The 45,075-nt window shown below is 68.5% G+C and carries 41 protein-coding genes; 7 read left to right on the forward strand and 34 right to left on the reverse strand.

The genetic code is table 11. The features are described 5' to 3' along the window. Window positions 1-130: 130 nt before the first annotated feature. The 3 genes from soxB to IE266_RS07740 form a co-directional block, all read right to left on the reverse strand. Window positions 131-1,828 carry a thiosulfohydrolase SoxB gene (soxB, locus tag IE266_RS07730; RefSeq protein WP_229863935.1) on the reverse strand — a complete coding sequence of 566 codons (1,698 nt, stop codon included), beginning with the start codon at window positions 1,826-1,828 and terminating at the stop codon, window positions 131-133. 140 nt (window positions 1,829-1,968) lie between these two features. Further along, window positions 1,969-2,895: a LysR substrate-binding domain-containing protein gene (locus IE266_RS07735; protein ID WP_189679497.1), complete on the reverse strand. Its 927-nt coding sequence runs from the start codon at window positions 2,893-2,895 to the stop codon at window positions 1,969-1,971. 47 nt (window positions 2,896-2,942) lie between these two features. Beyond that, window positions 2,943-4,130, reverse strand: coding sequence for a DUF6456 domain-containing protein (locus tag IE266_RS07740; RefSeq protein WP_308434575.1), 1,188 nt, complete (start codon window positions 4,128-4,130; stop codon window positions 2,943-2,945). 222 nt (window positions 4,131-4,352) lie between these two features. Between IE266_RS07740 and IE266_RS07745 the strand changes: the two genes are divergently transcribed. Further along, on the forward strand, window positions 4,353-4,652 hold the full coding sequence (locus IE266_RS07745) for a DUF6477 family protein (protein WP_189679498.1): 300 nt from the start codon (window positions 4,353-4,355) through the stop codon (window positions 4,650-4,652). 2 nt (window positions 4,653-4,654) lie between these two features. Here IE266_RS07745 and IE266_RS07750 read toward each other — a convergent pair whose 3' ends face one another. The 3 genes from IE266_RS07750 to IE266_RS27175 form a co-directional block, all read right to left on the reverse strand. Continuing rightward, a complete protein-coding gene (locus IE266_RS07750; RefSeq protein ID WP_189679499.1) occupies window positions 4,655-6,202 on the reverse strand; it encodes a trimethylamine methyltransferase family protein in 1,548 nt (515 codons plus the stop codon). 147 nt (window positions 6,203-6,349) lie between these two features. After that, window positions 6,350-8,110, reverse strand: coding sequence for an ABCB family ABC transporter ATP-binding protein/permease (locus tag IE266_RS07755; RefSeq protein ID WP_373310542.1), 1,761 nt, complete (start codon window positions 8,108-8,110; stop codon window positions 6,350-6,352). 113 nt (window positions 8,111-8,223) lie between these two features. Continuing rightward, window positions 8,224-9,927, reverse strand: coding sequence for a LysM peptidoglycan-binding domain-containing protein (locus IE266_RS27175; protein ID WP_268249749.1), 1,704 nt, complete (start codon window positions 9,925-9,927; stop codon window positions 8,224-8,226). A 119-nt stretch (window positions 9,928-10,046) separates the two neighbouring features. Between IE266_RS27175 and IE266_RS07765 the strand changes: the two genes are divergently transcribed. Further along, window positions 10,047-10,607 carry an LOG family protein gene (locus IE266_RS07765; protein WP_189679501.1) on the forward strand — a complete coding sequence of 187 codons (561 nt, stop codon included), beginning with the start codon at window positions 10,047-10,049 and terminating at the stop codon, window positions 10,605-10,607. A gap of 13 nt (window positions 10,608-10,620) precedes the next feature. Here IE266_RS07765 and rarD read toward each other — a convergent pair whose 3' ends face one another. Genes rarD through IE266_RS07780 form a run of 3 tightly spaced genes read right to left on the reverse strand, consistent with a single transcriptional unit; the run spans window position 10,621 to window position 13,394 of the window. Then, window positions 10,621-11,529, reverse strand: coding sequence for an EamA family transporter RarD (gene rarD / locus IE266_RS07770; RefSeq protein ID WP_189679502.1), 909 nt, complete (start codon window positions 11,527-11,529; stop codon window positions 10,621-10,623). Window positions 11,530-11,578: 49 nt separating this feature from the next. Beyond that, complete coding sequence (locus IE266_RS07775) at window positions 11,579-12,436, reverse strand: metallophosphoesterase (RefSeq protein ID WP_189679503.1); 858 nt, start codon at window positions 12,434-12,436, stop codon at window positions 11,579-11,581. Window positions 12,437-12,476: 40 nt separating this feature from the next. Beyond that, the gene (locus tag IE266_RS07780) at window positions 12,477-13,394 is read right to left on the reverse strand and encodes a LysR substrate-binding domain-containing protein (RefSeq protein ID WP_189679504.1); all 918 of its coding nucleotides are present in this window, start codon (window positions 13,392-13,394) and stop codon (window positions 12,477-12,479) included. 105 nt (window positions 13,395-13,499) lie between these two features. Here IE266_RS07780 and IE266_RS07785 point away from each other — a divergent pair, with 105 nt between their 5' ends. Continuing rightward, entirely contained in the window at window positions 13,500-14,012 is a 513-nt protein-coding gene (locus tag IE266_RS07785; RefSeq protein WP_189679505.1) for a DUF6647 family protein, read from the forward strand. A gap of 68 nt (window positions 14,013-14,080) precedes the next feature. Here IE266_RS07785 and IE266_RS07790 read toward each other — a convergent pair whose 3' ends face one another. Next, entirely contained in the window at window positions 14,081-14,680 is a 600-nt protein-coding gene (locus tag IE266_RS07790; RefSeq protein ID WP_189679506.1) for a superoxide dismutase, read from the reverse strand. Window positions 14,681-14,962: 282 nt separating this feature from the next. Between IE266_RS07790 and IE266_RS07795 the strand changes: the two genes are divergently transcribed. Further along, entirely contained in the window at window positions 14,963-15,922 is a 960-nt protein-coding gene (locus tag IE266_RS07795; protein WP_189679507.1) for a Bug family tripartite tricarboxylate transporter substrate binding protein, read from the forward strand. A gap of 399 nt (window positions 15,923-16,321) precedes the next feature. Here IE266_RS07795 and IE266_RS07800 read toward each other — a convergent pair whose 3' ends face one another. The 16 genes from IE266_RS07800 to IE266_RS07875 all read right to left on the reverse strand — a co-directional run bounded on the left by IE266_RS07800 (window position 16,322) and on the right by IE266_RS07875 (window position 34,361). Continuing rightward, window positions 16,322-17,122, reverse strand: a complete 801-nt coding sequence (locus tag IE266_RS07800; RefSeq protein WP_189679508.1) for an SDR family NAD(P)-dependent oxidoreductase — start codon at window positions 17,120-17,122, stop codon at window positions 16,322-16,324. Window positions 17,123-17,185: 63 nt separating this feature from the next. Further along, a complete protein-coding gene (locus tag IE266_RS07805) occupies window positions 17,186-18,685 on the reverse strand; it encodes a tripartite tricarboxylate transporter permease (RefSeq protein ID WP_189679509.1) in 1,500 nt (499 codons plus the stop codon). Next, the gene (locus IE266_RS07810) at window positions 18,682-19,140 is read right to left on the reverse strand and encodes a tripartite tricarboxylate transporter TctB family protein (RefSeq protein ID WP_189679510.1); all 459 of its coding nucleotides are present in this window, start codon (window positions 19,138-19,140) and stop codon (window positions 18,682-18,684) included. Before IE266_RS07810 ends, IE266_RS07805 begins: the two co-directional genes overlap by 4 nt. Window positions 19,141-19,175: 35 nt before the next feature. Next, window positions 19,176-19,916: a carboxymuconolactone decarboxylase family protein gene (locus IE266_RS07815; RefSeq protein ID WP_189679511.1), complete on the reverse strand. Its 741-nt coding sequence runs from the start codon at window positions 19,914-19,916 to the stop codon at window positions 19,176-19,178. After that, window positions 19,913-21,115 carry an SDR family oxidoreductase gene (locus tag IE266_RS07820; RefSeq protein WP_189679512.1) on the reverse strand — a complete coding sequence of 401 codons (1,203 nt, stop codon included), beginning with the start codon at window positions 21,113-21,115 and terminating at the stop codon, window positions 19,913-19,915. Before IE266_RS07820 ends, IE266_RS07815 begins: the two co-directional genes overlap by 4 nt. A gap of 22 nt (window positions 21,116-21,137) precedes the next feature. Beyond that, window positions 21,138-21,896 (reverse strand): SDR family NAD(P)-dependent oxidoreductase, encoded by a 759-nt coding sequence (locus IE266_RS07825; protein ID WP_189679513.1) that lies wholly within the window; start codon window positions 21,894-21,896, stop codon window positions 21,138-21,140. A gap of 10 nt (window positions 21,897-21,906) precedes the next feature. Then, window positions 21,907-22,866, reverse strand: a complete 960-nt coding sequence (locus tag IE266_RS07830; protein WP_189679514.1) for an acyl-CoA dehydrogenase family protein — start codon at window positions 22,864-22,866, stop codon at window positions 21,907-21,909. A 1-nt stretch (window position 22,867) separates the two neighbouring features. Then, window positions 22,868-24,070, reverse strand: a complete 1,203-nt coding sequence (locus IE266_RS07835) for an acyl-CoA dehydrogenase family protein (protein ID WP_189679515.1) — start codon at window positions 24,068-24,070, stop codon at window positions 22,868-22,870. Between the two features lie 17 nt (window positions 24,071-24,087). Then, on the reverse strand, window positions 24,088-26,217 hold the full coding sequence (locus IE266_RS07840) for an acetate--CoA ligase family protein (protein ID WP_189679516.1): 2,130 nt from the start codon (window positions 26,215-26,217) through the stop codon (window positions 24,088-24,090). Between the two features lie 3 nt (window positions 26,218-26,220). Beyond that, window positions 26,221-26,991, reverse strand: a complete 771-nt coding sequence (locus tag IE266_RS07845) for an enoyl-CoA hydratase/isomerase family protein (RefSeq protein WP_189679517.1) — start codon at window positions 26,989-26,991, stop codon at window positions 26,221-26,223. Between the two features lie 317 nt (window positions 26,992-27,308). Beyond that, complete coding sequence (locus IE266_RS07850; protein ID WP_189679518.1) at window positions 27,309-27,905, reverse strand: TetR/AcrR family transcriptional regulator; 597 nt, start codon at window positions 27,903-27,905, stop codon at window positions 27,309-27,311. Between the two features lie 131 nt (window positions 27,906-28,036). Then, window positions 28,037-29,197 (reverse strand): acyl-CoA dehydrogenase family protein, encoded by a 1,161-nt coding sequence (locus tag IE266_RS07855; protein ID WP_189679519.1) that lies wholly within the window; start codon window positions 29,195-29,197, stop codon window positions 28,037-28,039. Between the two features lie 33 nt (window positions 29,198-29,230). Further along, window positions 29,231-31,270 carry a 3-hydroxyacyl-CoA dehydrogenase NAD-binding domain-containing protein gene (locus tag IE266_RS07860; protein WP_189679520.1) on the reverse strand — a complete coding sequence of 680 codons (2,040 nt, stop codon included), beginning with the start codon at window positions 31,268-31,270 and terminating at the stop codon, window positions 29,231-29,233. A gap of 56 nt (window positions 31,271-31,326) precedes the next feature. Continuing rightward, window positions 31,327-32,481, reverse strand: a complete 1,155-nt coding sequence (locus IE266_RS07865; RefSeq protein ID WP_189679521.1) for a CaiB/BaiF CoA transferase family protein — start codon at window positions 32,479-32,481, stop codon at window positions 31,327-31,329. Window positions 32,482-32,494: 13 nt separating this feature from the next. Then, window positions 32,495-33,292, reverse strand: a complete 798-nt coding sequence (locus IE266_RS07870; protein ID WP_189679522.1) for a flavin reductase family protein — start codon at window positions 33,290-33,292, stop codon at window positions 32,495-32,497. A 10-nt stretch (window positions 33,293-33,302) separates the two neighbouring features. Then, window positions 33,303-34,361 carry an LLM class flavin-dependent oxidoreductase gene (locus IE266_RS07875; protein ID WP_189679523.1) on the reverse strand — a complete coding sequence of 353 codons (1,059 nt, stop codon included), beginning with the start codon at window positions 34,359-34,361 and terminating at the stop codon, window positions 33,303-33,305. 105 nt (window positions 34,362-34,466) lie between these two features. On the opposite strand from IE266_RS07875, the gene IE266_RS07880 reads away from it, so the two are divergent. After that, the gene (locus tag IE266_RS07880; RefSeq protein WP_189679524.1) at window positions 34,467-35,402 is read left to right on the forward strand and encodes a LysR family transcriptional regulator; all 936 of its coding nucleotides are present in this window, start codon (window positions 34,467-34,469) and stop codon (window positions 35,400-35,402) included. A gap of 4 nt (window positions 35,403-35,406) precedes the next feature. On the opposite strand, the gene IE266_RS07885 is transcribed toward IE266_RS07880, so the two are convergent. From IE266_RS07885 to IE266_RS07920, 8 genes are all read right to left on the reverse strand, one after another. Next, window positions 35,407-36,288, reverse strand: coding sequence for an SMP-30/gluconolactonase/LRE family protein (locus tag IE266_RS07885; RefSeq protein ID WP_189679525.1), 882 nt, complete (start codon window positions 36,286-36,288; stop codon window positions 35,407-35,409). A 124-nt stretch (window positions 36,289-36,412) separates the two neighbouring features. Then, complete coding sequence (locus tag IE266_RS07890; protein ID WP_189679526.1) at window positions 36,413-36,979, reverse strand: sarcosine oxidase subunit gamma; 567 nt, start codon at window positions 36,977-36,979, stop codon at window positions 36,413-36,415. Further along, window positions 36,972-39,983: a sarcosine oxidase subunit alpha family protein gene (locus IE266_RS07895; protein WP_189679527.1), complete on the reverse strand. Its 3,012-nt coding sequence runs from the start codon at window positions 39,981-39,983 to the stop codon at window positions 36,972-36,974. The genes IE266_RS07890 and IE266_RS07895 overlap by 8 nt, the downstream gene beginning before the upstream one ends. Before the next feature lie 34 nt (window positions 39,984-40,017). Continuing rightward, complete coding sequence (locus IE266_RS07900; RefSeq protein WP_189679528.1) at window positions 40,018-40,347, reverse strand: sarcosine oxidase subunit delta; 330 nt, start codon at window positions 40,345-40,347, stop codon at window positions 40,018-40,020. Window positions 40,348-40,351: 4 nt separating this feature from the next. After that, a complete protein-coding gene (locus tag IE266_RS07905; RefSeq protein WP_189679529.1) occupies window positions 40,352-40,681 on the reverse strand; it encodes a TfoX/Sxy family protein in 330 nt (109 codons plus the stop codon). Window positions 40,682-40,770: 89 nt separating this feature from the next. Further along, window positions 40,771-40,965, reverse strand: a complete 195-nt coding sequence (locus IE266_RS07910; protein ID WP_189679530.1) for a hypothetical protein — start codon at window positions 40,963-40,965, stop codon at window positions 40,771-40,773. A gap of 186 nt (window positions 40,966-41,151) precedes the next feature. Further along, the gene (locus IE266_RS07915) at window positions 41,152-41,493 is read right to left on the reverse strand and encodes a hypothetical protein (RefSeq protein WP_189679531.1); all 342 of its coding nucleotides are present in this window, start codon (window positions 41,491-41,493) and stop codon (window positions 41,152-41,154) included. 223 nt (window positions 41,494-41,716) lie between these two features. Further along, a complete protein-coding gene (locus IE266_RS07920) occupies window positions 41,717-42,961 on the reverse strand; it encodes a sarcosine oxidase subunit beta family protein (protein WP_189679532.1) in 1,245 nt (414 codons plus the stop codon). Between the two features lie 209 nt (window positions 42,962-43,170). Here IE266_RS07920 and ccmI point away from each other — a divergent pair, with 209 nt between their 5' ends. Both ccmI and ruvX read left to right on the forward strand, forming a co-directional pair. Continuing rightward, window positions 43,171-44,394, forward strand: a complete 1,224-nt coding sequence (gene ccmI / locus IE266_RS07925) for a c-type cytochrome biogenesis protein CcmI (RefSeq protein WP_189679533.1) — start codon at window positions 43,171-43,173, stop codon at window positions 44,392-44,394. Further along, on the forward strand, window positions 44,391-44,861 hold the full coding sequence (ruvX, locus tag IE266_RS07930; protein WP_189679534.1) for a Holliday junction resolvase RuvX: 471 nt from the start codon (window positions 44,391-44,393) through the stop codon (window positions 44,859-44,861). Before ccmI ends, ruvX begins: the two co-directional genes overlap by 4 nt. Window positions 44,862-45,075 lie beyond the last annotated feature (214 nt).

Consider the following 45,075-nt stretch of genomic DNA (forward strand, 5'->3'; position numbering starts at 1 on the left):
ATGATCCGCGACGGCACCGACTTCGCCGCAACGGCGTGAGAAAATACAGTTGCCGGAGGTATTTGAAAAGAAGAGAAGAGAGGGGCGCGGCGCCTCTCTCTTCCCTGGCTCACGGCGGCGCGGTGGCGCCTCAGAGCACGACCTTGACGGTGCGCGTGTCGGGCACGTTGACGGTGCCCTTCGCGGTGATGAACTGCTCCATCAAGTCATAGATCGCCGGCCCCTCGGTGCCCTCGTTGACCGAGGCCCAGCCGCCGACGGTATAGGTCTTGTCGGCCTCGATGGCGGTGCCGTCGTCGAGCGCCATCTCGGCGATCCGCCCGCCCATGTCGTTGTTGACGTGGCAGGTGTAGGACATGCCGCCCACCCGCACCATGTCGCCCCCCTGCTGGTAGAAGGGATCCTTGTTGAAGAGGTTGTCGCAGACGTCCTCGAGGATCTCCTTCAGCTGCGCGCCGGTCATCTCGGTGCGATAGACCGCCGGGTAGCTCATCGAGGTCTCGGTGTAGAGATCGTCCATGGTGATGTCCTGCCCCGGCAGCAAGGTGGTGCCCCAGCGGAAGCCCGGCGAGAGCGCGATCTGCACGTCGCGCTGTTCGCGGATGCCTTGGCAGATCAGGTCGTCCCAGGTGCCGTTGAAGTTGCCGCGCCGGTAGAGCAGCCCCTCGGTGCGGCCCAGCACGCGGTTCAGCTCGGCGGCATGGGGGTCGCGGAACTCGGCGATCTTGGCCGCCATCTCGGCATCCGGCGGGATCACGTCCGAGAAGACCGGGATCAGGCGCGAGCTGTGGCCCACCACCTTGCCGTCCTTCACCTCGAGATCGACCCGGCCGAGATACTTGCCGTGGCTGCCCGAGGACAGGATCAGCGTGCCGGCGACCTCGACCGCCTCGGGCACCGCGTCATGGGTGTGGCCGGTCAGGATCACGTCGAGGCCGCTCACCACCGTGGCGAGCTTGCGGTCGACGTCGAAGCCGTTGTGCGAGAGCAGCACCACCACCTCGGCGCCCTCGGCGCGGGCGGTATCGACGTTCTCCTGCAGCTTCTCGGCGCGGATGCCGAAGCTGTATTCGGGGAACATCCACTTGGGGTTGGCGATCGGCGTATAGGGCATGGCCTGGCCGATCACGGCGACCTTGACGCCGCCCTTCTCGAACATCTTCATCGCGTCGAAGGCCGGTTCGTCCCATTCCACGTCGAAGACGTTCTGCGCCAGCATCGGGTAGTCCATGCTCTCGACGATCTCCTTCAGGCGCTCGGTGCCGAAGGTGAATTCCCAATGCGCGGTCATCGCGTCGGGCCGGAGCAGCGCCATGCAGTCGACCATGTCCTGGCCGTTGGTCTTGAGCGAGGTATAGGACCCCTGCCAGGTGTCGCCGCCGTCGAGGAAAAGCACCTTGTCCTCGCCCCGCTCGGCGCGGATCGCCTTGACCAGGGTCGCCGTGCGGTCGAGTCCGCCGAGCCGGCCATAGGTGCGCGCCAGGTCGACGTAGTCCAAATAGGTATGGGCATAGGCCAGCGGGCTGCCGCGCTCGATCCCGAAGTGCTTGAGGAACTCCTCGCCCACCAGGTGCGGCGGGATGCCGGCATAGTCGCCCACGCCGATATTGGTGTCCGGCGGCCGGAAGTAGACCGGGGCGAGCTGGGCGTGCACGTCGGTGAAATGCAGCAGCGTCACCTGACCCTTGGCGTCGAAGCGCAGCAGGTCGTCGAGCGACAGCTTCTGCTGGGCCAGCGCCCGTAGCGGATTCGCGGCATAGCCGGCGGCCCCCAGGGCGAAGGCGGCGTTGACCCCGTACTGAATGAAATCTCGTCTCGTGATCGGCACGGCGTTTCCTCCCTCGGCCCGATATATCGAAATATGCGAATTTCAAAATACCTTCTACGCGACAGCCCGCCGCCCGTCAATTTGCCTGCGCATCCGGGCGTAATCGCGAGGCAGGTCTTGGCCGAACCGGCCGAAGGGCCTCAGGCCGCCCGTGTCGCGCCGACGATCCCCTCGCCCACCCGCCGGATCATCGCCGCCAGTTCGTCGAACCAGCCCTCGCCCGGCATGGTCGCCCGACGCACGAGGCCGATGGTGCGCGACGGCTCGGGCAGCGGGAAACGGTGCAGCTCCAGCCCCGGCGCGGCGGTGCGCTCGGCCTCGGCCGCCAGCTCGGGCATCAGCGTGAAGCCGAAGCCGGCCGCGACAAGCCGCGACAGCGTGGCGAGCGAGGAGGCCCCCATGTTGATGCCCGGCGCGCCGCGCTCCTTGCCGCAGGCGGCCAGCGCCTGGTCGGTCAAGCAATGGCCATCCTCGAGCAGCAGCAGCTGCGAAGGTTCGAGATCGGCCGGCGACAGCGTCGCCGCCTTGTCGCCCAGCCGGGCCAACCGCGCCTCGGAACCAGCCAGCAGGAAGTTGTCACGGAACAGCGGCACCTCGATCAGCCCCGCCGCGCCGGTCGGCAGCGCCAGCACGGCGGCATCCAGCTCGCCCGCCTGCAGCGCCTCGATCAGCTGTTCGGTCAGGGTCTCGCGCACCCGTACCGACAGCGAAAGGTCACCCGCCCGCAGCGCGGCGAGAACCCCCGGCAACAGGTAGGGCGCGATGGTCGGGATCAGCCCCAGCGACAGCGAACGCTGCTGTCCGTCGCGGGCCCTTGCGATATGGTCGAGCCGGGCCGAGGCGTCGAGGATTTCGCGCGCGTGGGCCAGCACCTCGCGCCCCAGCGGCGTCAGCAGCACGTCGCGGGCACGGCGCTCGACCAGCTCGCCGCCCATCAGGTCTTCCAGCGCGCGGATCTGCACCGAAAGCGCGGGCTGCGAGACATTGCAGACCGCCGCGGCGCGGCCGAAATTGCGCTGCTCGGCAAGGGCACGGAAATAGGTGAGCTGGCGCAGCGTGAAGGACATTAACGCATCCTATCGCAAAGAACGCGGCGCGCCAGCCCCGGTTATGGTCAGCCGATCATGCGGTCGCGGTCGGATTGACCTTCGTAGTGCCGCTTGAGCCGTTGCAGGGCGATCCGCAGGACGATCTTTCCCGAGCGCGCCGACCAGCCCATCTTCTGCTCGATCATCTCCAACCTTTCGAGGTAGCAGCAGCACCGCAGCACCACGTCGCTGAGGCCGGGGCCAAGATCGGCCAGCGCGCGCGCCACCCGGTCACGCGAGGCGCCCGGGCCGCGGTCGAGCGGCGCCTCCCGCGCATGATCGCCGCGGCTGCCCCCGGTCAGGAAATGGTCCCAGTTCTGGCCGACGCGCGGACCGATCTGCGAGAGCTCGAAATCCTCGCGCAGCCGCTCGCCGGCCTGCACCAGCGAATCGTCCAGGAAGGGCCGCCCGTCGCGATCCTTGCGCCGTGCTAGCGCCACCATCGGGCTTTCGGCCACCGAGTAGCGGGTGCGCTTGCGGGCGCCCGCCTCGCCCGCGCCATCGGCCTGCCAGTCGCCACCGGGATCGGCAAAGCGCTCGGCCGCCTCGGCGAACCCGGTCTCCGAGGCGCTGCGCTTGCGGTTCTCCTGTTCGGCGAGCAGCCGGCTCAGCGCGGTCCGCCCCGCCGCCGTGATGCGATAGCGCGAGATCCGCCCCGGCTTGGCGCAGGCGATCCAGTCCTTCAGCGCCATCGCCTCGGCCACCGGGGTGTCGACCACCGCCGTGCGCAGGCTGTTGCCGCCCTCGTCGTCGCGCACGACGACCGATTTCTCCATGTTCTCGGCCACCGCAAGCACCGCCCCGGTCTCGCAGAGGCGGCGCAGCACGCGGAGCGCCTCGCGGTTCAGCACGGCGGTCTCGATGACGTCCGGTACGGCGGTCTTCCTGGCGCTCATGGCAAGAATGTCCTTCATCGTCTCGGCGCTTCTCACCGAAGCGGGGGATTGGGGGGCGCCGGCGCAGTCCATCGTCCGGGCCAGCCGGGTCAGCGCCGCGTCGATCAGCGTATCGTCACGCCGCGCTTCCAGCCGGCGGATCTGGCGCATCACCGTCGAAGCATGGCATCCCACCGACCGGGCAATGTCCCGGATCGACTGCCGCGCCTCGACATGGGCCAGGTAGCGGCACACTTCGTCCGGAACCCAGACCAGCGCAGCGGGCGCAGCATGTTCGGCCGCCGGTGGGCCGGAGGTCATCGTGTTCTGCCTGTTCATACCCAGCGTTCATAGGTGGTTAACCACAACCTTGGGGAGAATTGGTTACCAGTTTGTTAACGGCGATTCTGTAGACGGCAACGAGGCCAAACCATCATCCGTAAACGCTAATTTGATTTGAATCTTCCGCACGGTGCCCGGCCCGGTTCCGCAACACCCGGCACGGTTGTGCCATAGACGATGGCTCGACCCTTCCAGAGACACCCAGGGAAGGACCATCACATGCAGGACATTCTGGCGATGCTGAACCGGCTCCGGCGCCCGCGGCTGCTGATCCGGGCGGCCCGGCTCGGCGCGCGGGACTATGTGCGCGACCGTCATCTGAAACGGCTGCTGGGCTACAGCGCGCTGCCCCGTCCGAGCGCCGCGCTGCTGCGCCTCATGGAACTGGAACGCGATATCGACGACCGGCGCCGCATCGACGACGCCGGTTATTCACTCTCCCGCCACCTCGACCTGCTGATCGCGATGATGGGCGAAGCCCAGCTCGTCGCGGCCACCCGCGCCGAGCCCGAGATCTGACCTCAGATGAAGGCGTCGGGCATCGCGGCCTTGCGCTCGGCGACGAAGGCGGCAAGCGCCTCCTCCGTGGCCGGGTCCATCGCCGGCTTCTGGTAGCTGTCGAGCATCTGCCTGACCTTGACCGCCGCCAGCGCCTGCGTATCGCGCGCGCCTTCCTCGTCCCAGGTCTCGAACGGCTTGTAGTCGAGCAGCCCCGAGCGCCAGAAGGCGGTCTTGAAGTTCGCCTGGGTATGGGCGCAGCCCAGGTAGTGGCCGCCCGGCCCCACCTCGGCGATGGCGTCCATCGCCTGGTCGTTCTCGGTGACGCCCACGCCCTTGGCGAGGCCATGCAGAACGCCCAGCTGGTCGGCGTCCATCACGAATTTCTCGTAGGACGACACCAGCCCGCCTTCCAGCCAGCCACAGGCGTGCAGCATGAAGTTGACGCCCGACAAAAGCCCCATGTTCAGCGAATTCGCGCTCTCGTAGGCGGCCTGCGCATCCGGCAGCTTCGAGCCGCAGAAGGCCCCGGCCGAGCGGTACGGCAGCCCCATCCGCCGCGCCAGCTGGCCGGCTCCATAGGTGATGAGCGAGGCCTCGGGCGTGCCGAAGGTCGGCGCCCCCGAGTTCATGTCGATCGAGGTCACGAAGGCCCCGAAGATCACCGGCGCGCCCTTGCGGACGAGCTGGTTGTAGGCGATCCCCGCCAGCACCTCGGCCAGCACCTGTGTCAGCGTGCCCGCCACCGAGACCGGCGCCATCGCGCCGCCGACGATGAAGGGCGACAGGATGCAGGCCTGGTTGTTGCGGGCGTAGACCTCCATCGAGCCCATCATCACGTCGTCGAAGGTCATCGGCGAGTTCACGTTGATGAGCGAGGTCATCACCGTGTTCTGCTGCACGAAGTCCTCGCCGAAGAGGATCTTGCACATGTCGACCGAATCCTGCGCCCGGCTGGGTTCGGTGACAGACCCCATGAAGGGCTTGTCGCTCAGCGTCATGTGGGCATGAAGCATGTCGAGGTGGCGCTTGTTCACCGGGATGTCGGTCGGCTCGCAGACCGTGCCGCCCGAGTGGTGCAGCCACTTGGACATGTAGCCGAGCTTCACGAAGTTCTCGAAATCGGCCATCGTCGCATAGCGCCGGCCGCCCTCGGCATCGCGCACGAAGGGCGGGCCATAGACCGGGGCCAGCACCAGGTTCTTGCCGCCCACCTCGACGTTGCGCGCCGGATTGCGGGCGTGCTGGGTGTAGGAGCCGGGCGCGGTGGCGCAGAGCTGCCGCGCCAGCCCGCGCGGAATCCGCACGCGCTCCTCGTCCACGTCGGCGCCTGCGGCCTTCCACAGTTCCAGCGCGGCCGGGTTGTTGACGAACTTGACGCCGATCTCCTGCAACACCGTCTCGGCGTTGTGCTCGATGATCTCCAGCGCTTCTTCGTTCAGCACCTCGAAGTTCGGGATGTTGCGCTCGATGAAGCGGGCGGTCTCGAAGCTGACCGCCGAACGCTCGGCCCGCCTGGCCGCGCCGCCGCCGCCGCGGGTGCGCCGCTGAGTTGGTGCAATATCCGACATGAGAATTCCCCCGTGCTGACGGTCTGTTGAGGATGCAATAGCGCAGCCGCAGAGTCGCTCCGGCGAGGATTGCGGCGGTTCTGGGGAAAATGCGACATTTGCGACGCCGCGCGCCGCCGGCGCCCCGGCAGCGGAATCGGCCGCCGCTCAGGCGGCGTCCTCTTCCACCTGCTGCAGGTTCCACAGCTGGGCATAGCGCCCGCCGCGCGCCAGCAGCTCGTCATGGGTGCCCTGCTCGACCACCCGGCCCGCCTCCAGCACCACAATGCGGTCGGCCTCCATCACCGTCGAGAGCCGGTGCGCGATGGTGATCACCGTCCGCCCCTGCCCCGCCCGGTCCAGCGCGGCCTTGATCTCCTGCTCGGTCTCGGTGTCGAGCGCGCTGGTCGCCTCGTCCAGCAGCAGGATCGGCGGGTTCTTGAGCAGGGTGCGCGCAATGCCCACCCGCTGCTTCTCGCCGCCCGAAAGCTTCAGCCCCCGCTCGCCGACGGCCGTGTCATAACCCTGCGGCAACGAGGCGATGAAGTCGTGGATCTGCGCCGCCCGCGCGGCCGCCTCGACCTCTTGCTGGGTTGCCCCGGCGCGGCCATAGGCGATGTTGTAGCGGATGGTATCGTTGAACAGCACGGTATCCTGCGGCACCACGCCGATTGCGGCATGAAGGCTCGCCTGGGTCACGTCGCGCACGTCCTGCCCGTCGATCTTCAGCGCCCCGCCGGTCACGTCGTAGAAGCGGAACAGCAGCCGCCCGATGGTCGACTTGCCCGACCCCGTCGCGCCGACGATGGCCACGCTCTCGCCTGCGCCCGCGCGGATGGTGACGCCCTTCAGGATCTCGCGGTCGGGGTCATAGCCGAAATGCACGTTCTCCAGCACGATCTCGCCGCCGTTGACCTTCAGCGCCGGCGCGCCGGGCTTGTCCTGCACCTCCTGCGGCTGTTCCAGCAGGTCGAACATGTCGCTCATGTCGATCAGCGCCTGGCGGATCTCGCGGTAGACGGTGCCGAGGAAGTTCAGCGGCACGGTGATCTGGATCATGTAGGCGTTGACCATGACGAAATCGCCCACCGTCAGCGCGCCCGCCTGCACCCCGATCGCCGCCAGCACCATGACGCCGATCAGGCCGGCGGTGATGATGACCGACTGGCCGAAGTTCAGGAAGGCCAGCGAATAGGCGGTCAGCAGCGAGGCCTTCTCATAGGCCGCCATCGCGGTGTCATAGCGGGCCGCCTCGCGCTCCTCGGCGTCGAAATACTTGACGGTTTCATAGTTCAGCAGGCTGTCGATCGCCTTCTGGTTGGCGTCGGTGTCCTGGTCGTTCATCTCGCGGCGCAGCTTCACGCGCCACTCGGTGACCTTGAAGGTGAACCAGACATAGATGGCGATGGTCCCCGCGACGATGACCAGGTACCAGATCCCGAACAGCGCCGCGAGGATGATGGCGACCAGCGCCAGTTCCAGCACCAGCGGCCCGATGTTGAACACCAGGAAACGCAGCAGGAAGTCGACACCCTTCACCCCCCGCTCGATGATCCGGCTCAGCCCGCCGGTCTTGCGGGTGATGTGATAGCGCATTGACAGGTGGTGGATATGCCGGAAGGTCGAGAGTGCCAGCTGCCGCAGCGCCCGTTGCGCCACCGGCGCGAACAGCGCATCGCGCCATTGCTGCAGGCCCACGTTCAGCGCCCGCGCCACGCCATAGGCCACCGTCAGCCCCACCGCCCCCAGCGCCACCGCAGGCACGCCGTCCTTGGCCAGGCTGTCGACCGCCTGCTTGTAAAGCACCGGCGTATAGACCGCGACCAGCTTGGCCAGCACCAGCAGCGCCAGCGCGACAACGACCCGGATCCGCAGCCCCGCGTTATCCTTCGGCCAGATATAGGGCATCACCCTCAGGATGATGCTCATTCCCGAACGCTTTTCAGGGGTCTTTTTCGTGGCTTGGGACGTCATGTCGGGCTCCCGGCTTCGGCACACCGACTTAAACGCGCCGCTCCGGATTTACCAGAGCGGCCGCACCGTCACGGGATCGAGAAGACCTGTCCGGGATAGATCAGGTCGGGGTTGCGGATGCTGTCGCGGTTGGCCTCGAAGACCCGCACGTAGAGCACGCCGTTGCCGTAGCGCTCGCGCGAGATGGCCCAGAGCGTGTCGCCCTTCTGCACCGTCACCGCGCGGATCGCCGGAGTCTGGTCGGGCGCGTTCTCCTGGCTCGGAGGATTCAGCACCTCGGGAGCCTCGCGCTTGAACGGAGTTTCCAGCCGGCTCACCACCTCGCCGCCGGCGTTCAGCGCATCGAGCCGCAGCGTGTAGATCCCCGGCTTGACCCCGCTCAGCTCGCCCTTCCACTTGCCGGTCTCGTCGGCGCCGATATCGGCCACCGCCTTGTTGTCGAGATAGACCCGCACGGTGGTCTGCCCGCCGGCACGGCCCGCAAGCTGCACCTCGCCCGTCTCGGAATAGCTGATGGTGTCGAGCGCGATCTGCTCCATCGCATCGGGTCGCTCAGGCGTGGCGGGCTGGATCAGCTCCACCCCATCCTTCGTCGCCTTGAGCACGGCGATCGAGGTGGCAACCGGCGGCTGCACCGGCGCGGGCGCGCTGGTGCCGAGGCCCGAAGCAACCGCCCCGCCCGCAGGCGCCGGCGGCGCATTCGCCTGGTCGGCGTGCGCCGGCACCGGAACATTGGGGCGCGCCTCGGCGACCTGGACCGGCTTAGGCTCGGGCTTGGCTTCGGCTGCCGGCGCGGTCGGTTCGGGCTTGGTTTCTGCGGTTTGTGCGACTGCTTCCGGCTTGGCCTCGGCAGTCGGCGCAGTGGTTTCCGGCTTGGCTTCGGCAGTTTGCGCAACCGCCTCCGGCTTGACCTCGGCGCTCTGGGCAGCCGCCTCCGGTTTGGCCTCGGTAGCGGGCGTTGCTGCAGAGGCCTCGGCCACCGATGCACTCGCCTCCGGCTTCGCCTCGGCAACCTGCGCCGCCGCGACGGCCGGTGCCTCGGGCTTGGCCTCGGTCACAGCCGCTTCCGGCTTCGCCTCGACCGCCTGCGCAACCACCGCCGGTTCCGGTTTGGCCTCGGCACTTGTCTCCGGCGCGGGCGTGACCGCCTCCGGCTTGGCCTCGACGACCACCACGGGCGCGGCCTCGGTAGCCGCCGCCACCGGTTCCGGTGTCGCCGCAGCTTCCGCCGGTTCCGCCTTCGCCTCCGGCTCGGCCACAGCAGCACCCGCATCCGCCATCTGCGTCGCGGGGGCCTCGACCACCGGCGCAAGGATGATCGGCTCCTGCGAGGCGACCTTCTGTCCGTCCAGTTCGGCCATCATCGTCAGCAGATGCGGCCCCGCCCCCATGTCGATGGTCAGCAGCCCGACGAACTTGCCCTGCCCGTCGGCCATGGCCTCGCCGATCTCGCGGTCGTCCAGCAGGAAGACCACCCGCGCCCCCGGCGCGGCGGTTCCGGCAATCACCGCGTTGCCATCCGGCTCGACCCGCACCACGTCGAAGGCCGGCGTCACCTCGGCCTTGACCTTGGCCTCTGCCACTGGCGCCGCCTCGGGCTTCGCTTCCGCCACCGGCGCGCTCTCGGCCGGTTTCGGCACCTCGGCGACGGGCTGCGGGCCCAGCGAGGGCAGCAGCCCCGCATACCAGACCCCGCCCCCGATCAGCGCAAGCGCCCCCACCGCCAGAGCCGCGAGACCCGTGGTCCCGATGCCGCCATTTTGGCCTGCCATATGTTGTTGTCCCCAGAATTGGCCCCCCAGCGGGCCGTGTAGTTGAGCTAGTCTAGCAACAGCGTTATCAGGGGTCAAAACACCTCTGTGTTCTCCCCCAATCTTCGAAAGGTGCGCCCATGTCCGTCAAATCCGTCTGTGTCTATTGCGGATCGCGCCCCGGAACCAAACCGGCCTATGCCCAGGCGGCACGCGATCTCGGGGTGGCGCTGGCGGCCGAGGACTGGCGGCTGGTCTATGGCGCCGGCGACGTCGGCCTGATGGGCGAGGTCGCCCGCGCGGCGCAGACCGCCGGGGCCGAGACCTTCGGGGTGATTCCGACCCACCTCGTCGCCTGGGAAGTCGGCAAGACCGACCTCACCCGCTACATCGTCACCGAGACCATGCACGAGCGCAAGAAGGTGATGCTGATGAACGCCCATGCGGTCGTGGTGCTTCCCGGCGGGGCCGGCTCGCTCGACGAGTTCTTCGAGGTGCTGACCTGGGCGCAGCTTCGCCTGCACGCCAAGCCCATCGTGATCCTGAACACCGAGGGCTACTGGGACCCGCTGCTGAAACTGATAGACCACGTTATCGACCAGGGCTTCGCCGATGCCTCGCTGGCCCGCCTGATCCAGGTCGCGGCCACCACCGACGAGGCGGTCGAGATGCTGAAGCTCGCCTTCGCCGAGACCGCCTGACGCCTGAACGGCCTCAGGAGATCTCCGAGGCCCGCACCACCGCGCGCCGCGCCGCCCGCTCGCGGCGCAGCACCTCCCAGGTGTAGCAGGCCAGCGCCAACCAGATCATCGGGAAGGCGATGGCGTGCCAGCGGGTGAAGGCCTCGCCGAAGACGAAGACCGCGCAGAGGAATTGCAGCGTCGGGTTCATGTAGAGCATCAGCCCCACCGTGCCCATCGCCACCCGGCGCAGCGCATAGCTGAAGAAGAACAGCGGGATCGCCGTCATCGGCCCGGCCCCGATCAGCAGCAGGCTGTCGCGCAGCGACCAGCCGAAATGGCCGGGCCCGCTGGCATAGATCCCGACCATGACAAGGCAGATGAACGGCAGCATCACCAGCACCTCGGCCGTGACCGAGACCACCGGCCCGCTGGTCAGCGCCTTCTTCGACAGCCCGTAAAGCGCGAAGCTCAGCGCGATGGCGAGCGAGAACCACGGCAGGATCCCGAGGCCCCAGGTCAGCAGCGCAACCGCCGTGCCGGCCAGCCCGACCGCCAGCCACTGCAGCAGGGACAGGCGCTCCTTGTAGACCACCCAGCCCAGCAGAACGGCCAGCAGCGGATAGATGTAATAGCCGATGCTGGTCTCGGTGACGCGGTCGATCTGCGTCGCGTAGATGAACAGGAACCAGTTGGCCGAGATCAGCGTCGAGGCCAGCACCAGTATGCCCAGCTGCCTGCGGCCCCGCAGCGCCGCGCCGACCTCGCCCAGCCGCCCCTGCACTGCGAGCAGGCCCGAGAACAGCACCAGCGACCAGATCACCCGGTGCGACATGATCTCGAGTGGCGGCACATGGGACAGCAACCTGTAATAGGCCGGCGAGACGCCCCAGATCAGGAAGGTCCCGACCACGGCCATCATGCCTTTTCCGGTTTCGCTCATGCCCGCTCCGAACGTCTTTCGGGCGACCATGCAGTTGCGCCGGGCGGCGTCAAGGCACCAGCTGCAGAACCGTAATCGAAGGCTCTATGCCGATGCGCAGCGGGATAGTCGAACAGCCCAGCCCTCCGGCCACCACCAGCTGATGTGGGCCACGTCGGAAATGCCCCAGCGCATAGCGCGTACCGAACCGCGAGGGCGCCACCAGCGCGCGTCCGAACAACCGCACCTGCCCGCCGTGCATGTGGCCCGAAAGCATCAGCAGCGCCCGCCCTTCGGGCAGTGCCGGGAAGAGGTCCGGCTCGTGCGCCATCAGGATCAGCGGCGCGCCCTCGGGCACTCCGGCCAGCGCGGTGCCGAGATCGTCGAGCCCCTGGTGACGGCGGAATCCCGGCGGCCCGCTGCGGAAGGCGCGCTGGCTCGCCACCCCGGCGATCCAGGCGGGCCCGAGATCGGCGGCGGCGTTTTCCAGCACCCGCCAGCCCTGCGCCGCCAGCAGCGCGCTCGCCCGGTTCGGCCCGGCCCGGCGCTCCCGCGCCTCGGGGTCGTCGTCCCAGTCGTGGTTGCCGAGCACCGCGTAGCAACCGAGAGGCGCGGCATAGCCCGCCAGCGCCAGACAGCCGGCATCGACCCGCGCGGTCTTCACCGGCCCGCGCCGCCCACCGGCGATATCGCCGAGGAACAGCACCAGGTCCGCCCCCTGCGCCATCACCCGCGCCCGCACCGCGCGCGCCCGCGCGGCGGTGCTCGGGCCAAAGCCGAAATGCAGGTCGGTGACGATCGCCACCCGCAGCGGCGCCTGCAGCCCCGGCAGCGTGACCTCGTGCCGGTCGACCGCCATCCGCAGCGCCGGCCCCAGCAGCGGCGCAAGCGCCCCCCGCCGCGAGGCACGGGCAAGCCAGCGCCTCATTCCGGCGTCACCAGCGGCACCCGACCCGAAACAGCTGGCCTCATTCCGCCGCCCCGCGCGCAAGGCCATCCTGCGCCACCCTGTCGCCACCGATCTCAGCGAAGATCCAGTCGCAGAAGGCCCGGATCCTGCGGTCATCGGCACGGGCGGCGGGATAGGCGACGGAATAGATCACGATCGGCATGGTATCAGGCTCGAACAACCGCACAAGCCGCCCCGAGGCCACTGTGTCGCGCACCATCGCGCCATAGGCCAGCGCCACGCCCTGCCCCTGCTCGGCCGCCGTCGTTGCCAGCTCGCAGTTCGGCAGCACCGGCCCGCGCGGCAACTCGGGCGGCACGACACCGGCGCCGCGGAACCACTCGCTCCAGGCGTCCATCACCTCGTCATGCATCAGCCGCACCCGCAGCAGGTCCTGCGGCCGCTCGATCGCCTCGCGCGCCACGAAATCCGGGCTGGCAACGGGAAAGCGCCCCGACTGCATGAAGGGTGTCACCACCACCCCCGCCACCGGGCTGTCGCCCCAGTGGATCACCACGTCGGAGTCGTTGCTGGCGAAATCGGTCGAGGGCGCGCCGGTCGACACCCGAAGCCGCACCTGCCGCCCGAACGCCAGCCGGTCGAGCCGCGGCACCAGCCAGCGCGCCGCGAAGCCCGGCGTGCAGAGCACCCGGAAGCTCTCCTGCCCCGCCTGCGCCGCATCGGCGGCGCTGGCCGCGAACTGGTCGAGCAGCCCGGTCAGCTTGCCCGCGTAACCGCGCCCGGTCAGCGTCAGCTCCAACCGGTTGCCGACCCGCTCGAACAGCGCGGTGTCGAGATAGTTCTCGAGCGCCCGGATCTGGTGACTGATCGCCGAGGGCGAGAGACACAGCTCCTCGGCGGCAGCCTTGAAGCTGGCGTGCCGCGCCGCGGCCTCGAAGGCACGCACGGCCGAGAAAGGCGGGAACTGTCGTGCCATCCGGCGTGAATTCCCTTCAATCGCAGGTGAAAAATCGCCTTTTGCCTGCCCGATGCCGCCAGCCTAGCATCATTTCACCGCATCTCAAAATCACCGGACCCCGCCATGCTCCCGCTTGCTCCTGCCAGCCGGTCCCGGCTGAGCCATGCCCTCGCCTTCGCCCTCGCCCTCTGGCCCGCCACGACGCAGGCCGCCGAGGCGCCGATCCCCCACCTCGCAGCATTGGAAAGCTGGCTCGACACCCGCGCGCCCTGGCCCCGCCGGCCGGATGCGCCGCAGATCCGCCTCGTCACGCCGAGCCAGGCCGCCGCCCTCTCGGGCGATACGCTCCACACCGGCGAGATGCCGCGCGGCTATTACGACCCCGAAAGCGCAACCATCTACCTGGTGCGGCCCTGGTCGCCTTCCGACCCGCAGGATGTCTCGGTCCTGCTGCACGAATTGGTCCACCACCGGCAGGCCGCCGTGCCGCACTGGCGCTGCGCGGGTGCACAGGAACTTCCGGCCTATCGCCTGCAGGAGGCCTGGCTCAACGACCTCGGCCTCAAGGCACGGGTCAACTGGATCGCGCTGGTGCTCGCCGCCGAATGCGCGGCCCGCGACAAGCACCCCGACTGACCGCCGCGCAAACGAAAAAGGCCGCCCCCGGATCTCCGGAGGCGGCCCTTGTCACGATATCCCGCGGCTTACATGCGCGAGGCGACGTTTTCCCAGCTGACCAGGTTGTCGAGGAAGTTGGTCAGGTAGGCCGGACGCTTGTTGCGGAAGTCGATGTAGTAGGAATGCTCCCACACGTCGCAGCCCAGCAGCGCGGTCTGGCCGAAGCACAGCGGGTTCACGCCGTTCTCGGTCTTGGTGATCTTCAGCGCGCCGTCCTTGTCCTTGACCAGCCAGGCCCAGCCCGAACCGAACTGACCGGCGCCTGCGGCGGCAAAGTCTTCCTTGAACTTGGCGACCGAACCGAAGCTCTCGGTCAGCGCCTTTTCCAGCTCGCCCGGCATCTTGGTGCCGCCCGGCGCCATCATTTCCCAGAACTGGTTGTGGTTCCAGAGCTGGCTGATGTTGTTGAAGATGCCGTTCTGCGCAACGGCGGTCTTGTTGTAGGTGCCGGTGATGATCTCTTCGAGCGACTTGTTTTCCCACTCGGTGCCGGCAATCAGCTTGTTCCCGTTGTCGACATAGGCCTTGTGGTGAATATCGTGGTGATATTCCAGCGTCTCCTTCGACATGCCGCTCTCGGCCAGCGCGTCGTGAGCATAGGGAAGGTCAGGAAGTGAAAAAGCCATGTCGGCCCCCTTTTGGTCGGTGGTTATTTCCTGCTGACGTAACTGAGCGCCTAAAGCGCCAGCGTCAAGTCTCTTGCATCAACGCGGGGGCTTGAGCGGGGGTTCCGCCCGTTTCCACGATGGATTCTTCGCAAATCCGCTCCTCCCCGTACCCCGGGTTGCGGTCCGCTTGTACATGGTTCAAATAGGCCAAGTTCTGCGAAACAGTCCTGCGCCCCACGCGGTATATCAATTCCCCAGACCTGCTAAGACTGGCGACCGGACTTTACTGGGAGGACTTCCATGCAGATTTCTCGCCGCACGCTTCTGGGCGCGCTCATCACTTCGACCATGCTCGGCACCAGCGCCATGGCGTCCGGCGACGAGCCGATCACCCTGGTCCTGCCCTATTCGGCAGGCGGCCCGACCGACGGCATAACCCGCTATCTCGCCGACGAGCTGACCGGCATCCTCGGCCGCACCTTCCTGGTCGAGAACAAGCCCGGCGCCAACGGCATCATCGCCGCGCAATATGTCGCCACCACGCGCGCGCCCCAGACCACGCTGCTGGTCGGCGGCACCGGCCCGATCTCGCTCAACACCATGCTGCGCAAGAACCTGCCGTTCAAGCTGGCCGACTTCCAGCCGGTCTCGCTGGTCGCCAACGGCCCGATGGCCGTGACCGTGCCCGCCTCGGCCGGTATCGAGTCGTTCGAGCAGTTCGTCGAACAAGGCCAGGGCAAGCCGCTGCGTTTCGGCACCTTCGGCCCCGGCAGCCTCAGCCAGCTTTACGGCGCGCTGCTCAGCAACGAGTTCGGTTTCGACCTGGTCGAAGTGAGCTACAAGACCACGGCGGAAGAGGTGAAGGACATCCTCGGCGGCCAGGTCGACTTCACCGTCTCCTCGCCCTTCGGCGTGATCGGCCAGATCAAGGCCGGCGAGATGAAGATGCTCGCCGTCGCCCGCCCCGAGCGGATGGAGCAGCTGCCCGACGTCCCGACCTTCGCGGAGCTCGGCCACCCCGAGATGACCGCCTCCTTCTGGACCGGAATCTTCGCCCCCGCCGCGATGGACACCGAGCTGGTCGGCCAGATCAACGTCGCGCTGACCCAGATCATCGACAAGCCCGAGACCAAGGAGGTCTTCGGCAAGATCGGCCAGTTCGGTATCGGCGGCCCGGTCGAGGTGCTCTCCAAGCAACTGGAAGAGGACCAGGCCAAGTGGGGCAGCGTCATCGAACAGCGCGGCATCGTGCTGAACTGATTTCCGGCGCAAGCCACTGACAGGAAACGCGAAGGGGCCGTCATCGACGGCCCCTTTTGCGTTTGGGGAAAGAGGAAGTCAGGAGCATTGGGATTTCTGCGTCCCGCTCAATCCCCGCTCCATCCCACCCGGAATCAAGCCGAAGGCACCGGGCGAGCGTCGGGGCGCGCAGGATTACGGCAAAGCGCACAGCAGCGTTCAGGCACGCCGGGCAGCGGCCGACCGTGGGTGGCCGCTCCGACCGCGACCAGCCTGGCGCTTCATGGTGACGCCCGCTGCGCCGCTGGAACGATGCACTTGCGGTGACGAAGCGGCCGCCCGAGCGGGCGGTCGGCCGCTGCCCGGCGGCGCGCAAGGCGCGCCTTGATTCCGGGCCTGACGCACTTGAAAAGCCGTTCCTCAGCCCTTCTGATAGGGCCGCGGAATATGGCTCATCAGCGTCTGCGAAAAGCCCCCGTCCACGATGATCTCGGCCCCGTTCACATAGGACGCGCGCGCACTGCCGAGATAGACCACCGCATCCGCCAGCTCTTCGGCCGCACCGATCCGGCGCAGAGGCACCACCTCCTCGCGGCGGGCGCGGTCCTGCGGGTCCTCGTAGAACCGTTCGGTCAGCGGCGTGCGGAACAGGCCGGGGCTGACGCTGTTGGTGCGGATGCCCTCGGCCCCCCATTCCACCGCCATCTGCTGGCTCAGCATCAGGATCGCCGCCTTGCCCATGGCATAGCCACCCGAACGCGGCTGCGCATTGCGCCCGGCGATCGAGGCGATGTTCACGATCGCCCCAGCCCCCGCCGCCCGGCTGGCGCGGAAGGCCTGCGCACAGCGCAGGTAGCCGCCCACGTTCACATTCATCTGCCGCTGCCAGGCATCCATCTCCAGCGCCTCCAGCGGCGCAGGCGAGGACATGGCCGCGTTGTTCACCAGCACCGAAGGCGCGCCGACCACCTCGACGCAGCGCGCGAAGGCCGCCTCGACCGAGGCGACGTCACCCACGTCCACCGGCGCGAAGGCCACCTGCGAGGCATAGGCCGCCAGCGCATCGGGCACGCCCTCGTCGGCATCGCCCCGCGCCAGGTCGAGCATCATCACGTTGGCCCCGGCCTCCAGGAAAGCCCGGCTGATCGCCAGCCCGAGCCCCCCGCGCGCGCCCGTCACCACGCAGGTCCGCCCTGCCAGTCCCAGCCAGTCCGTCGTCATCCAGGGTCACTCCGTCAGAAAGGTTCAAAAGCGAAAAGGGCGCCCGCAGGCGCCCTCGCGAGGTTATCGGCGCAGCAGCTTGCGCAGGCTGTTCACGCTGAAGAACACCAGCAGTATCATCGTCAGCCCGAAGAAGGTCGCCGCGATAGGACGCTCGAGGAAGGTCGAGAAATCGCCCATCGTCACGACCATCGAGCGGCGGAAGTGCTCCTCCAGCATCGGCCCCAGCACGAAGCCCAAGAGCAGGGTCGACCCGTCGAAGCGCAGCAGCCGCAGGCCGATCCCCAGAAGGCCGAAGATCACCAGCATGTAGATGTCCATGACCGAGCTGCGCACCGAATAGATGCCCACCACCAGGAAGGCGATCATGATCGGGAACAGAAGATGATAGGGCACCCGCAGCAGCCGCACCCAGAGGCCCACCATCGGGATGTTCAGGATCACCAGCAGGATGTTGCCCACCACGAAGGAGGCTACCAGCCCCCAGAACATCTCGGGGCGCTCGGTGATGAGCAGCGGGCCGGGAATGACACCGTGAACGATCAGCACGCCCAGGATCATCGCCATCACCGCATCGCCCGGAATGCCGAGGCTCATGGTCGGGATGAAGGCGGTCTGGATCGCCGCATTGTTGGCCGCCTCGGGGGCAGCGACCCCTTCGATCGCGCCCTTGCCGAACCGCTCGGGGTGCTTGCTCACGCGGGTTTCCAGCGTGTAGGACATGAAGGTCGCGATGGTCCCGCCGGTCCCCGGCAGCGCGCCGAAGAAGGCGCCGATGCCGGTGCCGCGCAGCATCGGGAAGAAACTGCGCTTCCACTCCTCGCGCGAGGGCAGCATCGAACGCAGGCTCACCGACTGCGCGCCCAGCTTGGAATCCGGGCCGCCCCTGGCCGTGGTGATGATCTCGGGCAGGCCGAACAGCCCCAGCGCCAGCGCCACCAGCGACAGCCCGTCAAAGAACTCGGGCATGTCGAAGGCAAAGCGCGCGGTGCCGGTGTTCAGGTCCAGCCCGACAATGCCCAGCAGCATCCCGAACATCACTGTGATCAGCGACTTGACCGGCCGCCCGGTGGACAGCAACGAGGCCGCGACCAGAGCGAAGCTCATCAGCATGAAGTATTCCTGCGGCCCGAACTGCATCGCGACGCCCGCCAGCGGCACGGTCAGCACCGCAAGCATCAGCGCACCCAGCGTGCTGCCCACGAAGGAAGCGATGGCGGTGATGAACAGCGCCAGCCCGGCCTGCCCGTTCTTCGCCATCGGGTAGCCGTCGAGCGCCGTGACCACGCTGGTCACCGTGCCCGGCATGTTCAGCAGGATCGAGGCGGTGGAACCGCCATAGGCCGCGCCATAGTAGATGCCCGAGAGCATGATGACCGCGAAGGTGGGGTCGATGTGATAGGTGATCGGCATCAGCATGGCGAGCGTCGCCATGCTCCCGAGCCCCGGCAGCACGCCGACCATGGTCCCGAGCAGAACCCCCAGCCCGCAATAAAGCAGGCCCTCATAGCTCATGGCGACCGCGAAGCCGAGCGCCAGGTTGTCGAGAATGGATCCGCTCATATCGCAAACACCTTCATCGAGAGGCCGAGGAGATAGACGAACAGCCCCGCGCAGCAGAGCGCGGTGATCGCCGCCAGAAGCAGCGAGCGCGGAATGTTGCGGTTGTCCGAGGCGAAGGTCGACAGGAAGACCGAGGCGAAGATCGCCGGAATGATCCCGAACCGCTCGATCAGCAGCGCGAAGGCGATCAGCGAGGCGCAGATGATCATCACCGGCCAGAGCGACAGCCCGTCACGCACGAAGCCGGCGGGCGGCATCCGCAGCGCGGTGAAGACCAGCAGCAGGCCCAGCACGATCATCCCGATCGCCAGCAGGCTCGGGAAATAGCCGGGACCCATGTTGGTCAGGCTGCCCATGTCGTAGGTATAGCTTTCCCGCAGGGCCAGCAGCCCGACGAGGATGGCGCAGAGCGCTCCGACCAGGTCGGGCAGTCTCTCGCGTAACTTGGTGGTCATGTCATAACCTCCCTGACGGACCGGACTCATGCCACTCACGCGGTGGCATCGAGGGATTCCTTGAGCAGTAGTGCTCCAAGCGCGGTTCCATGAACCGACAGATGTGCGCCCAGCTGGATCGCCTGGAGGATATCGGCGCGGGGAACACCCGCCCCCAGGGCGAACCGGATCCTGCGGCGCAGGGCATTCGGGTTGTAGCCGGTGAAACAGGCGCTCAGCGCGATCTCGATCAGGCTGCGCTCTGCCGGGCCAAGCCCGTCGAGGCTGTCCTCGCTTTCCAGAAATTCGAGGACGGCGTCAAGATAGGCCGGATCGAGCCGGGCCAACGCCTCGATGCCGCGCATATCCGCCGGCAGCACCCGCTCGACCCGCGCGCGCAGCCCCGCCGGCAGGGCGTCGCTCAGGTCGACCCCGGCCTCTTCGGCCAGGATCTCGGCGGCCTCGTAGACGCTGTCCAGCCCCTGCTCGGTGACGATGCGCAGCACGTCCAGAACGTCGGCGACACTGGCCCCGGCCTCGAAGGCCATGCCCAGGTGGGTGCGCGCGCCATTGGTGTAGAGATGCGTCGAAGAGCAGTCGAGCGCGAGATAGATCAGTTCCACCATCCGCGCCGAGAGCGGCCCGTTGCGCGCCGGATGCCCGGCATAACGCGCATAGCGGCGCAGGAAATCCGGGTTGGTCCGCAGGATCGCCTCGGTCCAGGGCCGCCAGTATCCGCGCTCGGTGATGAAATAGGCCTTGATGTCCCGCTGGGCGGGCGAAAGGTCGTCGCTCATGTCCGCGCGCTCCGCTCGGGGGTCAGGATCTGGCCGGTCAGGAACTGCGCCCGCGCCCCGGCAACATAACAGAACAGGTCGGCCAGCCGGTCCAGCCCCGCCGGATCCGCGACTTCGACCGCGTTGATGCGCAGCGCCCGGTCGGCCAGCTCGCATGCCAGCGTGCGCACCATCATCCGCGCCGCCTCGCCCGCGCCCTGTCCGGCAACGTCGTCCTCGCCACCTGGCGCGGGCAGCAGCAGCGTCAGGCTCGCCCTTGCGCCATGGGCGGCGGCAAAGCGGCGCGCGCTCGCATGGACCGCCTCGACCAGAACCTCCGCATCCGCCGCCAGCGGCGTCGCGTCGATCACCGCGGGATAGCGCCCCGCCTGCCCCGACATCAGCGCGGCGAGGCTCGGAGCGCTCTCCTGCCCGTGAATCGTCAGCTCGGTCTCGGCCTCCAGCGGCAATACCGCCTGGGCGTTCGGCGCAAAGCCGAAGCTGCCGCCATAGACCGACGATCCGCCATCGAGGCTCAGCACCTGCCCGTTCAGCGCCGCCCCGCCGCTCCCCGCCAGGAACAGCAGCGCATGGGCCAACTCCTCGGGGTGCGCCATCCGCCCCAGCGGGATCTTGGCCACCGCGCGGTCCGGGTCCAGCCGGCCGGCGGCGATCAGCCCCTCGACCATCTCGGTGCGCACGAAGCCGGGGCAGAGAACCGAAACACGAAGATCCGGCCGCGCTCGCGACAGCGCGCGCGAGGCAACGATCAGCCCGGCCTTGCTGGCGCTATAGGCGCCTCGGAACGGGATCGCCCGCAGCCCCGCCCCCGACGAGACATTGACCACCCGCGCACCCGGCACCAGCCGCTGCCCCAGAACCTCAACCAGCCGCATCGGCGCGGCGAGGTTCAGCCGCATCACCGGACCAAGCGCGGCAAAGTCCTTGTCGCACAGCCCCGTGCCGCTGCCATCCGACATGCCGGCATTGTTGACCAGCGCGTCGATCCGGCCCAGATCATCGGGCAGAGACAAGGCAAGCGGATCGGCCGTCAGGTCGGCCGTCACCGCGACATGGCCTTTCCCCAGCCCGTCGCGCACCGCCGCCAGCCGCAGCGAGTCGCGGTCGACCAGCACGCAACGCCAGCCGTCGCGGGCGAACAGCTCCGCTGCCGCCTTGCCCACGCCCGCCGCCGCTCCGGTTATCAGGACCGTCCGCATCGCTCTCCCCGCCCGCGCCGGCTCAGATGTTGGTGAAGGTCGATCCGCCGTCGACCACCAGAGCCTGTGCCGAGATGAACTCGGCGGAATCGCTCGCGAGGAAGCAGATCCCGCGCGCGATATCGGTAACGGTGCCCAGCCGGCCCAGCGGCGTGCGCGCGATGCGCGCCGCGTCACGCTCGGCGTTGCGGTTGCGCTGGGTGCCTTCCGTCGGCACGGCCGAGGGGCAAAGCGCGTTCACCCGGATGTTGCGCGCGCCCAGCTCCGCGGCCGCCGCGCGGGTGATCCCCAGGATGCCCGACTTGATGCCCGAATAGACCACCGAATTCAGCGTCGAGCGCAGCGCCGCCGTCGAGGCGACGTTGACGATCGCCCCGCCCCGCTCGGGGTCCATCGCCGCCGCGGCGGCCTGGATGCCCCAGATCACACCCTTGAAGCCGATGTTGAGCATCCGGTCCATGGTCTCGTCCATGATGTCGGGCACCGCCTGGTAGCGCACCCAGGCGGCGTTGTTCACCAGGATGTCGAACCCTTCGCCCTGCGCGCGCGCGGCCTCGACCGCCCCGAACATCCCCTCGCGGGTCGAGACGTTGGCCACCACGCCGAAGGCATTGCCGCCGCTCTCGCAGATCTCGGCCACGGCGGCCTCGACGAATTCTTCCTTCAGGTCGTTGATCCCGACGATCGCGCCGCGCGCGGCCATCTGGCGCGCGGTCTCGCGGCCGATGCCATTGCCTGCGCCCGTGATCAGGGCCACCCGGCCCAGCATGTCCTGTTGCATCCCGCTCTCCTCAAGCCGCGTCGATGAATGTCTTGCCGAGCCCGCGCAGCGCCGCCGGCGTGTCGAAGGCCGCGTCGATCTTGCGCACGGCGCGCAGCGCCCGGTGCAGCGGCACTTCCCAGGTAAAGCCCATGGCCCCATGCAGGTGGATCGCCCGCTCCAGCACGAAGCCCGCGTCTGCCGCCGCCGTGACGAAGGCCGCCCGCGCATCGCGCGCCGCGCCGAACTCGTCCGCCGCCAGCGCGCGCGCCAGCGCCGCCTTGTTCTTCTCGACCAGCAGCTTCATCCGCGCCAGGCTGTGGCGCACCGCCTGCTTGGCGCTCAGCGGCCGGCCGAACTGGGTCCGCGTCTCCAGGTAGGCCGCCGTGGTCTCCAGCGCGGCTTCCGCCAGCCCGGTGACATAGGCCCCCTGCAACAACCGCGCCTCGCGCCGCAGCGCCGCGAAGCCTTCGGTGTCCAGCACCGCGATCTCGCGCGCGCCCGCCAGCCCCAGCCAGGACTGCGGCCGCTCGGGGTCGAGCGCCGGGTCTTCGCTGACCTGAAGCGACTCGCGCTCGAACAGCACCGCCTCGCCGTCGCGCGCCACCAGCACCGCGCCGCAAACTCCCGCGAAGGGCGCCTGCGAGGCCAGCCCCAGGCCGACGTCACCCTGCCAGGCGATGGTCGCCACCAGCTCGCCCGCGATCAGCGCCGCCGCCTGCGGCGTGCCGGCAAAGGCCCGCGCCAGCAGCATCTGCTCGACAAAGGGAAAGCCCAGGTTCTCGCGCCCGGCAATCGCCGCCAGCGAGAGGGCGAATTCCAGCCCCAGCCCCAGCCCGCCATCGTCCTCGGCGGCCGAGATGCCCAGCAACCCGGCCTCGGCCAGCAGGCCGGCGGCACCGGCAATGTCATGCCCGGCGGCATCGGTGATCGCCGCCAGCGCGGCATCGGCGAAATCCTCGGGGCGGAGCGTGTCGTCTTCGGTGCTCATGTCACTTGTCCTTCGCCAGGTTCAGGATGCGCTGCGCGATGATGTCGAGTTGCACCTCCGAGACGCCCGCATAGATCGTCTCGGCACGGGCAAAGAGATAGCCGGTGGTGAAATGCGCCTTGGCGCGCCGCGCCAGCGGGCTCGATTGCGGCCCGACCTGCGCCAGCAGGTCATAGGCGAAACCGGCGAAGGCCTGGTGGCACTCGGACCAGTAGAACTTCGACAGCGACCCCCGCGCGCCGATCGGCGCCCCAGATTCCAGGTGCTCGACCGAGGCCTCGATCAGCCCCTTCAGCCCGTCGATCTGCCCGACGATCTCGCCCACGCGGCGCTGCACGTCACTGTCGTCGAGCCGCCGCGCCAGCACCGCGTCCGACTTGCAGGCGCGCAGCAGGCTGCGCAGCTCGGCCTCGAAGCGCCAGGGGCGATACATCCGGTTGGTCGCCCGCTCGATCGACAGAACGCGGATCGCCGCGCTCCAGCCCTCGTCCGGGGCGCCCAGGCGCAGGCTGTCGGCCACCTCGACGTTGTTGAAGAAGACCTCGGCAAAGCTCTCCTTGCCGTCGATCGACTTGATCGGGCGCACGGTGATACCGGGGCTGTTCATCGGCACCGCGAACATCACCAGGCCCTTGTGCTTGTCGGCCACCGTCCCGGTGCGCGCCAGCAGCAGGCAATAGGTCGCCTTCATCGCGCCCGAGGTCCAGATCTTCTGGCCGTTGATCCGCCAGGTCTCGCCCTCAAGCTCGGCCTTGGTGCGCAGCCGCGCGAGGTCCGAACCCGCGTCCGGCTCCGAGAAGCCCTGGCACCAGTAGTCTTCCAGCCGCAGGATGCGCGGCAGGAACTCGGCCTTCTGCGCCTCGGTGCCCACCGCCATGATGATCGGCCCGGCCAGTTCCTTGCCCACCGAACCGACGCTCTCGGGCATCATCAGCGCGCCGATCTCCTTGTTCACGGCAAGATGCTCGCGCAGGGTCAGGCCAAAGCCGCCGTATTCGGTCGGCCAGGTCATACCGGCCAGGCCGGCCCGGTGCATCGCGCGCTCCCAGAGGGTGCATTCCTCCAGCGTCGGCGCGCGATAGGCCAGGCTGTCGCTGCGCATGTGCTCGGGCAGGTTTGCCGCAAGCCAGCTGCGCGCATGGGCACGGTACAGCTCGCGCCCCTGCGCGGGGTCGGGAATGGTCACGTCGGTCTGATAGGTCATCGGAATCCTCGACAGGGTCAGGCCGCGGGGGCAACCGGGATCAGCAGCGCGTCGAGGGCAACAACCCCCTCGCCCTCTGCCCGGACCAGCACGGGGTTGAGGTCGATCTCGGCCACCTGGCCGGCATGGCGAACGGCGAATTCCGACAGGCGCGCCAGCGTCTGCGCCGCGGCGCTCACATCGGCGCGCGCCAGCCCGCGGGCGCCGTCCAGCACCGGGAACATCCGCAAGGACCGGATCATCGCCAGCGCCTCGGTCTCGCTGACCGGGGCGGTCTGCACCTGCACGTCCTGCAGGACCTCGGCATAGATCCCGCCGATGCCCACCATCGCCACCGGGCCAAAGACCGGATCGCGCGAGATGCCCATGATGAGCTCGGCGCCCTTGCCGGCCATCGGTGTCACCAGCACGCCGTCGATGCGCGCCCCCGGCGCCCTGGCCGCGGCATTCGCCAGGATCCGGTCATGCGCCGCACGAACCGCCTCGGCATCGCCCAGGTTCAGCACAACGCCGCCGATCTCGGTCTTGTGCGCGATATCCTCGGACACGATCTTGAGCACGACCGGGAAACCGAAGCGCCCCGCCAGCTCCGCCGCCTCGTCGGCCGAGGTGGCAACCGCCTCGGGCAGCACGGCGATGCCCGCCGCCCCCAGCGCCTGCTTGGCGTTGTATTCGTTGCGGAAGGCCGCCGGGTCCAGCGTCTCGGACGCGATCTCGGCCCGCGCGACACTGCCCGCCGAGCGCAACGCGCCAAGGCGCGCCAGCCCGTCCAGCCCGCCGACCGCGCTGTCGATGCTCGGGAAGACCGGGATGCCAAGCGCGACGATCTCGGCCACCGCATCCGCCGGACCGGCGGCGGCGATCACCAGCAGCCGCTCGGGATGCGCCGCGCGGATCTGCGCCAGCGCGTCGAGGTAGATCCCCCGCAGCCGCGAATTGTGCAGCGACAGCGACAGGAACAACAGCGTCGCGTCGGTGTTCGGCTCTTCCATCAGTGCCGAGAGCATCTTGAACAGGATGTCCGGGCGGCTCGACATCTGCGCCGAGGCATCGACCGGGTTCTCGGTCCCCGCCGTCGGCACCGTCTCGCGGATCACCGCCTTGGTCGGCTCGCTCAGCGGCGGCAGCGTGAAACCGGCGTTCGAGGCGGCATCGGCCATCATGATCCCGAACCCGCCCGAGGCCGCCACAACCGTCAGCCGCTTGCCCGCCGGCAGCCGGCCCGGCAGCAGCTGCGAGGCCGCGTGGCCCACGTCCAGCAGTTCCTCGACGCTGCGCACCCGCAGCGCGCCATGGCGGCGGAACACCGCGTCGATCACCGCATCCGACCCGGCCAGCGCGCCGGTGTGCGAGGCGGCTGCCGCCTGCCCGCTCTCGGTCGCGCCGATCTTCAGCACGATCACCGGCTTGCCATTGGCCCGCGCCAGGTCCAGTGCCGTGATCAGGCGCTCGGCGCTGCGGCAGGTCTCCATGCAGCACAGGATCACCCGCGTATGCGGATCCTGGGCCATGGCGGCGATGCCGTCGGCCACGTCCACATCCGCCTCGTTGCCCGTGGCGATGAAGCGGCTCACGCCCAGACGGCGCAGCGCCACGTTCTGCACCATGTAGCTGCCGATATTGCCCGACTGCGACACGATCCCGACCTGGCCCAGCGGCGGCATGTTCTCTTCCAGCACGATCGAGAACGACCCGATCGCCCCGTCGACCACGCTAATCGTGCCCAGGCAGTTCGGCCCCAGCAGCCGGATGCCCGCCGTGCGCGCGATCTCTACCAGCTCGTCCTGCATCGCCACGCCCTCGGGTCCCGCCTCGGCAAAGCCCGAGGACAGCACCACCACCGCCTTCACCCCGCGCGCCGCGCAGTCGCGCAGCGCCTCGGCCGTCGCGCCCGCCGGCACCGCCAGCACCGCCATGTCCGGCGCCGTCGGCAGATCGCGCACCGAGGCATAGGCCGTCAGCCCCTGGATCTCGCCTGCCCGCGGGTTCACCGGATAGATCGGCCCGGCATAGCCGTATTTGCGCAGCAGGTGCACCGGCCGGCCGCCGATCTTGTTGATGTCATCCGAAGCGCCGACGACGGCAATGCCCTCGGCCTTGAAGAAGGCATCGAGTCCGACACCCGGCTGCGCGATAGCGGTGGTCATGGATCAGCGTCCCTTGAACTGCGGAGCGCGCTTTTCAAGGAAGGCCATCCGCGCCTCGCGGGCATCCTCGGTCTTGGCCAGCGCCATGGTGAATTCCTGCTCGAAGCGGTAGGCATCCCGCTGCGGCATCACGTCGACCATATTGGCCGCCCGCTTGGCATAGATCGTCGCCAGCGGCGCCTTCGAGGCGATCTCGCGCGCCAGCTCCATCGCGGTCGGGATCAGCGCCTCTTCCGTCGTGACCTCTTCGATCACGTTGCGGCGGAACAGGTCGGCGGCGGTCAGCCGCTGCCCGGTGAAGAACATCCGCCGCATGGTCGACCGGCCCAGCACCGTGCGCAGCATCGACGCGCCACCGGCCAGCCCGACGTTGATCTCGGGCATCCCGAAGGTCGCCTTGTCGCTGGCAAAGAAGATGTCGCAGGCCATCGCCAGCGCCATCCCCGCCCCCAGCGCGGCGCCGTTGACGGCGGCAACCACCGGCTTGGCGCATTCGCGGATCGCGTTGGTGGTCTCGCGGGTGATCCGGTTGTGTTCGAGGAAATCGCCCGGAATGTCGGCCGAGGGCCGGTCCTTCAGGTCGGCCCCGGCGCAGAAGACCTTGCCGGTGGCGGTCAGCACCGCGCAGCGGATGTCATCGCGGGCCGAGATCTCGTCGAAGGTGGCAACGATCTGCCGCCGCATCTCGCGGCTGAGCGCGTTGACCGGCTGCCTGTCCATCGTCACCAGCGCGACGTAGTCCGAGACTTCGAGGTGTACGAACGTGTCTGTCATGGTTCCCCTCCAAGGCTGACCCATCGGTCAGTTTCCATGTTGGGTAGCGATCCGGGCGCCCAAAAAGCAAGCATCGGCCCCCTGCCAATCCTGCAGAACACTCCTGCACAGATTCGCTGTAATGCGTCGTAAATTATTGATATTAATTCATATTTATAATCCTCAAGGACCATCACGAAAGCCGCACCCGCGCCCCGCTGGGCTGACCGATCGGTCAGCCTCCAGCCAACTGACCGGTCAGCCCAAGGCGACAGGAACAGCCGACCAAGCCCGCCGGCGGGCTGGTTCACACGACAAGGGAAGGGAAAACCCGCGCTCTATGCGCCGTCGATGCCGTTCAGGATCAGGCTGAAATAGGCCTCGGCGATGTCCTGCGCGGTCTTGGTCCCACCGGGACGATACCAGCGCTGCATCCAGTTCAGCGAGGAGAGGATCAGCCGCCCGGCCATCCGCGTATCCTCAATCCGGAACTCGCCCGAGGCCACGCCCTCGTCGAGGATGCCTCGCAGCATGTTCTCGAAGGCATCCCGCCGCACCCGCATCTTGAGCGAGACGCGGTTCTCGTTCGAGGACCAGAACTCCTGCGAGGAGGCGATCCAAGACAGGCGGTTCTCCTCGAAATAGCGCGCGGTGATCTGCATGAAGGTCAGCAGCTTCTCGCGCGCGCTGCCGCCCTTCGCCAGCGCCTCCTCGACCTGCTCGTTCAGGCCCGAGCCGCCGGTCGAGGCTGCCTTGGTGAAGATCTCGTATTTGTCCGAGAAGTGGTGATAGAGCAGCGATTTCGAAATGCCGCAGGCATTGGCGATATCGCGCATCGACGTGCTCTCGTAACCGCGCTCGACGAAAAGCTCGGCCGCGGTCTCGATGATCCGCTCGGCGCGGCTGTTGCGGTCTTTCGGCACGTCCGGTTCCATCATTTTCCCTGCAGTCTCAGTGCTATGCGCCACGCGCCGCCGCCACAAGGCCAAAGGCCCGGCGCAGGGCGCGCCGGGCCGTTCGCCGCCCGCAGGTTACGCCGCGAGCGCACCTGCGGGAACAGTCTTCCTCAGCGGTTGCGCAGCGCGTTGCGCACCATGCTGCGGCCGATGATGACCTGCTGGATCTGCGTCGTGCCCTCGTAGATGCGGAACAGGCGCACGTCGCGATAGAAGCGTTCGACCGCGTATTCGGTCATGTATCCGGCCCCGCCGTGGATCTGCACCGCCCGGTCAGCGACACGGCCGACCATCTCCGAGGCATACATCTTGGTGCAGGCCGCCTCTTCCGAGACATTGGTCCCGGCATCCTTGCGCCGCGCGGTCTCCTCGACCATGCAGCGCGCCGCATAGGCCTCGGTCCGGCTGTCCGCCAGCATCGCCTGGATCAGCTGCTTGTCCGCCAGCGGCCCGCCGAACTGCTTGCGGTCGATGGCATAATTCAGGCTCTCGTGGATCAGCCGCTCGGCCGCGCCGACGCAGATCGCCGAGATGTGCAGCCGCCCGCGGTCGAGCACCTTCATCGCCGTCTTGAAGCCGACGCCCTCCTTGCCGCCCAGGATCGCCGAGGCCGGCACCCGGCAGTCCTCGAAGATCACGTCGCAGGTATGCGCGCCGCGCTGGCCCATCTTGTGGTCCTTCGGGCCCAGCTTCAGCCCCGGCGTGCCCGCCTCGACCAGGAAGGCCGTGACGCCCGAGGCATCGGTCGTGTTCGGATCGGTTCGCGCGAAGACGGTGAACAGCCCGGCGCGCGGCGCATTGGTGATGAACCGCTTGGTGCCGTTCAGCACGTAATGGTCGCCCTCCCGCCGCGCCGAGGTCCGCACCGACCCGGCGTCCGAGCCGACGTCCGGCTCGGTCAGCGCAAAGGAGGCGATCAGCTCGCCGTTGGCCAGGCGCGGCAGATACTTCGCCTTCTGCTCGGGCGTGCCGTCCATGATGATGCCTTGCGAGCCGATCCCGTTGTTGGTCCCGATCAGCGAGCGGAAGGCGGGCGAGGTAAAGCCCAGCTCGAAGGCGATCTGCACCTCCTCCGACATCGTCAGCCCGACGCCGCCGTATTCCTCGGGAATGCTCATCCCGAACAGCCCCATCTCGCGGATCTCGGCAACCACGTCCTCGGGAATGGCGTCGTCTTCGGCAACCTTGTCCTCCAGCGGCACCAGCCGCTCGCGCACAAAGCGCGAAACGGTGTCGCGGAACTGGTTCAGGGTCTCGGCATCAAGGCTCATGTTTGTCCTACCTTCGTGTCTTTTATCTCTTGCTCAGGCCCAGGCGCGCAGTTCGGCGCAGGGCGCTTCGGCCAGCCCCTCGGCCTGCAGCGCCTCCAGCCGCGCGACGACCGTCGCAAAACCGATGCTGCGGCCATAGCAGACCGGCCCACCCCGATGGCGCGGGAAGCCATAGCCGTGGATCTTCACCAGATCGACATCCGCACCCGAAGACGCGATGCCCTCGCCCACGATCTGCGCCGCCTCGTTGATCATCGGCAGCAGGATGGCGTCGACGATCTCCTCGGCACTGCGCGCCCGCGTCTTCGCCGGCACCTGCGCGCGGGCCGCCTCGATCGAGGCCCCCACCGCCAGCGGCAGGCCCGGCTGCGCCTTGCCGTCCTCGTAGTCGTACCAGCCCCCGCCGGTCTTGCGGCCCAGCCGCCCCGCGGCGACCAGCAGGTCGCCAACCGGCGCAAAGCTCTCCTGCCCCCGCGCCCGCGCCGCCTGGCGCTGATAGGCCGCGATATCCAGCCCCGAGAGGTCCTGCGCCTCGAACGGCCCCATGGCCATCCCGAAGCCGCGCATCGCCGCGTCCACCTCGGCGGGCGTGCTGCCGGCCAGAAGCAACCGCTCCGCCTGCACCCGCATCAGCTTGAGGATCCGGTTGCCGATGAACCCGTCGCAGATCCCCGCGCGCACCGGCATCTTGCCGGCCAGCCGCGCCAGCGCAAAGCCGGTCGCGAGAACATCGGGCGCGGTCGCGCCGGTCGGCACGATCTCCAGCAGCTTCATCACATGGGCCGGGCTGAAGAAATGCAGCCCCAGGAACCGCTCGGGATGCGGCAGCCCGGCATAGATCGCCTCGGGGTCGAGATAGGAGGTATTGGTCGCCAGCACCGTCTCGGGCCCGCAAACCTCTGCCAGCCGGGCAAAGACCGCGCGCTTGACCTCCAGGTCCTCGAAGACGCCCTCGATCACCAGGTCGCAGTCGCCCAGCACCTCATAGCTCTCGCCCACGCTGAAATCGGCGAGCCGCGCGGCCATCGCCGCCTCGCTCATGCGCCCGCGCGCCACCGTCTCGCGGTAGATCTTCTCGACATTGCCCAGCCCGCGCGCCGCGGCCTCGGCATCCCGCTCGACCATGCGCACCGGCAACCCGGCGTTCAGCATCGCCACTGCGATGCCCGCCCCCATGGTGCCGCCGCCGATCACGCCCACGCGAGTCAGCGGGCGCGGCGTGATGCCGTTCAGCTCGGCCGGACGCGGCGCCGCGCGTTCGGCATGGAACACGTGCCGCAGCGCCGCCGCCTCGTCCGAGGCGCGCAGCCGCAGGAAGGTCTCGCGCTCGAAGGCCATGGCCTCGGCAAACCCCGCGCCCGCCGCATGGCGCAGCGAGGCCAGCGCCTCGCCCGGCGCCGCCGCACCCCGCGCCGCCTTGCGCACCCGCGCCTCGGCCGCCGCCCAGAAGGCCGCATCCGGCGCCTCCACCGAACGCGCGCTCAGCGCCACCGGCAGCGGCCGCGCCAGGGCTGCCGCCAGCCAGGCCAGCGCAGCCGCAACCGCATCCTCGGCATCGACCACCGCGTCGACCAGCCCGATTTCCGCCGCCCGCGCCGCCGTCACCGGCTTGCCCGAGGTCACCAGCTCGACCGCCGCCTCGATCCCGGTCAGCCGCGGCGTGCGCACCGTGCCGCCCGCGCCCGGAATGATCCCGAGGTTCACCTCGGGAAAGCCGAGCTTCGCGCCCGCAACCGCCAGCCGCCAGCGACAGCCAAGCGCCAGTTCCATACCGCCCCCCAGCGCATTGCCGTGGATCAGCGCCAGCCAGGGCTTGCCCGCCCCCTCGACCGCCGCGATCACGTCGGGCAGGTGCGGCTCCATCGGCGGCAGGTCGAATTCCTTGACGTCCGCCCCGGCGACAAAGGTCCGCCCGGCACAGCGCAGCAGCACCGCGCGCACCGCGGGGTCGGCGTCGGCGGTGCGGACCGCCTCGATCAGGCCGGCGCGCACGTCGCGCGACAGCGCATTCACCGGCGGGTTGTCGATCACGACCTGGGCAATGCCCCCGGCCACTTCCACGGATACGCTCATGGAGGAATTCCTTTGATTTGTCAGAGGGGGGGGGGCCGCCCGCGCGGCGCCCGGCGTTACTCGGACGCCGGGGCCAGGCCGGGAAGGCCGAATTCGCGCGCCACCGCATCGGCATCCTCGCCCAGCGAGGGCGGTGCCTTGCGGTAGGTCGCCGGGGTGCGGCCCAGCTTGATCGGGCTGGCGGTGCCGCGATAGTCCTCGCCGATATCGACGATCATGCCGCTGGCCCGCGTATGCGGATCGGTGATCACCTGGTCGACCGTGCGCACCGGCGCGCAGGGCACGCCCGAGGTGATGAGCCGCTCGGCGATCTCGGCCGCCGGGAATTGTCCCAGCCGCTCTTCCAGCACCTCGCGCAGCACCGGGCGGTTCTCCTTGCGCAGCGCATTGGTGGCAAAGCGCGCATCCTGCGCCGCCCCCTCAAGCCCCAGCACCGCGCACAGCTTGCCGAACTGGCCGTTGTTGCCCACCGCCAGGAAGACCTCGCCATCGGCGCAGCGATAGGTGTCATAGGGCGTGATGTTGGGATGCGCATTGCCCGCCGGCCCCGGCACCGCAGCGCCCATGTGCACATTGGCAAGGTGCGGATGAAGCAGCGACATCCCGCAGTCATAAAGCGAGGCCTCGACGAACTGCCCCTGCCCCGAGCGCGTCCGCTCCTGCAGCGCCAGCAGCACGCCTAGCGCCGCGTTCAGCCCGGTCACGATATCGACCACCGGCACGCCCATGCGCAGCGGCTTGCCGCCCGCTTCGCCGTTGACGCTCATCAGCCCGACCAGCGCCTGGATCGCCGCGTCATAGCCCGGCCGCCCACCATAGGGCCCCTCAGCGCCGAACCCCGAGACGCGGGCATGCACCAGCCGCGGGAACCGCTCGCGCAGACCCTCGCCGCCGATGCCCCACTTCTCCAGCGTGCCGATCTTGAAGTTCTCGATGAAGACGTCCGCGCCCTGCAACAGGTGCAGCAGCGCGTCGCGCCCCTCTTCCGCCGCAAGGTCCAGCACGATGCCGTCCTTGTTGCGGTTGAGCCCCATGAAATAGCTCGACCTGTCGCCCTTGAACGGCGGCCCCCAGGCGCGGGTCTCGTCGCCCGCCGGCGGCTCGACCTTGATCACCCGCGCGCCGTGGTCGGCCAGGATCTGGCCGCAATAGGGCCCGCCCAGGACCCGGCTGGCATCGATGACGACGATGCCGTCCAGAGCCCCCTTCATCGTATGTTCTCCGTCACTCGGCCGCGACCTCGGCCAGAACGCGGGTGCCCGCGTTGAAGTTGATGATCGGGCTGGCCTCGCGGCTGACCGACTGGCGAATCCGCCCGACGATCAGCAGATGCGTGCCGATCTGCTCGCGGTGGACGATGTCGCATTCCATCCGCGCCAGCGCGTCGGCCAGCTGCGCCGGGCCTTCGCCTTCGCGCAGCCAGTCGCCCTCGGCGAAACGCGCCTCGCCCTGCTCGGCCAGCATGAAGCCACGCAGCACCGCACGGTGCTCCTGGCCAAGGATATTGGCGGCGAAGGCGTCCTGTTCGCGCAGCACCGGCACCATGGACGAACTCTGATGCACGAAGAACCCGACCATCGGCGGCTCGGCCGAGATCGAGGTCAGGCTCGACACGATCATCCCGCAATCGCCCTTGGGGCCCTTCGCGGTGATCGCACTGATGCCCGCCGGCAGGGCGCGCATCGCGGCCCGGAAATCCTCGGAGGACACGATACCCCGTGCCTCGCCGAAGGTCAGATGCGCACGCACCCGGCCCGCCTCGTCGACCCAGCCCGCCTTGGCGGCATAGGCCAGCATCGCGGCGAAACCGGCTTCCCACTCGGCCTCCCCGGCATGGCCGGAGAGGAACCGCAGCACGTCGGGCGACAGGCGCACGTGGCCTTCGCCCTCGGGCGCGCCGATCCGCCGCAGCGCCTTCAGGCGCTGCTCTTCAGGCTGGGGATCGACCAGCACGTCGAGCGCCCGAAAATTCGAGGGCTCCACCAGGCTGATCGTCCCCGCATCCGTGAGGTGAATGCGCATCCTCGTCTCCTCAGGCCGCCGCCTTGGTGTCCAGCGCCTTCTGGACGGCGGGGATGATCCGGTCGCCCCAGAGCTCGATCTGCTTCAGCATGGTCTTCTGGTCGAAGTCGCCGAGCTGGGTCTGCAGCGCGATGTGCTTGGGCTTGAGGATCTCGATCTCGGCCAGCAGGCGGTCGATCACCTGGTTGACCGACCCGACCGGCAGGTTGGCCGCCATCTCTTCCAGGCTCATCTCCTGGTTCAGCGGCACTTCCTGCATGAGGTAGCCGTCGTCGGTCTGCTGGCGGCGCTCCTTCAGGCTTTCGGACAGGCGGCGCGCGAAACGGGCATTGTCGAGATAGGATTCGATCTCGGCCTTGTTGTCGCTGGCAAAGCCGCAGCGCAGGAAGCCCAGCTTGGTGTCATCGAGGTTGGTGCCGGCGGCATCGGCCGATTCCTCGAGCTTGCCGCGCAGGCCCCGGATCGCGTCCAGGCCGCCATGCAGCACGGTCACGAAGAGGTTGTGCCCCTCGCGCATGGTCCGCTCGCGCACCCTCGGGTTGCCGGTGGTCACCCAGATCGGCGGCATCGGCTGCTGCACCGGACGCACCGCGATCGAGCTCGGCGGGATGTCGAGGTAATTGCCGTGGTATTCAAAGATCTTGTTCTGCATCGCCAGCGGGATGACGTCCATGTATTCCTGGAACATCGGGCCCGCATCGGCGAGCGAGGTACCGAAACGTTCGAACTCGAACTCCTGGTAGCCGGAACCGATGCCCAGCTCCAGGCGGCCGTTCGACAGACCGTCCACCAGCCCGACCTCGGCCAGGAAGCGCGGCGCGTGGTAGAGCGGCAGGATGCAGACGGCGGTGCCGAGGCGGATGCGCGTGGTGCGCCCGGCCCAATGCGCCACCGTCATCAGCGGCGAGGGCGAGAGCGAGTAGTTGTTGAAGTGGTGCTCCGCGCACCAGGCGGCATCGAAGCCGGCCTGCTCGGCCAGGACGGTCTGCTCGACCGAGTTCTCGATGACCTCGTGCGAGCTCTGGTGATACCCGCGCTGCTGCGCCAGAGTGAAAACGCCGAATTCCATGGAATCCTCCCTGAATGAACTGATCCAGGGCAATTTACATTACTGCCAAACTAGTATTTAATCGCAAAACTGATCCTCACTGACCTGCACAAAATGGAGGTAATCATGGATCGACTTCGCGCCATGGAACTATTCCAGTCCGTCGCCCAGACCGGCAGCTTCACCATAACGGCCAACAAGTTCGGCATCTCGGCCACCTCGGTCTCGCGCGCGCTCTCCGATTTCGAGCACAGCCTGAAGGTCAAGCTGCTGCGCCGCTCGACCCGACATGTCGACCTGACCGAGGCGGGCGAGGAATATGCCCGCCACCTCGACGGGATCCTCTCCAGCATCAACGAGGCGCAGAACAGCATCACCGCCATCAGCACCGCGCCGCAGGGCACCCTGCGGGTGCATTCCCGCGTTATGTTCGGCGTCGGCGTGCTCACCCCGCTGATCGCCGGCTTCACCCGCAAGTATCCCGACATCCGCATCGAGCTGATCCTCGGCGAGGCCAAGGTCGACCTGCGCCGCGAACAGTTCGACATCGACTTCCGCATCGCCCCGCCCGAAGAGGCCACGCTGCGCCGCCGGATGCTGTTCCACAGCGAACGCCTGCTGGTGGCCTCGCCCGACTACCTCGCCCGCCACCCCGCGCCGCAATCGCCCGAGCAGGTGCCGGCCCACGCCTGCCTCGCCTACCTGCTGCCCGGCGACAACTTCGTCTGGCGCTTCCGCCTAGGCGAGGCGGTGCAGGAACTCGAGATCCAGCCGCGCCAGATCACCAACAACGGCATCGTGCTGCTCGAACTCGCCCGCCTCGGCGAAGGCATCGCCCTGCTCGACGACTATACGGTGGCCGAGGACATTGCCGCCGGCCGGCTGGTCCACCTGCTGCCCGACTACCGCGTCACCAACACCAGCTTCGAGGAGGGCATCTTCGCCACCATCCTCGACACGCCGATGGTGCCCGCCAAGATCCGCCTGTTCCTCGATTTCGTGGCCGAGCATGTCGCCGGCGGCAACCGCCGCTTCGACAACTTCTACGCCCGCCAGCTCTGAGCGGTCAGGCCGCGATCCGTGCCCGAGGCACCGGCGCGCCGGTGAAGCCGCTGCCGCGCACCCGCAACACCGCCCCGTCCAGCGGCCCCTCGGCCCGCAACCGCCCGCTGTCGCTGATCGAGGTCACGAAGATCTCGTCCATCTCCGACCCGCCAAAGCAGACCCCGGCGGGATGCGCCACCGGCAGCGCGATGCGGTGGCTCACCCGCCCGCTGGTGTCGTATCGCACCACGGCCCCGGCATGGACCAGCGCGGTCCAGAGCCCGCCCTCGGCATCGAAACAGCAGCCGTCGGGCGCCGAATCCAGCGCCGCCGTCTCGGCAAAGACCTGCGGGCCCGAGAGTTCGAACCCCGGCCCCACGGCATGGCTCCAGATCACCCGCGCGGCGCTGTCGCAGACGTGGAAACGCCCGTTCACCGGGCTGACGCAGGGGCCATTGGTGACACCTATCCCGGTGCCGATCCGCTCGAACCCGCCCTCGGGGGCCAACCGGTAAAGCCCGCCAAGGGGCGCCTCACCCGGCTCGCGGAAGACATGCATGGTGCCGACGACGAAACTGCCGTCCGGCATCGCTGCCCCGTCGTTCAGCCGCAGGTTGGGGTGGCTGTCCCCGATCCGGCCCAGTTCGACCATCCCCTGCCCCGCGACCGAGACCGCGACCACCGCCTCCTTCAGCGCGACGACCACCCGTCCATCCTCGGTCAGCGCGAAGCAGCCGCTCGGGGCCGGCACGTCGAAGCTGGTCAAGACAGCTCCTGTCACGCCATCCAGGCTCATGATCCGTCCGGCCCGGCAGTCCATGACCCAGAGCCGCCCGCCCGCCGCGTCCCAGCGCGGCGACTCGCCAAGCTGCGCCCGGCATTCTCCGAAACGTTCGATCTCCATGCGTCCCCACCTCCGGAATGTCCCGGAGCGAGACTAGAAGCGGCTACCCCGCAGTGCCATCGCGGCTTGCCGCCATTTCATGCAGGAGTGATCCGCGCAAAGCGCAGGGGCCGGTAGGCGGCGGTCAGAAATACCCGACCGCCGATCCCTTGGCCGCGGCCACCTTCAGAACGCCGAAGACATATTCCGCGACCGATCGGAAACAGATGATGCGGAAGCTCTCCTCATCCTCCAGCCAATAGGCCGCCGCCACTTGGGCGATGCGCGACCGTCGCAGGTCGCCGACGCCGAAGGCCTCGGGCGACAGGTCGACGGGCGACAGCTTGGCCAGCACCTCGCGCGCCTTCGGCCCCGACAGCCGCAGCACGGCGCGGGCATCCGAGACGTTCACCGCCAGCGCATGGGCCTTTCCCAGCGCCTTGGTCATCGCCGCGACCCGCGCGCCGACCTCGTCATAGGGGCAGAGCACCAGCAACTCGTCCGGCGACATCCACAGCAACGCTCCCTTGTCCGAGACGACGGCCTTGCGCTCCCCCGGAACAGCGCAGCCGGACCCGGCCAGCGCCGCCTTCTTCACCGCCGCCGCCGACAGGTCGCCGCGCAACGTGATCATGCCGCTCAGGCCGCAATCCTCGACCACGGCCAGCCCCTCGAAACGGGCGCCGCCCAATGCGCTGACAGCCTCAGACATTCTGCTTCTCCCCGTCCTTGTCGTAGACCACCGGATCGACGATCTTCGCGCTGTAGGTCTTGCCATCGGTACCCGGGAACTCGATCACCTCGCCCATCCGGTCGGGGCCGCGATGCACCAGCCCCATGGCGATGCCGCGCCCCAGCGTCGGCGAGTAATAGGTCGAGGTCACGCGCCCCTGCGTGTTCCGCTGGCCGTTGGCATTGCTGCCCTCGGCCACCGCATAGGCCCCATCCGGCAGCACCGAGCCGTCGGTGGTCTCCAGCCCGACCAGCTTCCAGCGGTCCGGGCTTGCCATGAACGACCGCTCCTGCGCCCGCTTGCCCAGATAGTCGTCCTTCTTCTTCGAGATCGCCCAGCCCAGCCCCAGGTCCTGCGGGATCACCGTGCCGTCGGTCTCGTCGCCGATCATGATGAACCCCTTCTCGGCCCGCAGCACGTGCAGCGCCTCGGTGCCATAGGGCATGATCCCGAACTCGCGGCCCGCCTCCATCAGGGTCTCCCAGAAGGCCAGCCCCTGCGAGGCCGGCACCGCGATTTCAAAGCTCAGCTCGCCCGAGAAGGAGATCCGGAACACCCGCGCCTGGAAGTTGCCGATTGCGCCGTCCTTCCAGTCCATGAAGGGCAGCGCCTCCTTCGAGAGGTCCATGCCGCCGAGCTTCTCCAGCACCTGGCGCGCCTTGGGGCCGACCACGGCGATCTGCGCGAACTGCTCGGTGAGGTTGGCGGTATAGACCTTCCAGTCCCACCACTCGGTCTGCAGCCACTCTTCCATATGCGCGTGGATGCGATCTGCGCCGCCGGTTGTCGTGTGGCAGAGGAAGGTCTCCTCATCGATCCGCGCCACCACGCCGTCGTCGATCAGGAAGCCGTTCTCGTTGCACATCAGCCCGTAGCGGCACTTGCCCGGCTTCAGCGTGCTCATCATGTTGGTGTAGAGCATGTCGAGGAACCTGCCCGCGTCCGGCCCCTTGACCAGCAGCTTGCCAAGCGTGGATACATCAAGCAAACCAACGCCTTGCCGGACGTTCTTCACCTCGCGGTTCACCGCCTGATGCACATCCTCGCCGCCCTGTACATAGGCAAACGGGCGCCGCCACTGGCCCACCGGCTCCCAGTCCGCGCCATGGGCGGCGTGCCAGTCATACATCGGCGTCCTGCGCAGTGGCTGGAACACCTCGCCCCGCGCCTCGCCACCAATCGCGCCCATCGAGATCGGCGTGTAGGGCGGCCGGAAGGTCGTCGTCCCCACCGCCGGGATCGCTGCACCCAGCGTATCAGCAAGCACCGCCAGACCGTTGATATTGCTCAACTTACCCTGATCCGTCGCCATCCCCAGCGTGGTATAGCGCTTGGTGTGCTCGACGCTCTCATAGCCCTCGCGCGCCGCCAGCTGCACGTCCGAGACCTTGACGTCGTTCTGGTAGTCGAGCCAGGCCTTCGCCCGCAGCCCCACCCGCGCCCGCGCCGGCATCATCCAGACCGGCTCGATCGCGCTCTCGGGCGCAGGGTCAGCCTTGACCGCGCTCGCCCGCTTCAGCTTGAACCCGGCCGCCTGCGCCGCCTTGCGCCCCGCCGCGAAGGCATCCGCCGCAATCGCCTCCAGCGTCATCGCGCCATTCGCCGCGCCGGTGGCCACCGCCATCGGCTTGCCATCGGCACCGGTCGGCGCGCGACTCTCGTCGGGGCGGAACATCGCCGCCGTGTCGTCCCAGGTCAGCTTGCCGCCGCAATGGCTCCAGAGGTGCACCGCCGGCGACCAGCCGCCCGACATGGCCACCGCATCGCAGGCGACCTCCTCCAGCGCGCCCCCGGCGCCCTGATGCGCGCAGATCTGCACCGCCTTCACCCGCTTGCCGCCGGTGACCTTGCCAACCGCCCGGCCACAATCGATCCGGATCCCCAGCCGCCGCGCCTCCTCCATCAGCGCGCCGCCCCCGGTCTCACGCGCGTCGAGGATGCGCAGCACCTCCACCCCGGCCTTCTTCAGCGTGATCGCCGTGCGATAGGCGTCGTCGTTGTTGGTGGCGACAATCACCCGCTCGCCCGCCGCGACGCCCCAGTTCACGAGGTAGTCGCGCATCGCCGAGGCCAGCATCACCCCCGGCACGTCATTGCCGGCAAAGGCCAGCGGCCGCTCGATCGCGCCGGTCGCCACAATCACCTGCTTCGCCCGGATCCGCCACAGCCGGTGGCGCGGCCCCTCGGCGCCCGGCACGTGGTCGCTGACCCGCTCGTAGCCCAGCACATAGCCGTGGTCGTAAAGCCCCGAGACCATGCAGCGCGCGCGCAGGGTCACGTTTGCCATGCCCTCCAGTTCCTTGACCAGCCGCTCGACGAAGCCATCCGTCGGCCAGTCGTCGATCCGCCCGCCATCGACCGGCGCCCGCCCACCCCAATGGGCGTTCTGCTCCAGCACCAGCACCCTGGCACCCGACTGCGCCGCCGCCTTCGCCGCGATCAGCCCCGCCACGCCGCCCCCGGCCACCACCACGTCGGTATGCACGTGGAAATGCTCGTAGGTATCGGCGTCCCGCTCCTTCGGCGGCTGGCCAAGGCCCGCCGACTGCCGGATGAACGGCTCGTAGACATGCTTCCAGAAGCTGCGCGGATACATGAACATCTTGTAGTAGAAGCCCGCCGGCAGGAACCGCGCGAGATAGCTGTTCACCTGCCCGACATCGAACTCCAGCGTCGGCCAGTGGTTCTGCGACCGCGCCGCCAGCCCGCCGAAAAGCTCGGTCGTGGTGGCCCGCTGGTTCGGCTCGAACCGCGCACCTTCGCCGAGGTTGACCAGCGCGTTCGGCTCTTCCGCCCCGCTCGCCACCACGCCGCGCGGGCGGTGATACTTGAACGACCGGCCCACCAGCATCTGGTCGTTGGCCAACAGCGCCGAGGCGAGCGTGTCGCCCTCGAAGCCCATCATCGGCTTGCCGTCAAAGGTGAAATCCAGCTTGGACGTCCGGTCGATCAGACGGCCATACGTGGCCAGGCGCGCGCTCATATCTCGGCCCCCTTGTTGTTCGCTTCCATGTCGCTCACCCGAGATCCCGCCAGCGCCAGCCGGGCACGGCGGCGCTGATCGTCTTGAGAATGTCCTTGGGCGGCACGCTCACCTGTGCCGGATAGGTGCCGTAGACCTCCAGCGTCGCCGTGTTGCGCGCCGCGTGGAACCACTTGCCGCAGCCGTAGCTGTGGCGCCAGCGCTCGAAATGCACCCCCTTGGGGTTTTCGCGCGCAAAGAGATAGCCCTCGAAGCTCTCGTCGTCCGCGCCGGGGCCGAAGCGCTTGAGATGCGCCTCGCCTCCCGCGCTCAACTCGGTCTCGTCGGCCTTCACGCCGCAATAGGGACATTCCAGGATCAGCATGACGTCATCCTTTCGCAGGCAGGGTTGCGACGTGTGATAGCGAGAGTTCGGTCAGCGCCGCGCGGGTGGCCTCATCCTCGAAGCCGCCGGCGTCGAGTTCCACCATCCCGCCCATCGGCCGGCCGGTGAAGGACAGCGGCGCGGCGCCAAGCGCCAGCGCCTCGGCCTCGCGCGTCTTGCCGGGGCGGTAGAAGGCCATGTCGCGCGCGACGCCGCAGACCATGTTGCCGTGAAGCAGGAAGCACAGCCCGCCGAACATGCGCTTTTCCGAAAGGCCGGGCTGAAAGCCCAGGTCGGCGCGCATCCGCTCGGCCATGGCGGCATCAAAGGGCATGGGGCAAATCCTCCATGCACAAACGAAAAGGGATGGGCACGAGGTAATCGCCCATCCCGAACTCGTGAAGATACTGTATTGTTCCGGCGTCAGTTGCCGGTGACTGTTCCCTCCACGGCCTTGCCGCCGGGGAGTTCGATACGAATGTCCGGTTGATCTGTTCCCGGCAGCTTGCCGCCGAAGATGATCCAGCCCAGCACCAGCAGGGCGACGACCACGCCGCCGAGGATGAAGGCCAGGGCGCCGTTGCCGCCCGATAGGGTGCTATGAGTTTGATCCGACATTTCCTGCTCCGTTTATCGGTATTCGACAGGCAAACGCCTGCACGGGCAGAAGAGTTCCCGAAATCGTGAGAAATTCTGATTTCTTTTCCGCCCCCGACAGGGGTGCCGGAAAGCGGAACGGCAAGCGGCCGCCCGGCATGGGGCGGCCGCGATCCTGCAGCAGGATGGTGCGCAGGATTGCCTGCGTCAGTTACCCGAAGGTGCGGCCGGAACGGCAGGCACAGTGGTCGACTCGGTGGTGTCAGCCGGAGCGGTTGCTTCCGGAGCCGGAGCGGTCGTGTTGCTGCCGGTGCCGGCGTCAGGCGTGATGGTCGCCGGGGCTGCCGGGGCCTCGATGGTGACGCTGTTGTTCTCGGTTGCAGGCACCGTGGTGACGGCGTCATCGCCTGCGCCCATGCTGAACAGCCAGATGAGCACGAGAAGGGCGACGACGATGCCGCCGATGATGAATGCGCCTGCGCCGGTGCCCTCGTTGGTGACAACCCGGTCACGTTCGACATAGGTGCTGTGGACATCCTGGTTTGCCATGATCTTGTCTCCAATCCGTTTGCGATTGCAGACATAACCAAGGTGCCCCCGGTGGGGTTCCGGCAGGGTTCCACCATGCGCAGAACTCCGCCACCCGCCCCGGAATTCCACGAGAATTCCGGTCCAATTTCCTGCGAGGAAATTGGCTCGCCCGCGCCCCGGCGGACACGCAGGCCGGATTTCTCGCAGAAATCCGGACAAATTTCCTCGAAGGAAATTTGCATCAGTGCGCCACCCCCGCCGCAACGCTCTCGTCGATGAAGCGGCCCTCGCGGAAGCGGCTGAGCGAGAACTCGGCCGCCAGCGGCGAGGCCCCGGTCGCCATCAGCTCGGCCATCGCCCAGCCCGAGCCGGGGATCGCCTTGAACCCGCCGGTGCCCCAGCCGCAGTTGACGAAGCAGCCCTCCAGCGGGGTCTTGGACAGGATGGGCGAACGGTCGCCGGTCATGTCGACGATGCCGCCCCATTGGCGCAGCATCTTCAGCCGCGAGATCATCGGGAAGGTCTCGATCAGCGCGCGCACGGTCTCCTCGATGTGGTGGAAGCTGCCGCGCTGGGTATAGTTGTTGAACCCGTCGGTGCCGCCGCCGATCACCATCTCGCCCTTGTCGGACTGGCTCATGTAGCCGTGCACCGTGTTGGCCATCACCACCACGTCCATGCAGGGCTTGATCGGCTCGCTCACCAGCGCCTGCAGCGCCAGCGATTCAATCGGCAGCCGGAACCCCGCCATCTGCGCCAGCACGCTGGAGTGCCCGGCGACCACGATGCCCAGCTTGGCGCAGTCGATCGCGCCCTTGGTGGTCTCGACGCCCCGCACCTGGCCGTTCTCGGTCCGCACCCCGGTAACTTCGCACTGCTGGATGATGTCCATGCCCATCGCAGAACAGGCCCGCGCATAGCCCCAGGCCACCGCGTCATGCCGCGCGGTCCCGCCCCTCGGCTGCCAGAGCGCCCCCAGCACCGGATAGCGCGGCCCCTCCAGGTGGATGATCGGCACCAGCTCCTTGACCCGTGCCGGCGAGATGAACTCGGTCGCCACGCCCTGCAGCAGGTTGGCGTGCGCCGTGCGCTTGTAGCCGCGCACCTCGTGCTGCGTCTGCGCCAGCATCATCACGCCGCGCGGGCTGAACATCACGTTGTAGTTCAGGTCCTGGCTCATCGTCTCGTACAGGCTGCGCGCCTTCTCGTAGATCGCCGCCGAGGCATCCTGGAGATAGTTCGACCGGATGATCGTGGTGTTGCGCCCGGTATTGCCGCCGCCCAGCCAGCCCTTCTCGATCACCGCAACATTGGTGATCCCGAAGTTCTTGCCCAGGTAATAGGCCGTCGCCAGCCCGTGCCCCCCGGCCCCGACGATCACCACGTCGTACCGCCGCTTCGGCGCGGGACTGCGCCAGGCGCGCTCCCAGCCGGTGTGATGCCTCAACGCCTCGCGCGCCACAGCGAACACGGAATATCGCTTCATCGGTCGGGCCCCCACGCATGGATTCGCATCAGTTTACCTTCTCCCCTGCTTCTGCGCGACAGGGCCAAAAAGAGGATACCCCGCGCGGCATTTCCCACGACATTTGCGACATGGCGCGCTTTTGCCGCGGCGCCTCGCAGCCTCGTGAAACATTCGCCCTTTTGTCAGGCCCCCCGCGCGGTTATCTGGACCAAACCGCCGGAGCCGCCATGACCTTCTGGATACTCGCCCTGCTGATCGCCCTCGCCGCCGCCGGCCTGCCCGCGCTTGCCCTGCTGCGCGCCCGCACCGCCGCCGCCGATGCGCCGGCCGCCTTCGACCTCGCCGTCTACCGCGGCCAGCTGGCCGAGGTCGACCGCGACCTCGCCCGCGGCGTGATCGGCCCCGAGGACGCCGAGCGCGTGCGCGCCGAGATCGGCCGCCGCGTGCTCGCCGCCGATGCCGAGCGCCAGGCCGCAGCCCCAGTCGCCGCCACCGCGACGACCCCGCTGCTCGCCGGCGCGCTGGTGCTCGCCCTCGCGGCGGGCAGCCTCGCGCTCTACAACCGCCTCGGCGCGCCCGGCTATCCCGACCTCTCGCTCAAGGCCCGCATCGCCGCCGCCGACACGCTGCGCCAGAGCCGCCCCGGCCAGGCCGAGGCCGAGGCCCAGGCCCCCGCCGCGCCGCCGCTGGCCAATCCCGGTCCCGACTACCTCGCCCTGGTGCAGAAGCTGCGCGACACCGTCGCCGCCCGCCCCGACGATCTCGAGGGCCACAGCCTGCTGGCCCGCCACGAGGTCGCCACCGGCAACATGACCGCCGCCTATGCCGCGCAGAAGCGGGTGATCGAGCTCAAGGGCGACAATGCCACCGCGCAGGATTACACGACGCTGGCCGACATGCTGATCCTCGCCGCCGGCGGCTATGTCTCGCCCGAGGCCGAACGGGCGCTCGACGCCGCGCTGGCGCGCGAACCCGCCAATGGCATCGCCCGCTACTATACCGGCCTGATGATGGCCCAGACCGGGCGGCCCGACATCGCCTTCCGGATCTGGAACCAGCTGCTGAGCCAGAGCCGGCCGGACGCGCCCTGGGTCGCCCCGATCCGCGGCCAGATCGAGGAGGCCGCCGCCCGCGCTGGGGTCGATTACGAACTGCCGCCGCTTCCGGGCGACAGGGGCCCCACCGCCGCCGACGTGCAGGCCGCCGCCGGCATGAATGCCGGCGACCGGCAGGAGATGATCCGCGGCATGGTCGAGGGCCTCGCCGCCCGGCTGGCCGAGGAAGGCGGGCCGCCGGCCGAATGGGCCAAGCTCATCAACGCGCTCGGCGTGCTGGGCGAGACCGACCGCGCCCGCGCCATCGCCGCCGAGGCCCGCACCGCCTTCAACGGCGATGCCGCCGCGCTGGAACAGATCGAGGCCGCCGCCCGCGCCGCCGGGGTGGCGGAATGATCCACGACGCCTTCGCCGATTTCGCCGCCGCCTGCCCGCGCAACCGCGCGCTGATGGGGCTGGATTTCGGCGAGAAGACCATCGGCGTCGCGGTCTCCGACCTCGCCGGCATGGTCGCCAGCCCGCTGGAAACAGTGCGGCGCAAGAAGTTCACCCTCGATGCCGCCCGCCTCGCCGAGCTGGTGCAGGGCCGCGCCATCGGCGCCATCGTGCTCGGCCTGCCGCTGAACATGGACGGCTCCGAAGGCCCGCGCTGCCAGAAGACCCGCGCCTTCGCCCGCAACCTCTCGGGCGTGCTCGACCTGCCCATCGGCTTCTGGGACGAACGGCTCAGCACCGTCGCGGCAGAACGCGCCCTTCTCGAGGCCGACACCTCGCGAAAGCGCCGCGCCGAGGTCATCGACCACGTCGCCGCCGGCTATATCCTGCAGGGCGCCCTGGACCGCCTCCGCCACCTGCGCGGCTGACCCCCGACACGCATTTCAAGACAGAGCCGTTCCCCTCTCCCCTCGGGGGAGAGGGCCAGGGTGAGGGGTTCCGCCCCCTCCACCCAAACCACCATTCCCGCAAAAGCCCTCCCCTCTCCCCTCGGGGGAGAGCGCCAGGGTGAGGGGACGCCACCCCCTCCACCCAAACCACAATTCCGCCAAAAGCCCTCCCCTCTCCCCTCGGGGGAGAGGG

It is taken from the genome of Seohaeicola zhoushanensis, from assembly GCF_014656415.1.
Taxonomy (GTDB): Bacteria; Pseudomonadota; Alphaproteobacteria; order Rhodobacterales; family Rhodobacteraceae; genus Seohaeicola_A; species Seohaeicola_A zhoushanensis.

Coding starts and splice junctions, on each gene's coding strand:
- IE266_RS07735 (WP_189679497.1), bottom strand. CDS start 2,895: ATGTCCTTCACGCTGCGCCAGCTCACCTATTTCCGTGCCCTTGCCGAG.
- IE266_RS07740 (WP_308434575.1), bottom strand. CDS start 4,130: ATGAACAGGCAGAACACGATGACCTCCGGCCCACCGGCGGCCGAACAT.
- IE266_RS07745 (WP_189679498.1), top strand. CDS start 4,353: ATGCAGGACATTCTGGCGATGCTGAACCGGCTCCGGCGCCCGCGGCTG.
- IE266_RS07750 (WP_189679499.1), bottom strand. CDS start 6,202: ATGTCGGATATTGCACCAACTCAGCGGCGCACCCGCGGCGGCGGCGGC.
- IE266_RS07755 (WP_373310542.1), bottom strand. CDS start 8,110: ATGAGCATCATCCTGAGGGTGATGCCCTATATCTGGCCGAAGGATAAC.
- IE266_RS27175 (WP_268249749.1), bottom strand. CDS start 9,927: ATGGCAGGCCAAAATGGCGGCATCGGGACCACGGGTCTCGCGGCTCTG.
- IE266_RS07765 (WP_189679501.1), top strand. CDS start 10,047: ATGTCCGTCAAATCCGTCTGTGTCTATTGCGGATCGCGCCCCGGAACC.
- rarD (WP_189679502.1), bottom strand. CDS start 11,529: ATGAGCGAAACCGGAAAAGGCATGATGGCCGTGGTCGGGACCTTCCTG.
- IE266_RS07775 (WP_189679503.1), bottom strand. CDS start 12,436: ATGAGGCGCTGGCTTGCCCGTGCCTCGCGGCGGGGGGCGCTTGCGCCG.
- IE266_RS07780 (WP_189679504.1), bottom strand. CDS start 13,394: ATGGCACGACAGTTCCCGCCTTTCTCGGCCGTGCGTGCCTTCGAGGCC.
- IE266_RS07785 (WP_189679505.1), top strand. CDS start 13,500: ATGCTCCCGCTTGCTCCTGCCAGCCGGTCCCGGCTGAGCCATGCCCTC.
- IE266_RS07790 (WP_189679506.1), bottom strand. CDS start 14,680: ATGGCTTTTTCACTTCCTGACCTTCCCTATGCTCACGACGCGCTGGCC.
- IE266_RS07795 (WP_189679507.1), top strand. CDS start 14,963: ATGCAGATTTCTCGCCGCACGCTTCTGGGCGCGCTCATCACTTCGACC.
- IE266_RS07800 (WP_189679508.1), bottom strand. CDS start 17,122: ATGACGACGGACTGGCTGGGACTGGCAGGGCGGACCTGCGTGGTGACG.
- IE266_RS07805 (WP_189679509.1), bottom strand. CDS start 18,685: ATGAGCGGATCCATTCTCGACAACCTGGCGCTCGGCTTCGCGGTCGCC.
- IE266_RS07810 (WP_189679510.1), bottom strand. CDS start 19,140: ATGACCACCAAGTTACGCGAGAGACTGCCCGACCTGGTCGGAGCGCTC.
- IE266_RS07815 (WP_189679511.1), bottom strand. CDS start 19,916: ATGAGCGACGACCTTTCGCCCGCCCAGCGGGACATCAAGGCCTATTTC.
- IE266_RS07820 (WP_189679512.1), bottom strand. CDS start 21,115: ATGCGGACGGTCCTGATAACCGGAGCGGCGGCGGGCGTGGGCAAGGCG.
- IE266_RS07825 (WP_189679513.1), bottom strand. CDS start 21,896: ATGCAACAGGACATGCTGGGCCGGGTGGCCCTGATCACGGGCGCAGGC.
- IE266_RS07830 (WP_189679514.1), bottom strand. CDS start 22,866: ATGAGCACCGAAGACGACACGCTCCGCCCCGAGGATTTCGCCGATGCC.
- IE266_RS07835 (WP_189679515.1), bottom strand. CDS start 24,070: ATGACCTATCAGACCGACGTGACCATTCCCGACCCCGCGCAGGGGCGC.
- IE266_RS07840 (WP_189679516.1), bottom strand. CDS start 26,217: ATGACCACCGCTATCGCGCAGCCGGGTGTCGGACTCGATGCCTTCTTC.
- IE266_RS07845 (WP_189679517.1), bottom strand. CDS start 26,991: ATGACAGACACGTTCGTACACCTCGAAGTCTCGGACTACGTCGCGCTG.
- IE266_RS07850 (WP_189679518.1), bottom strand. CDS start 27,905: ATGGAACCGGACGTGCCGAAAGACCGCAACAGCCGCGCCGAGCGGATC.
- IE266_RS07855 (WP_189679519.1), bottom strand. CDS start 29,197: ATGAGCCTTGATGCCGAGACCCTGAACCAGTTCCGCGACACCGTTTCG.
- IE266_RS07860 (WP_189679520.1), bottom strand. CDS start 31,270: ATGAGCGTATCCGTGGAAGTGGCCGGGGGCATTGCCCAGGTCGTGATC.
- IE266_RS07865 (WP_189679521.1), bottom strand. CDS start 32,481: ATGAAGGGGGCTCTGGACGGCATCGTCGTCATCGATGCCAGCCGGGTC.
- IE266_RS07870 (WP_189679522.1), bottom strand. CDS start 33,292: ATGCGCATTCACCTCACGGATGCGGGGACGATCAGCCTGGTGGAGCCC.
- IE266_RS07875 (WP_189679523.1), bottom strand. CDS start 34,361: ATGGAATTCGGCGTTTTCACTCTGGCGCAGCAGCGCGGGTATCACCAG.
- IE266_RS07880 (WP_189679524.1), top strand. CDS start 34,467: ATGGATCGACTTCGCGCCATGGAACTATTCCAGTCCGTCGCCCAGACC.
- IE266_RS07885 (WP_189679525.1), bottom strand. CDS start 36,288: ATGGAGATCGAACGTTTCGGAGAATGCCGGGCGCAGCTTGGCGAGTCG.
- IE266_RS07890 (WP_189679526.1), bottom strand. CDS start 36,979: ATGTCTGAGGCTGTCAGCGCATTGGGCGGCGCCCGTTTCGAGGGGCTG.
- IE266_RS07895 (WP_189679527.1), bottom strand. CDS start 39,983: ATGAGCGCGCGCCTGGCCACGTATGGCCGTCTGATCGACCGGACGTCC.
- IE266_RS07900 (WP_189679528.1), bottom strand. CDS start 40,347: ATGCTGATCCTGGAATGTCCCTATTGCGGCGTGAAGGCCGACGAGACC.
- IE266_RS07905 (WP_189679529.1), bottom strand. CDS start 40,681: ATGCCCTTTGATGCCGCCATGGCCGAGCGGATGCGCGCCGACCTGGGC.
- IE266_RS07910 (WP_189679530.1), bottom strand. CDS start 40,965: ATGTCGGATCAAACTCATAGCACCCTATCGGGCGGCAACGGCGCCCTG.
- IE266_RS07915 (WP_189679531.1), bottom strand. CDS start 41,493: ATGGCAAACCAGGATGTCCACAGCACCTATGTCGAACGTGACCGGGTT.
- IE266_RS07920 (WP_189679532.1), bottom strand. CDS start 42,961: ATGAAGCGATATTCCGTGTTCGCTGTGGCGCGCGAGGCGTTGAGGCAT.
- ccmI (WP_189679533.1), top strand. CDS start 43,171: ATGACCTTCTGGATACTCGCCCTGCTGATCGCCCTCGCCGCCGCCGGC.
- ruvX (WP_189679534.1), top strand. CDS start 44,391: ATGATCCACGACGCCTTCGCCGATTTCGCCGCCGCCTGCCCGCGCAAC.